The organism is Nocardia cyriacigeorgica, assembly GCF_010868145.1.
GTDB classification, from domain to species: Bacteria; Actinomycetota; Actinomycetes; order Mycobacteriales; family Mycobacteriaceae; genus Nocardia; species Nocardia cyriacigeorgica_D.
Map to the genome: position 1 here is coordinate 1 of NZ_JAAGUY010000036.1, position 43,663 is coordinate 43,663.

Annotated in this window: 39 protein-coding genes and 1 tRNA gene; 20 read left to right on the plus strand and 20 right to left on the minus strand. The window is 67.4% G+C overall.

The genetic code is table 11. From position 1 onward, the window contains the following. A partial coding sequence (locus GV792_RS26495; RefSeq protein WP_163827616.1) for an MBL fold metallo-hydrolase occupies positions 1-413 on the minus strand: 413 nt, incomplete at its 3' end. Positions 414-540: 127 nt separating this feature from the next. Between GV792_RS26495 and purS the strand changes: the two genes are divergently transcribed. The 3 genes from purS to GV792_RS26510 are packed head-to-tail and all read left to right on the plus strand — an operon-like array spanning position 541 to position 2,789. Then, a complete protein-coding gene (purS, locus tag GV792_RS26500) occupies positions 541-777 on the plus strand; it encodes a phosphoribosylformylglycinamidine synthase subunit PurS (protein WP_036532785.1) in 237 nt (78 codons plus the stop codon). Continuing rightward, positions 774-1,451: a phosphoribosylformylglycinamidine synthase subunit PurQ gene (purQ, locus tag GV792_RS26505; protein WP_163827618.1), complete on the plus strand. Its 678-nt coding sequence runs from the start codon at positions 774-776 to the stop codon at positions 1,449-1,451. The genes purS and purQ overlap by 4 nt, the downstream gene beginning before the upstream one ends. Positions 1,452-1,490: 39 nt before the next feature. Beyond that, positions 1,491-2,789, plus strand: coding sequence for a M18 family aminopeptidase (locus GV792_RS26510; protein ID WP_163827620.1), 1,299 nt, complete (start codon positions 1,491-1,493; stop codon positions 2,787-2,789). On the opposite strand, the gene GV792_RS26515 is transcribed toward GV792_RS26510, so the two are convergent. Beyond that, positions 2,738-4,084 (minus strand): glycosyltransferase 87 family protein, encoded by a 1,347-nt coding sequence (locus GV792_RS26515; RefSeq protein WP_309138646.1) that lies wholly within the window; start codon positions 4,082-4,084, stop codon positions 2,738-2,740. The two genes, GV792_RS26510 and GV792_RS26515, sit on opposite strands and share 52 nt — an antisense overlap. A gap of 153 nt (positions 4,085-4,237) precedes the next feature. On the opposite strand from GV792_RS26515, the gene purL reads away from it, so the two are divergent. Then, the gene (gene purL / locus GV792_RS26520) at positions 4,238-6,559 is read left to right on the plus strand and encodes a phosphoribosylformylglycinamidine synthase subunit PurL (RefSeq protein ID WP_175583161.1); all 2,322 of its coding nucleotides are present in this window, start codon (positions 4,238-4,240) and stop codon (positions 6,557-6,559) included. Positions 6,560-6,728: 169 nt separating this feature from the next. Here the strand turns inward: purL and GV792_RS26525 are convergent, their stop codons facing one another. Continuing rightward, positions 6,729-7,019 (minus strand): YiaA/YiaB family inner membrane protein, encoded by a 291-nt coding sequence (locus GV792_RS26525; protein WP_163827624.1) that lies wholly within the window; start codon positions 7,017-7,019, stop codon positions 6,729-6,731. Positions 7,020-7,144: 125 nt separating this feature from the next. Here GV792_RS26525 and GV792_RS26530 point away from each other — a divergent pair, with 125 nt between their 5' ends. Together GV792_RS26530 and GV792_RS26535 are read left to right on the plus strand one after the other, a co-directional pair. Next, complete coding sequence (locus GV792_RS26530; protein WP_163827626.1) at positions 7,145-8,884, plus strand: alpha/beta hydrolase; 1,740 nt, start codon at positions 7,145-7,147, stop codon at positions 8,882-8,884. Further along, on the plus strand, positions 8,881-9,498 hold the full coding sequence (locus tag GV792_RS26535; protein ID WP_163827628.1) for a CPBP family intramembrane glutamic endopeptidase: 618 nt from the start codon (positions 8,881-8,883) through the stop codon (positions 9,496-9,498). The genes GV792_RS26530 and GV792_RS26535 overlap by 4 nt, the downstream gene beginning before the upstream one ends. A 92-nt stretch (positions 9,499-9,590) precedes the next feature. Here GV792_RS26535 and GV792_RS26540 read toward each other — a convergent pair whose 3' ends face one another. Both GV792_RS26540 and GV792_RS26545 read right to left on the minus strand, forming a co-directional pair. Further along, on the minus strand, positions 9,591-9,962 hold the full coding sequence (locus tag GV792_RS26540) for a sterol carrier family protein (RefSeq protein WP_163827684.1): 372 nt from the start codon (positions 9,960-9,962) through the stop codon (positions 9,591-9,593). 47 nt (positions 9,963-10,009) lie between these two features. Next, a complete protein-coding gene (locus GV792_RS26545) occupies positions 10,010-11,407 on the minus strand; it encodes a DUF3533 domain-containing protein (protein WP_309138647.1) in 1,398 nt (465 codons plus the stop codon). 212 nt (positions 11,408-11,619) lie between these two features. On the opposite strand from GV792_RS26545, the gene purF reads away from it, so the two are divergent. Together purF and purM are read left to right on the plus strand one after the other, a co-directional pair. Next, complete coding sequence (purF, locus tag GV792_RS26550; RefSeq protein WP_163827630.1) at positions 11,620-13,200, plus strand: amidophosphoribosyltransferase; 1,581 nt, start codon at positions 11,620-11,622, stop codon at positions 13,198-13,200. Positions 13,201-13,276: 76 nt separating this feature from the next. Next, positions 13,277-14,356: a phosphoribosylformylglycinamidine cyclo-ligase gene (purM, locus tag GV792_RS26555; protein WP_163827632.1), complete on the plus strand. Its 1,080-nt coding sequence runs from the start codon at positions 13,277-13,279 to the stop codon at positions 14,354-14,356. Between the two features lie 384 nt (positions 14,357-14,740). On the opposite strand, the gene GV792_RS26560 is transcribed toward purM, so the two are convergent. The 4 genes from GV792_RS26560 to ygfZ form a co-directional block, all read right to left on the minus strand. Further along, positions 14,741-14,968, minus strand: a complete 228-nt coding sequence (locus GV792_RS26560) for a DUF3073 domain-containing protein (protein ID WP_163827634.1) — start codon at positions 14,966-14,968, stop codon at positions 14,741-14,743. 164 nt (positions 14,969-15,132) lie between these two features. Further along, entirely contained in the window at positions 15,133-16,086 is a 954-nt protein-coding gene (locus GV792_RS26565; protein WP_163827636.1) for an asparaginase, read from the minus strand. Beyond that, positions 16,083-16,790: an MOSC domain-containing protein gene (locus GV792_RS26570; protein ID WP_163827638.1), complete on the minus strand. Its 708-nt coding sequence runs from the start codon at positions 16,788-16,790 to the stop codon at positions 16,083-16,085. Before GV792_RS26570 ends, GV792_RS26565 begins: the two co-directional genes overlap by 4 nt. Before the next feature lie 43 nt (positions 16,791-16,833). Continuing rightward, positions 16,834-17,949 (minus strand): CAF17-like 4Fe-4S cluster assembly/insertion protein YgfZ, encoded by a 1,116-nt coding sequence (gene ygfZ, locus GV792_RS26575; protein ID WP_163827640.1) that lies wholly within the window; start codon positions 17,947-17,949, stop codon positions 16,834-16,836. Positions 17,950-18,068: 119 nt separating this feature from the next. On the opposite strand from ygfZ, the gene GV792_RS26580 reads away from it, so the two are divergent. From GV792_RS26580 to cydC, 5 genes are all read left to right on the plus strand, one after another. Next, complete coding sequence (locus GV792_RS26580) at positions 18,069-18,989, plus strand: aminodeoxychorismate lyase (protein WP_163827642.1); 921 nt, start codon at positions 18,069-18,071, stop codon at positions 18,987-18,989. Positions 18,990-19,112: 123 nt separating this feature from the next. Continuing rightward, positions 19,113-20,615, plus strand: coding sequence for a cytochrome ubiquinol oxidase subunit I (locus GV792_RS26585; RefSeq protein ID WP_163827644.1), 1,503 nt, complete (start codon positions 19,113-19,115; stop codon positions 20,613-20,615). A 9-nt stretch (positions 20,616-20,624) separates the two neighbouring features. Next, positions 20,625-21,656, plus strand: coding sequence for a cytochrome d ubiquinol oxidase subunit II (gene cydB / locus GV792_RS26590; RefSeq protein ID WP_163827646.1), 1,032 nt, complete (start codon positions 20,625-20,627; stop codon positions 21,654-21,656). 3 nt (positions 21,657-21,659) lie between these two features. Beyond that, positions 21,660-23,504, plus strand: coding sequence for an ABC transporter ATP-binding protein/permease (locus tag GV792_RS26595; RefSeq protein WP_163827648.1), 1,845 nt, complete (start codon positions 21,660-21,662; stop codon positions 23,502-23,504). Positions 23,505-23,939: 435 nt separating this feature from the next. Further along, positions 23,940-25,748 (plus strand): thiol reductant ABC exporter subunit CydC, encoded by a 1,809-nt coding sequence (cydC, locus tag GV792_RS26600; RefSeq protein WP_163827686.1) that lies wholly within the window; start codon positions 23,940-23,942, stop codon positions 25,746-25,748. 288 nt (positions 25,749-26,036) lie between these two features. Here cydC and GV792_RS26605 read toward each other — a convergent pair whose 3' ends face one another. The 6 genes from GV792_RS26605 to GV792_RS26630 all read right to left on the minus strand — a co-directional run bounded on the left by GV792_RS26605 (position 26,037) and on the right by GV792_RS26630 (position 30,222). Next, the gene (locus tag GV792_RS26605; protein WP_163827650.1) at positions 26,037-26,744 is read right to left on the minus strand and encodes an FABP family protein; all 708 of its coding nucleotides are present in this window, start codon (positions 26,742-26,744) and stop codon (positions 26,037-26,039) included. 288 nt (positions 26,745-27,032) lie between these two features. Then, a complete protein-coding gene (locus GV792_RS26610) occupies positions 27,033-27,338 on the minus strand; it encodes a DUF1416 domain-containing protein (protein ID WP_163827652.1) in 306 nt (101 codons plus the stop codon). Between the two features lie 5 nt (positions 27,339-27,343). After that, positions 27,344-28,177: a sulfurtransferase gene (locus tag GV792_RS26615; protein WP_163827654.1), complete on the minus strand. Its 834-nt coding sequence runs from the start codon at positions 28,175-28,177 to the stop codon at positions 27,344-27,346. 30 nt (positions 28,178-28,207) lie between these two features. Next, on the minus strand, positions 28,208-28,696 hold the full coding sequence (locus tag GV792_RS26620; protein WP_163827656.1) for a DUF4395 domain-containing protein: 489 nt from the start codon (positions 28,694-28,696) through the stop codon (positions 28,208-28,210). 291 nt (positions 28,697-28,987) lie between these two features. Continuing rightward, positions 28,988-29,422, minus strand: a complete 435-nt coding sequence (locus GV792_RS26625) for a thioredoxin family protein (protein WP_163827658.1) — start codon at positions 29,420-29,422, stop codon at positions 28,988-28,990. Continuing rightward, positions 29,419-30,222 carry an LmeA family phospholipid-binding protein gene (locus GV792_RS26630; RefSeq protein WP_163827661.1) on the minus strand — a complete coding sequence of 268 codons (804 nt, stop codon included), beginning with the start codon at positions 30,220-30,222 and terminating at the stop codon, positions 29,419-29,421. Before GV792_RS26630 ends, GV792_RS26625 begins: the two co-directional genes overlap by 4 nt. A 148-nt stretch (positions 30,223-30,370) precedes the next feature. Here GV792_RS26630 and GV792_RS26635 point away from each other — a divergent pair, with 148 nt between their 5' ends. The 6 genes from GV792_RS26635 (at position 30,371) to pstB (ending at position 36,334) form a co-directional block, all read left to right on the plus strand. Beyond that, positions 30,371-31,135 (plus strand): winged helix-turn-helix transcriptional regulator, encoded by a 765-nt coding sequence (locus GV792_RS26635; protein ID WP_163827663.1) that lies wholly within the window; start codon positions 30,371-30,373, stop codon positions 31,133-31,135. Between the two features lie 116 nt (positions 31,136-31,251). Then, positions 31,252-32,169 (plus strand): mycothiol synthase, encoded by a 918-nt coding sequence (gene mshD, locus GV792_RS26640; RefSeq protein WP_163827665.1) that lies wholly within the window; start codon positions 31,252-31,254, stop codon positions 32,167-32,169. Positions 32,170-32,457: 288 nt separating this feature from the next. Next, entirely contained in the window at positions 32,458-33,567 is a 1,110-nt protein-coding gene (pstS, locus tag GV792_RS26645) for a phosphate ABC transporter substrate-binding protein PstS (RefSeq protein ID WP_163827667.1), read from the plus strand. Between the two features lie 91 nt (positions 33,568-33,658). Beyond that, positions 33,659-34,633 carry a phosphate ABC transporter permease subunit PstC gene (gene pstC, locus GV792_RS26650; RefSeq protein WP_256673888.1) on the plus strand — a complete coding sequence of 325 codons (975 nt, stop codon included), beginning with the start codon at positions 33,659-33,661 and terminating at the stop codon, positions 34,631-34,633. After that, positions 34,633-35,538, plus strand: coding sequence for a phosphate ABC transporter permease PstA (gene pstA / locus GV792_RS26655; RefSeq protein WP_163827671.1), 906 nt, complete (start codon positions 34,633-34,635; stop codon positions 35,536-35,538). The genes pstC and pstA overlap by 1 nt, the downstream gene beginning before the upstream one ends. Positions 35,539-35,557: 19 nt before the next feature. Continuing rightward, positions 35,558-36,334 carry a phosphate ABC transporter ATP-binding protein PstB gene (gene pstB, locus GV792_RS26660; RefSeq protein WP_163827673.1) on the plus strand — a complete coding sequence of 259 codons (777 nt, stop codon included), beginning with the start codon at positions 35,558-35,560 and terminating at the stop codon, positions 36,332-36,334. A gap of 181 nt (positions 36,335-36,515) precedes the next feature. Here the strand turns inward: pstB and phoU are convergent, their stop codons facing one another. The 3 genes from phoU to dusB form a co-directional block, all read right to left on the minus strand. Then, a complete protein-coding gene (gene phoU, locus GV792_RS26665) occupies positions 36,516-37,178 on the minus strand; it encodes a phosphate signaling complex protein PhoU (RefSeq protein WP_163827675.1) in 663 nt (220 codons plus the stop codon). 66 nt (positions 37,179-37,244) lie between these two features. Next, complete coding sequence (locus tag GV792_RS26670) at positions 37,245-39,737, minus strand: LCP family protein (protein WP_309138648.1); 2,493 nt, start codon at positions 39,735-39,737, stop codon at positions 37,245-37,247. 234 nt (positions 39,738-39,971) lie between these two features. Continuing rightward, the gene (gene dusB, locus GV792_RS26675; RefSeq protein ID WP_163827690.1) at positions 39,972-41,117 is read right to left on the minus strand and encodes a tRNA dihydrouridine synthase DusB; all 1,146 of its coding nucleotides are present in this window, start codon (positions 41,115-41,117) and stop codon (positions 39,972-39,974) included. A 203-nt stretch (positions 41,118-41,320) separates the two neighbouring features. Here dusB and GV792_RS26680 point away from each other — a divergent pair, with 203 nt between their 5' ends. Then, positions 41,321-41,935 carry a hypothetical protein gene (locus GV792_RS26680; RefSeq protein WP_163827678.1) on the plus strand — a complete coding sequence of 205 codons (615 nt, stop codon included), beginning with the start codon at positions 41,321-41,323 and terminating at the stop codon, positions 41,933-41,935. Between the two features lie 94 nt (positions 41,936-42,029). On the opposite strand, the gene GV792_RS26685 is transcribed toward GV792_RS26680, so the two are convergent. Beyond that, entirely contained in the window at positions 42,030-43,001 is a 972-nt protein-coding gene (locus GV792_RS26685) for an acyl-ACP desaturase (RefSeq protein WP_163827680.1), read from the minus strand. Between the two features lie 445 nt (positions 43,002-43,446). Then, a tRNA-Lys gene (locus GV792_RS26690) sits at positions 43,447-43,519 on the minus strand. Positions 43,520-43,663 lie beyond the last annotated feature (144 nt).

A 43,663-nucleotide genomic window follows, 5' to 3' on the forward strand; every position in this document is an offset into this window, starting at 1 on the left:
CACAGGGAGTCGCCGGGGTGTACCAGCTGGGCGGGGTCGTCGGGGGTGCCGAGCTGGAAGACGGTGTTGTCGATGACGGGGATGTCGGGGTGGATGACGGCGTGGCGTCCGCCGCCGCCGGTGATGCGCAGGCCGTCGAGGTCGATGACATTGCCCGCATGCACCGCCTCCCACGAGCCACCGCGCTGATCGGCCGTCTGTGGATCGCTGAACAGCCGGGCCTGCGGGTTGGCCGCGATGAGCGCTTCGATCCGATTCGGGTCGATGTGATCGGGATGCTGATGGGTCACGGCGATCGCGTCGAGGCCGGTGATGCCTTCGAAGCCGTGTGCGAAGGTGCCGGGATCGAACAGGATCTTTCTGCCGTGCAGCTCCACGAGGATGCAGGAATGACCAAAGTGGGCTATGCGCATACGGCCACACTAAGCGCACTGTGGGCCTCGGCACAGTGGGCGTCGCACAGCCAACCCGCTACCGCGCCGGTCGTGCCCTACAACTACGCTGTTCAGGTAACCCCAACCACCACTCGAGGAGCAACGCGTGGCACGAGTCGTTGTCGAGGTGATGCCGAAGGCCGAGATCCTGGATCCGCAGGGTCAGGCCATTGTCGGTGCACTTCCGCGCCTGGGATTCCAGGGAGTCTCGGACGTCCGGCAGGGCAAGCGATTCGAACTCGAGGTCGGCGATGACGTCAGCGACGACGAACTCGCGCAGATCGCGGAATCGCTGCTTGCCAACACCGTCATCGAGGAGTGGAAGGTGGTCCGCGTCTCATGACATCGCGCATCGGGGTCATCACCTTTCCCGGCACGCTCGATGATGTGGATGCCGCCCGCGCGGTCCGCCTGGCAGGTGCCGAGGCGATCGACCTGTGGCACGCCGACGCCGATCTGAAGCAGGTCGACGCCGTCATCGTGCCCGGTGGGTTCTCCTACGGCGACTACCTGCGAGCGGGCGCCATCGCCCGGTTCGCGCCCGTCATGGGTGAGGTCGTCCGCGCCGCGGAGAACGGTATGCCGGTGCTCGGTATCTGCAACGGCTTCCAGGTGCTGTGCGAGGCCGGTCTGCTGCCGGGTGCGCTCACCCGCAACGAGGGCCTGCACTTCATCTGCCGTGACGAATGGCTGCGCGTGGAGGCCGTGGACACCGCCTGGACCTCCCGCTACGAGCCGGGCGCGCAGATCCTGGTGCCGTTGAAGTCCGGTGAGGGTCGCTTCCAGGCCTCCGAGGCCGTGCTCGACGAGCTCGAGGGTGAGGGCCGCGTGGTGTTCCGCTATGCGGGCGACAACCCGAACGGTTCGCAGCGCGGTATCGCGGGCATCACCTCGGCCAACCGCCGCGTCGTCGGACTGATGCCGCACCCCGAGCACGCCACCGAGCCGCTCACCGGCCCGAGTGATGACGGTCTCGGCCTGTTCCTATCGGTGCTGGACACGCTCGTCAGCGCCTGAGGCTCGGCACGGCTCCCCGACCCTGCATAGGATCGCGGTATGCCGGTTTCCTCCACCGCGGCCTCGGCCGCCGGGCTGTGTGCCTTCATCGATGAGTCGCCGTCACCGTTCCACGTGTGCCATACGGTCGCACAGGATCTCGACGAGCACGGGTTCACCCGGCTGGACGAGACATCGGTGTGGCCGACCGATGGCCGTGGACGGCATTACGTGGTGCGTGGCGGCTCGCTGGTGGCGTGGGCCGATCATGATCCGGAGGCGGCGGCGCCGTTCCGGGTGGTCGGCGCGCACACCGACAGCCCCAATCTGCGGGTCAAACAGCATCCGGATCTGAGTGCCGCGGGCTGGCAGTTGGTCGGCCTGGAACCGTACGGCGGCGCCTGGCTGAATTCCTGGCTCGATCGTGAACTCGGCTTGTCCGGTCGGTTGAGCGTGCGCGAGGGCAACACCGTAGGAGAGCGGCTGGTCCGCATCAACGAGCCGATCCTGCGGGTGCCGCAGCTCGCGATTCACCTGTCCGAGGACCGGCGCGGGGTGACCCTCGACCCGCAGCGGCATGTGAACGCCATCTGGGGCGTCGGCTCCGAACCGCGTTCGTTCATCGCCTACGTCGCCGAGCATGCGGGCCTGGATCCGGACGCTGTGCTCGGCTGGGAGCTGATGACCCACGATCTGGACCCGAGCCGGTTGGTCGGCCGCGACCGCGATCTGGTCAGCGCTCCCCGCCTGGACAATCAGGGCACCTGCTACGCGGGCCTGCGCGCTTTCCTGGCCGCGATCGACACCCCCGGCGCGGCGGTACCGGTGCTGGCCATGTTCGATCACGAGGAGGTCGGCAGCCAGTCCGACCGCGGCGCCCAATCTGATCTGCTGGCGACGGTGCTGGAGCGAATCGTGCTGACCCGCGGCGGTGGCCGGTCCGAGTACCTGGCGGCGCTGGCCGGTTCCATCTGTGCCTCCGGTGATATGGCACACGCGACCCATCCGAACTATCCGGACCGGCACGAGCCGGCTCACCGCATCGAGATCAACGGCGGCCCGGTGCTCAAGGTGAATCAGAACCTGCGCTACGCCACCGACGCCACCGGCGCGGGCGCCTTCGCGCTGGCCTGCGGTCAGGCGGGGGTGCCGTTGCAGCGTTATGTGCACCGCGCCGATCTGCCGTGCGGATCCACCATCGGCCCGATGACGGCCGCCCGCACCGGCATGCCCACCGTCGACGTCGGCGCGCCGCAGCTGGCCATGCATTCGGCCCGCGAACTGATGGGTGCCGCCGACGTGGGGTCCTACGCCGCGGCGCTGGCCGCCTTCTTGACTCCGGAGACCGCGGGCCGATAGGTCAGTACCGCGACCACGAACACCGCGAACGTGGTGATCACGTAGCCGCTGCCGATGATCTGCTGCCACCACGCCCAGTCGAGTTCGCGATCGGCTTCGTGGGGCAGCAGCCAGTGCGGGCCGATCAGGAACATCACCGTCATCGCAGCGACCGCGCCGATCAGCAGGGGATTGCGTCGACCGCGGGCGATGGCGTCGGCGGTCAGGAGCAGGGCGGGCGCTACCCACACCCAGTGGTGCGACCACGACACCGGCGACACCAGCAGGATGGCGGCCGCGTTCACCATGAGTGCGGCCACCGACGCACCGGCCTCGATGAGCCTGCGCATCCACAGCGCGGCGAGGCCGATCGCGACCAGCGACAACGAGATCCAGATCGCCGTCGCCAGCGAATCGGACACGCCGAGCCGGAACGCGAGGCCCTTCAATGATTGGTTGCCCGCGTAGTAGGGCGGGCCGATGCGGCCGGTATCGGCGAGGGTGTGGAACCAGTACTCCACCGAATCGCCCGGGAAGATCAGGAACCCGAGCCCGACCGCGCCGATCGCGGAGACGACGAGCGTGCCGGCAGCCTTCCAATCCTTGCGCAGCAGGAAATACAGCAGATACCCGGCCGGGATCAGCTTCACCGATACCGCGATGCCGATGAGCATGCCGCGCGGCCAGAAGGGCTTGCGTACCAGGCAGTCCAGTGCGACCGCTGCCATCAGGACCAGGTTCACCTGGCCGAAGGAGTAGGTCTGACGCACCGGCTCGAGGAACCCTGCCAGCGCGACCGCGGCGATGACGACGGTCAGTGCGCTCATCCGGTCCAGTTCGGGACGGATCCGCGCCAGCACCAACCACAAGGTGATGCCCAGACTCAGCACCGACGTGGTCAACACCACGATCTCGGCCACGCCGAGCGGCATGAGCGCGAGCGGGGCGAAGAACAGCGCCGCCAGCGGGGGATAGGTGAACGGCAGTCCGATGCCGAACACCTTGGGCATGGGGCCGTACAGGTCACCGTCGTCGAGCCAGACTCGCGCGCCGTTGCGGTAGACCTGCAGATCGATGTAGCCGTCCCACCAGTGGACCAGGGGGGCGATGATCGCGTAGATCAAGAACAGTGCGATCGCACCGGCCAGCCAACGCATCTGGCGTGACGACAGGCCGCCGGTGGCCGTGAGTGCCGCACTTGTGCCGGGCGCTACCTCGTTCTCGGGCGCTACGACGTCGCCGTTCGAACCGGGGCGTGCGTCAGCGGTGGCGACGGGCTGCTCGGCCGGTTCCGCAACCCCCGATCGATCGTTCACCGGGACAGATTAGCGGGTACCCCTATGCCCCGGGGTAGGCCGGGTTTGCCCCGGCAGTAGTCGCGTTTGCCCCGGCAGTAGACTCGCAGGCGTATCTCGCGGCAATTCAGCAACTCGGCGCATCGCAGCGGCAGTCGTCTGGATTGTCTCCGCATGCCTGGCCGAAAGGACCCTGGTAATCCCGTGACTCCGCAGGTCGACACGGTCGCAACCGCAGCAGCCACTCCGGACACTCCGCAGCCGTACCTCGAGCTCGGGCTCAAGGATGACGAATACGCCCGGATCAAGGAGATCCTCGGTCGCAGGCCGACCGACGCCGAACTGGCGATGTACTCGGTGATGTGGAGCGAGCACTGCTCCTACAAGTCGTCGAAGGTGCATCTGCGCTACTTCGGCCAGACCACCACCGAGGAGATGCGCGCCTCCATGCTCGCCGGTATCGGCGAGAACGCGGGCGTGGTCGACGTCGGTGACGGCTGGGCGGTCACCTTCAAGGTGGAAAGCCACAATCACCCGTCCTACGTCGAGCCGTACCAGGGCGCCGCGACCGGCGTCGGCGGCATCGTGCGCGACATCATGGCGATGGGCGCGCGCCCGATCGCGGTGATGGATCAGCTGCGCTTCGGCGCCGCGGACGCCACCGACACCCGTCGCGTGGTCGACGGTGTGGTGCGCGGTGTCGGCGGCTACGGCAACTCGCTCGGTCTGCCGAATATCGGCGGCGAGACCGTCTTCGACGCCTCCTACCAGGGCAATCCGCTGGTGAACGCGCTCTGCGCGGGCGTGATGCGGGTGGAGGACCTGCATCTGGCCTTCGCGTCCGGCACCGGCAACAAGATAATCCTGTTCGGTGCCAGGACCGGCCTCGACGGCATCGGCGGCGTCTCCGTGCTGGCCTCGGATACCTTCTCCGGCGACGAGTCCGGTGCCGGCCGCAAGAAGCTGCCGAGCGTGCAGGTCGGTGACCCGTTCACCGAGAAGGTGCTCATCGAGTGCTGTCTCGAGCTGTACGCCGCCAAGCTGGTCGTCGGCATCCAGGACCTCGGCGGCGCCGGGCTGTCCTGCGCTACCTCCGAGCTCGCGGCCGCCGGCGACGGCGGTATGCACATCGAGCTCGACAAGGTTCCGCTGCGCGCGGCCGATATGACCCCGGCCGAGGTGCTGTCCAGCGAATCCCAGGAACGCATGTGCGCGGTGGTGACGCCGGAGAACGTGGACGCGTTCATGGCCGTATGCCGCAAGTGGGATGTGCTGGCCACCGTGATCGGTGAGGTCACCGATGGTGAGCGCCTGGTCGTCACCTGGAACGGTGAGACCGTGGTCGACGTGCCGCCGCGCACCGTCGCCCATGAAGGCCCGGTCTACGAGCGTCCGGTGCAGCGTCCGGACACCCAGGACGCGCTGATCGCCGACACTCCCGACACCCTGACCCGGCCCAAGACCGCCGACGAACTGCGCGCCACCCTGCTGCAGATGGTGTCGAGCCCGCAGCTGTGCAGCCGCAAGTGGATCACCGAGCAGTACGACCGCTACGTGCGCGGCAACACAGTGCTCGCCGAACACGCCGACGCCGGTGTCATCCGGATCGACGAGGAGACCGGTCGCGGTATCGCGCTGGCCACCGACGCCTCCGGCCGCTACACCAAGCTCGACCCCTACACCGGCGCGCAGCTCGCGCTGGCCGAGGCCTACCGCAACGTGGCCACCACCGGTGCCACCCCGAAGGCCGTCACCAACTGCCTGAACTTCGGTTCGCCGGAGGATCCGGGCGTGATGTGGCAGTTCCAGCAGGCGGTACGCGGTCTGGCCGACGGCTGTGTGGAACTGGGCATCCCGGTCACCGGCGGCAACGTCAGCTTCTACAACCAGACCGGCAAGGACGCCATTCTGCCGACGCCTGTGGTCGGTGTGCTCGGTGTCATCGACGATGTGCACCGCCGCATCCCGACCGGCCTCGGACTCGAACCCGGCGAGACGCTGATCCTGCTCGGCGACACCCGCGACGAGTTCGGTGGTTCGATCTGGTCGCAGGTCGCCCACGATCACCTCGGTGGTGTCCCGCCCAAGGTCGACTTCGCCAGGGAGCGACTGCTGTCGGAGGTGTTGACCGCCGGTTCCCGCGACGGCATGATCAGCGCCGCTCACGACCTTTCCGAGGGCGGTCTCGCCCAGGCGGTGGTCGAGGCGGCGCTGGCCGGCGAGACCGGTTGCCGCATCCTGCTTCCCGAGGATGCCGACCCTTTCGTCGCGCTGTTCTCCGAATCGGCCGGCCGTGTGCTGGTCGCCGTGCCGCGTTCGGAGGAGACGAGGTTCACCCGCATGTGCACCGCGCGCGAACTGCCGTGGGTGCGCATCGGCGTGGTCGACCAGGGCGCCGACTCGATCGAGGTGCAGGGCCAGTTCTCGGTGCCGCTGAGTGAACTGCGCGAAGCGCACGAGGGCACCCTGCCCAAGCTGTTCGGCGCCGCCGTCTGAGCCGAGTCCCGCTGGGACCGAACACGACACACCACTCACCCCGTCCGGACCCGGACCCCTCGTGATCACCGGGCCCGCACGGGGTGAGGCGTTTACGCGGTATCGGATGTGCCTGCCCCGGAGGGCCTGCGTGGTGACGCTCCGCCACCGCCTCCGGCCCTTGACCGGTTCAGGCGACGGATTTGAACGGATCGTGCTCGGCGATCAGCTTCTCCATCCGGGCCTCGTCGATGCGCCCGCGGATGGAATCCGCCTCATGCTTGTCCCTGACGACCTTCGCCAAGGTGAAGGTGCTGGTGACCAGGAACAGCACGGTCATTCCGAGGAATCCGCGCTGCCACGGATCCAACGGCAGGTAGAAGATTCCGACGCCCGCCCCGAACAAGCTGACGCCGAACGCGATCGCGGCCTGGGCGATATAGGCCGAGGTGGTTTTCGGCTGTGCGTTTGGTGTGCTCATGGTTATCGAGTGTGCGGTGGCGGGGGCGTTGGCAACCGGGTACAACTACTCGAGCGCGATGGGTAGTTGCCGCGCCGTGGATAGGGCGGCATTCCTGCGTTGTCATAGCGTGGCGCCATACTGTCTTGGTGCTCGAAACGGCGTCCACCCTCACGAAGCTGCGCTCGCGCGGCGTCGCGGCGGTGCACCGTGCCGAGGAGATCATCGATCTGAACTACGTCGGGCTGGTGGTCGCGACGGTGTTCTTCGCGCTATCGGTCACGCCGTCGCTGGTGCCGCGCGATTGGATGTTCCAGGGTCTTATCAGTGGTATCAACGCTGCCATCGGCTACGGCGTCGGCTGCGTACTCGAATGGCTGTTCCGGCTGTGGGTGCGCCCGCGGCTGACCAAGATCCCCGCGCCGCCCACCTGGGTGCGCTACGGGGTGAAGTCGGCGGTCCTGCTGACCGCTGCGGTCACCGCCGGGTACATGCTGGTGCAATCGGCGCGCTGGCAGCGCGAGATCACCGCGTTGATGGGTATGGAAGGCACGACCACGCCTGCCTATCTGCGTACAGGGCTGCTCAGCGTCGCGGTCGGCGTGCTGGTCGTCGCGGTCTATCGGACGGTGCGCGAGCTGATCCTGTTCCTGGCTCGTCAGCTCTACCGCTGGGTGAGGGTGCCACGCGAGCTGGCGCCCGCGGCCGGTTTCCTGGTGTTGGTGCTGCTGGCGGTCACGTTGTTCAACGGTGTTGCCACGCAGGCGTTCTTCGCGGTCGCGAACTCGGCGTTCAGCGTGCGCAACGATCACACCTCCGAGTACGCGGTCCAGCCGCAGCTGCCGGAGAAGTCGGGTAGCCCGACGTCGCTGGCGAAATGGGACACGCTCGGTTTCGAAGGCCGCTGGTTCGTCTCGCACGGCCCGAATGCCGCCAGGATCGCCGAGGTCACCGGGGCGCCGGCCAAGGAGCCGATCCGGGCCTATGTGGGGCTGGAGTCCGCTGAGAGCGGCGAAACCCAGGCCGAACTCGCGGTCGCCGAACTGGAACGGGCGGGTGCATTCGACCGGCAGGTGATCGTGGTGACCACCACGACGGGCACCGGCTGGGTGAATTCGATGGCGGCAGGTGCGATCGAGTACATGTACGGCGGCGACACCGCCATCGTGGCCACCCAGTATTCGTATCTGCCCAGCGTGCTGTCGTTCCTCGCGGACAAGAGCAAAGCCGCGGCCGCGGGCCGCGAGGTATTCGATGCCGTCTATCAGCACTGGTCCGCGCGGCCGGAGGACCAACGGCCGAAGCTGTTCGTCTACGGCGAGAGCCTCGGGTCGCAGGGTTCGGAGGCGGCTTTCGATGGGCTGGCCGATCTGCGGGAAAAGGTCGACGGTGCGCTGTGGGTCGGCCCGCCCAATTCGAATCGGTTGTGGCAGCAGTTCGTGGCGCGGCGCGATCCCGGCTCACTGGAGGTGGAACCGGTGTACGCCGACGGGTTGGTGGTCCGATTCGCCGCCGACGCGGCCGATCTGGCGCGACCCGGACCGGAGTGGCGGAATCCGCGCATCGTCTACTTGCAGCATCCCTCCGACCCCATCGTCTGGTGGTCGGCGGATCTGATCTTCTCGCAACCGGATTGGTTGTCCGAGCCGCGCGGCGCCGACGTCTCCGGTCGGATGCAGTGGGCGCCGTTCGTGACGTTCTGGCAGGTCACCGCGGATCTCACCAATGCGCAGGGTGTCACCGACGGGCACGGGCACCGGTACGGCAGCCTGGTACTCGACGGCTGGGCGGCCATCGGCGCTCCTCCGGGCTGGAATCCGGAACTGGCCGAACGGATCCGGCACGAGATCGAGCTCTCCGAGGCGTACGAGCGGCAGATCAAGTGAACGGTCGCATCGTGCTCGCGGTGGGTCTACCGCTGCTGTGGAGCAATTGGCTGGTGCCGCGTCTGCCGGAGGACATGCGCGTGCGGACAGTCGTCAACGCGAGCGTTGCCACCGGTTATGCCGTGGCGTTCGGTGCCCACCCGAACTGGTTTTCGGCGCGGGGAAGGCGGTATGGACTCGGCTGCGCCGGAATCGTCGCGGCCGGTTACGGTGCGGCGGTGGCGGTTCCGGCGGTGCGTCGTGCGCTGGCCGAGCGTCCAGACCGGGCTCCCGGTGTCGCGACGGGCGAATGGATCGGCGTGCATATTCCGCTAGGCACCGTCTACAGCGAGGAACTGATCTTCCGCGCCACCCTCGACCCCTTGCTGGACAACACCTTCGGCCGCCATGTCGGATCGCTGATCGGCGCGACCACCTTCGGGCTCTGGCATATCGCGCCCGCCCGCGCCGCAGGTGAGAACGTGCCGGTCACCGTCGCCGTGACCACCGCCGCAGGCGCGCTGTTCGGGCTGTTGCGTCGCCACACCGACAGCACCACCGCCCCGGCCCTGCTGCACTGGGCGATCAACGCGGGCGGTGTGCTCGCGTCACGGTTCGCTGCCCGCTCCCGCTGAGACGGCACAACGTGCGTGGCCTGGAACAGCGGGCAGCATCGACTTCGATCGTTATGCCGCGATCGCCGAGATCAGTCGGCCCCGGCCGCGATCTACTCGGTGGGGACAGCGTCCACCCGCACAAGCGGCAGCCACCGGGAGACCTCGTCGGCGCGGCTGCCGGATGCGGTGAGGACACCAGCGTCGCGGGCAGCGGCGAAGTCCAGCAGGCCGGTAGCCAACAGTAACCAGGTGCGCGGGTCGGTCTCGACGACATTGGGCGGCGTGCCGCGAGTATGCCGCGGCCCCTCGATGCATTGCACGGCCACGAACGGCGGCACCCGCACCTCCACCGAATGCCCCGGCGCCGATTCGGCCAGCGTGCGTGCCGTCATCTTGACGGCCGCCCCCAACGCTGCGCGCGCGGGCGCGGGCACAGCGTCATCGAGTAGCCACTCGCGTACCGCGGTGACCGCAGCCCGCATCTCTTCCGGTTTCACCACCGCACGTCGCACCACGGGCCTGAGATTACTTAGTTCGGACCGGTGCCGCCGCCGGCCGACTCGGCACCCGAGACGCCCACACCGGACGATGTGCCCGCACCGGCCGCCTCCGCGACCCGGTTCCCGCGATGCAACCCCTTGTAGTCGTAGTACCGGGTGATCACCGCGCCGAACACGAGTGCGAAGGCAAGCCCGAGCAATGCCATCCATACACCGCGGCTCAGGCCTGCTGAGAAGCTGCCGTCGAAGTACAGGATCGAGCGGACGCCGAGGAACACCTGGTGCATCGGCTCCCAAGTAGCCAGCCAGTGGAAGTACTTCGGTGTCGCCTCGATCGGGACGGTGCCGCCCGAGGACGGCAGGCCGAGGATGATGAACAGGATCAGGTTGACCAGCAGACCCGCCGTACCGATGGCGGCGAGGATGGACAGCCCGGTCATACCGACTGCGGTCACCGCCAGCGCGCCATAGAGGTACAGGCCGAGTGGGTGGTCGATCGGCATGCCGAGGATCTTCGCCACACCCAGGTACACGCCCGAGATGATATTGGCCGCGATCACCATCACACCCCATTTGATGAGCAGGGTGTTGAACCGGGAGATCGGCGTCGGCGGGAAATGCACGTACCAGGGGCCGTATTCGGTGGGGACGAAACCGAGTGCGGCGTCGATCATCGTGTGGATGATCATCGCTCCGACCACGCCAGCCAGCAGAATCAGCAGTGCGTAGAAAAAGGCGGTCAGGCCCTGGCCGGTGCCGTCGGGCAGCGGGCGGTACTGCTGATAGACGATCTGCACCGGATCTTCCAGCGCCACCCGCGCCGCGCCGCTCGGCTCCGGGTTCGGTGCCGCGCCCGGCTCCGGCGCCAGCTGCGTATTCACCTGGTCGGTGAGCTGCTGACCGACCTGCTGACGCACCTCGGTCAGGGCCTGATCGCCGACCCGCAACACGATCTGGGTGCCGAACGCGCCCATGCGCGGATTGGTCTGCAAGGTGATGATCGGACGTTCGATATCGCCGGGGATGACGCTGCCGACGCCGAGAATGCCCAGTCGCTTACTGAAATCGCTCGGGATGACGATCGCGCCATAGATCTGCCCGTTCTGCATCATCCGCTCGGACTCGCTGATGGCGACAACGCGCAGGTCGATCTTGTCCTCTGGCATGCCCTGCTGTAGCGCGTCGGCGATCTGTTTGCCGTAGTTCACATGCTGCGTGGCATCGGGCGGTCCTGTGACGTCACCGACATCTTGATTGACCAGCGCGATGGGGAAGTCGTGCAGATTGCCTTCCGGATCAGCGACGTAGTCGAGGTACATCACCCCGAGCAACGCCGTGAGCAGGGTCAACACACCGATCGGCAGCAATATGCGCACCCCGAGGCGGCGATCCGACCCCTTCGCCGCTGCGCTGTCCGTAGTCGTCACGGCTCGCACGGTAACAGCCGAAAGTCCCCGATATCGGGGACTGCGCCGCACCGATCAACTGCACGGATGCGCGTACCTCCGCGTTCGCTGCGGCCATGTGCGGGCTGATGACGGGCGAGCCCGGCTGCGTCCTCGGGGGCGGTGGTGATAGCCGCCGCGGTTTCACCCGTAGAATGACGTTGCCCCCAGCCCGCCCGAACAGGGAGCACACGGTGACCAACGCCGACCTGCCGGTTGTCAGCAATCCCGCCCCCGCGGATCAGGACGAGAATCCACCACGCGAGGAGTGTGGTGTCTTCGGAGTCTGGGCGCCCGGCGAAGACGTGGCCAAACTCACGTATTACGGCCTGTATGCATTGCAACACCGTGGCCAGGAGGCCGCGGGCATCGCAGTCGCCGATGGATCACAGGTGCTGGTCTTCAAAGACCTCGGCCTGGTCAGTCAGGTGTTCGACGAGCAGACCCTGGCCGCGATGCCGGGCCATGTCGCGGTCGGACACTGTCGTTACTCCACCACCGGTGCCACCACCTGGGAAAATGCCCAGCCCATCTTCCGGACCACCGCCGTCGGTTCCGGGTTGGCCCTCGGCCACAACGGAAATCTGGTGAACACGGCCGAATTGGCCGATCGGGCAAGGGAACTCGGGGTACTCGGCGGCATGCCGCGCGGTGGCCGTCCCGGTCCGGTCGCGGCCACTTCCGACTCCGATGTGATGACGGCGCTGTTGGCCCATGCCGCCGCCGATTCCAGCATCGAGCAGGCCGCGATGAAGCTTCTGCCCACCCTGAAGGGCGCCTTCTGCCTCACCTTCATGGACGAGCACACCCTGTACGCGGCTCGCGATCCGCACGGCGTGCGTCCGCTGTGCCTCGGCAGGCTCGACCGCGGCTGGGTTGTCGCCAGCGAGACCTCGGCGCTCGATATCGTCGGCGCCTCGTTCGTCCGCGAGATCGAACCGGGTGAGTTGCTGGCCATCGACGCCGACGGTGTGCGCTCGCTGCGGTTCGCCACTCCCGAGCCAAAGGGCTGTGTCTTCGAGTACGTCTACCTGGCTCGCCCCGACAGCACCATCTCCGGTCGCTCGGTGCACGCGACCCGGGTCGAGATCGGCCGCAGACTGGCGGGGGAGCATCCGGTCGACGCCGATCTGGTGATCCCGGTGCCCGAATCCGGTACCCCGGCCGCCGTCGGTTACGCGCAGGGCTCCGGCGTGCCGTACGGGCAGGGCCTGATGAAGAACGCCTATGTGGGCCGCACCTTCATCCAGCCGAGCCAGACCATCCGTCAGCTCGGTATCCGCCTCAAGCTCAACCCGCTGCGTGAGGTGATCCGCGGCAAGCGCCTCATCGTCGTCGACGATTCGATCGTGCGCGGCAACACCCAGCGCGCGTTGATCCGGATGCTGCGGGAAGCGGGCGCGCTGGAGATCCACGTGCGGATCGCCTCGCCGCCGGTGAAGTGGCCGTGCTTCTACGGCATCGACTTCGCCTCGCGGGCCGAACTGATCGCCAACGGCACGGGCTCCGACGACACCTATGACGACATGGTGGAGAACGTGCGTCGCTCCATCGGTGCCGACAGCCTCGGCTACATCTCCACCGAGGGCATGATCGCCGCCACCGAGCAGCCGCGTACTCGCTTGTGCTGCGCCTGTTTCGACGGCGACTACCCGATCGCGCTGCCCACCGAGGTGGCCATCGGCAAGAACGTGCTCGAGGGCATGCTCAACGGTCAGTCCGAGACCGCGCTGCTCGGCCAGAACGCCAACGCGAGCGCGTTGAGCAGGCCCTGAACTCGACGCGCCGACGCGCGACGGTAGCGTGATCAGGCAATCTATCCGCCGATTCGGTTTGGAGCTATCACCGAAAATGAGTGAACAGACCCCCAGTGGTGCCGGAGCCTCGTATGCCGCGGCCGGTGTTGACATCGAGGCCGGCGACCGCGCAGTCGAGTTGTTCGCACCACTGGCTCGCAAGGCCAGCCGCCCGGAGGTCCAGGGTGGCCTCGGCGGTTTCGCCGGGCTGTTCGCGCTGAAGGGTGGTTACCGGGAGCCGTTGCTGGCTGCCTCCACCGACGGCGTCGGCACCAAGATCGCCGTCGCGCAGGCGATGGACAAGCACGACACCGTCGGGCTCGACCTGGTCGCGATGGTCGTCGACGATCTGGTCGTCTGCGGTGCCGAGCCGCTGTTCCTGCAGGACTACATCGCCGTCGGCAAGGTCGTCCCGGAGCGGGTGGCCGAGCTGGTCTCCGGCATCGCCGACGGGTGTGTGCGCGCCGGCTGCGCCCTGCTCGGCGGTGAGACGGCCGAACACCCCGGCCTGATGGATCCCGATGACTACGACCTGTCCGCGACCGGTGTCGGCGTGGTCGAGGCCGACGCGGTGCTCGGCCCCGACCGGGTGCGCCCGGGTGACGTGGTGATCGCCATGGGTTCCTCGGGTCTGCACTCCAATGGCTACAGCCTGGCCCGCAAGGTGCTGCTCGATATCGACCGTATGTCGCTGACGGGGCATGTCGAGGAGTTCGGCCGCACCCTTGGCGAGGAGCTACTCGAGCCGACCCGCATCTACGCCAAGGACTGCCTGGCCCTGATCGCCGAGACCGATGTGCGCACCTTCGCCCACGTCACCGGTGGCGGGTTGGCCGCGAACCTGGCTCGGGTGCTGCCCGCGGGCCTGGTCGCCGAGATCGACCGCGGTACCTGGAATCCGGCGCCGGTGTTCAAGATGATCGCCCAGCGCGGCCGGGTGGAGCGGCCCGAGATGGAGAAGACGTTCAACATGGGCGTCGGCATGGTGGCCGTGGTGGCGCCCGAGGACGTCGATCGCGCGCTGGCGGTGCTGACCGCGCGGCACATCGAATGCTGGACCCTCGGCACGGTGACCAAGGCCAAGGATGCGGGCGCACCGCGCGCGGTCCTGGTAGGCGATCACCCGCGCTTCTGATTCGGACCCTGTCGGAGCCGGTCGGCCTTCGGGTCGGCCGGCTCTCGCGTTCCCGGAGGCTGTGGGTGTCCCCGGGTAGCGAGCATCGCGAATCCATCGGTGGGATGAGCATTTGCGGTCGCCGGCGGGCGGATGCGCTGACGACGGTCGACCGGGGGAGCAGCGACTGTTCGATGCGGCTCATAGCTGCCCGAATATGAGGTGCGGCTGCAGGATGGTGTCGAAGCGTCGAGAGAACGCGGTGAGTGCTCGAATGAGCTTTCGATCAGGTCTCGACGGTGATGTCGAGACCTGATGTCAGGCGAACCTCAGCGGACGATGCGACCGGTTGGCAACGACTTAAGGGGAGGCCCGCTGGCCTCCCCCTCATGCGTTGTCACCGAGTCAGCGTCGCCAGTCGTCGTAGTCGTCGTCCTCGTTGTTCCAACGGGACAACGACTCATCGGCATCGTGCTCATCGGACAACACGCCACTCCGCTGAGAGTGGGAGCTACCCGCGAGCTCGCTACCCGACAGCTCGCGCTGAAGGCTCGCGAAGTCGGTCGACGGCGAGCTGTACTTCAGCTCGCGTGCAACCTTGGTCTGCTTTGCCTTAGCCCGGCCACGGCCCATGGCTGACCCCCTCGCGTCACAGCGGGGCGGCCTGGGGATTGGTGGCGGCCCCGTTCGAATTAATACTCTTCCTGACAGACACTCTAGCGCGTGTGCGGCGGTCGCGCTTCCAGGAGTGGTCGAACAGCTACCGAACCGAAGCCGTTTGCCCGATGCTCGCCTGACTACAGGACGCCGGGGATCGCGCGGATGACGCCGACCCGCGCACCGCCACCAAGGACCGCCGGTGCCGCCAACTCGGCGAGGGCATCGGACCATTCGACGCCCATGCGTTGCAGAATCGCCAGCGTCAGCGGCATCCGGGCTCGATCGGCACCGTCATCGATCTTGTAGGCGAACGCTGTTCCGTCGGGTAGTGCGCCCGCATGGACCCCGTCGGCACCGATTTTGCAGACCAAGCCAGGGGTGGCGCCCATGGTCAATAGATCGGGGCCATTGGTGCCCGAAATCACTCGCGGATGGGTGCGAATGGCGTCGGCGACCCGGCGAGCGGGCGTCCCCGGATCCGCCGTCGCCATCGCGGCGAAGGCGCGGGCCAGGTTGATCAGCGAGACCGGGATGATGGGCAGGCCGCAGCCATCGATACCCAGGTCGGTTTCGGGTTCACCGGTCATGTCGATGACGGTCGAGATGACAGCCCGTTGCAGGGGATGGGAGCTGTCGAGGTATCCCGTGGTCGGCCAGCCGTTGATGGCACAGGTGGCCAGCATCGCCGCATGTTTGCCCGAACAGTTCATATAGACCGCGCTCGGCGGCCGGTCGTGGCACAGCACCATCGCGCGGGCGCGTTCGTCCAGCGGCAGGTCGGGTGGGCACTCGAGGGCCGATTCGTCGAAGCCGAAGCGGTCAAGCAGCCGCCGCACCAGCTCGACATGGTCGGGCTCGCCGAAATGCGAGGCTGTCGCGATGGCCAGTTCGGCGTCGTCGACCGGGTCGAACCCGTTGCGCAGCAGGGTGACCGCCTGCATCGGCTTATTGGTCGAGCGCGGGTAGATCGGTACGTGGACCTCGCCGAGGGTGTAGGTGGGTTCGCCGTCGGCGCCGAGGACGACCACCGACCCCCGGTGTACGCATTCACGGAATCCGGAACGGACGACCTCGACCAATTCCACGCTCACGCTCGCGCTCCTGCCTTCCGTGGGTCGCCGTCGTCGCGCCGTTGTGCCGCACGTCCGGCGTTCGCGCGGCGGCGGTGATGGCGGTCGATCTGCATCCGGATGTCGTCGGAAACGGTGGGCTCGGCGGCCAGCAGCAGCTCCAGGCGGACGGGGTCGGCGCCGGTGAACACATCACGGACGGTGATGCCGTGGTCGGGTACGTGCACCACATCGACCGTATCGCCGGCGCCGATCGTGCCTTCGGTGAGAACCCGCAGGTAGGTGCCGGTGTTGGCGCGCAAGGCGAATCGCTTGACCCACTGTTTCTCCCCGCTCCAGTGCTGGAAGGTGGCGCACGGTACGCGCGGCGCGCTCACCTCGAGCAGGGTGTCACCGATGGCCCAGCGGGCCCCGAGCACCGCATCGCTGACCGGAAGGCCGGAGATCCGCAGATTCTCGCCGAACCAGCCTGCAGGCAGTTCCCGATCGAGTTCGGCGGCCCAGTCCCTGGCGTCCTCGTCGGCGTAGGCGTAAACGGCCTGGTGGACTCCGCCGTGGTTGGTGGTATCGCAGACGTGGTCGCCGTCCAAGCCCAACCCACGGACAGCAACCCGACCCGCCGCCGGGCGTTTATCGATGGCCGTGCGGCCTACCCGGCCCGGTACCTCGAGTTCGGCGTGCAGCACGCACACCGCGAGGACTTCTCCGGTGTCACCGGCGCGCATAGCTGAACTCCTCTCCCCGGGACGGTCGGCGTCGGACCGGTGCTCAGCGGCCACGGAGCCGATCGACCGCCACGCGGCCCGCCTGTGGAGTGTCGTCGACGACGACCGAGTCCGGGTCGATGGCGGCGGCCGTCGGCCCTGCCTCCAGCTTGGCGTCGGCCGGTACGGCCCGTTTGATCAGCGCGAGGGCGATCGGACCGTACTCGTAGTGATCGATGACGGTGCCGATCCGGCCGACCGAACGGCCGCCCGCGGTCACCGCGTCGCCCGGTGCCGGGCGGTCGTCGGCCGAGCCGTCCAGGTGCAGCAGCACCAGCTGCCGCGGCGGCTTGCCCAGGTTGTGCACCCGAGCGACGGTCTCCTGCCCGCGGTAGCAGCCCTTGTCCAGGTGCACGGCGCCGTGTTCGGCGACGCCGCCGATCCAGCGGGCCTCGTGCGGGATGGTGCGGTCGTCGGTATCGATCCCGATCCGCGGGCGCAGTGCGGTCACGCGCAGCGCCTCGAAGGCCCACATACCGGCAGGTGCGGCGCCGGCCTCGGTGAGGGTTGTCCACCACGTGGTGAGCCGCTCGCGCGGGACGACCAAGTCGAAGGAGTCCTCGCCCGGCCACGGCATGCGGCGCAGGAGCCCGCCGTCGGGAAGGGGTACTGCCTCGTAGACGCCGGGCAGGGCCTCGATGCCGAGCGCATCGGTCAGGGTGTCGACCTGCGGGCCGAGCAGGCTCAGCACCACGTGATCGGTGGCCTCACGCGGTTTCGCGTCGGCCCAGAAGACCATCTTGGTGAGGAAATCGAGCAGGGCGGGGCCGCGCTCGGCCTCGGTGTCGATCCAGACCGTGCCGTCGAGGTCGGTGAGCACGAAATGGTGCTGCACGCGCCCGTTGAGGTCGAGGTCGAGGTTCTCGGCGGAATGGCCGTCGGCAAGGTCGGCCACATGCTGGCTGGTGATGGTGTGCAGCCAGCTCAGCCGCTCGGCGCCGGTGATGGCGAGCACAAAACGGTGCGACCGATCCACGATCGCCACCCGCTGCGCCGCGGCGCGTTGTTCACCGAAGGGATCACCGTAATGCCACGCGACAGCGGCGTCGGGCGTACCCGGCGCTCCCGCGACGGCTCCCGGAACAGCAAGGACAGGGCTGGGTGCGGCGACCACGGACACGCCACCCACTGTAGGCGCGTCCCCGAAGTGCTGCCGGAAGCGCCCCGGCCCGCGCGCCCATTCAGGCTCGTGCGTCCGTAGCCCGCCGCCGCAGGGCGCAGTGGCCTACGCTTCTTCGCATGGTGGATCGAGTTCTTGTAACACTCGACGGTGAGGTCCGAGATGCGGACGCGCCGTTGTTGTTTGCCGACGATATCGGCGCATTGCGTGGTGATGGCGTTTTCGAAACGATTCTGGTGCGCGAAGGCAGTGCGTGCGCCCTCGAATTCCATCTCGCCCGGCTGCGCCGTTCGGCTCAGGCCCTCGACCTGCCCGAGCCCGAACTCGGTCGCTGGCGCGAGGCGGTCGAGACGGCGGCCAAGGAATGGGGCGCCGAGCGTGAGGGGCTGATGCGGCTTGTGCTCACGCGCGGGCGCGATGCCGACCTCAACAGCATGAAGGCTTCGGTGACCTCCGGCGAGCTGTCGGAAACGGTCCCGGTGCCGACCTCCTTCGTACTGGTGGTCGGGGTTCCGGAACGGGTGGCAAAGGCCAGGACCGAGGGTGTCTCGGTGGTGACGCTGGCGCGCGGCATCTCGATCGATCTCGCCCAGGCGGCGCCGTGGCAGCTGCTCGGCGCGAAAACCCTGTCGTACGCGACGAATATGGCGGCCCTTCGCTTCGCCGCGCGGATGGGTGCCGACGATGTGATCTTCACCAGTACCGAGAACCGGGTCCTCGAGGGCCCGCGGTCCACCGTGGTCATCGTGCGTGACAAACAGCTGATCACTCCGCCCGCGAAGAACGGTGTGCTGCCCGGTGTCACCCAGCGTGCGTTCTACGCCGAAGCGGAGAAGGCGGGCTACGACTGCCGCTACGAATCTCTGTACACCGCCGACCTGCTGACCTGCGACAGCATCTGGATGCTGTCGAGTATCACGCTGGCGGCCAGGGTGAATTCGCTGGACGGGCTGCGCATGTCGGCACCGGACAATGCGCAGGAAATCATCGGGCTGGTCGAGCGTGGTATCGAACGGGCCGGAGCCATCGGGGACTGGTGAGTCGCACGTACTGACCGCGCCTCCTGGCGAGCGGTCGGCGTGTCGTGTCGCGCGACACGTTGACCGGGCTTACCTGCCGCGTAATCTTTACTACGACACGTCGTAGATCGCCAGGAGGTCGATGTGAGTGCCTTGGACGTCTCGCGGTGGCAGTTCGGCATCACGACCGTCTACCACTTCCTGTTCGTGCCGCTCACCATCGGCCTAGCGCCGATCATCGCGGGCATGCAGACCGCATGGGTGATCACCGGCAAGGAGCATTGGTACCGGCTCACCAAGTTCTTCGGGAAGCTGTTCCTGATCAACTTCGCCCTCGGCGTCGCCACCGGCATCGTGCAGGAATTCCAGTTCGGCATGAACTGGAGCGAGTACTCCCGCTTCGTCGGTGACGTCTTCGGCGCTCCGCTGGCGCTGGAGGGTCTTGTCGCCTTCTTCATGGAGTCCACCTTCATCGGACTCTGGATCTTCGGCTGGTCCCGGCTACCGAAACTGTTGCATCTGGCCACCATCTGGATGGTCGCCATCGGCGTCAACGCCTCGGCGTACTTCATCATCGCCGCCAATTCGTTCATGCAACATCCGGTCGGTGCCCGCTACAACCCGGAGACCGGGCGCGCGGAACTGACCAGCATCGTCGAACTGCTCACCAACAACACCGCGCTCGCGGCATTCCCACATGTCGTCGCGGGCTCGTTCCTCACCGCGGCCACCTTCGTCGCAGGTGTCTGTGGCTGGTGGATGGTGCGCAACGCACGCAGCGGTGACGAGCGGAAGCTCGCCGATGCCAGAACCATGTGGCGGCCGGCAGCTCGGGTATCACTGCTGGTGATCGTGCTGTCCGGGGTCGCGCTGATCTACACCGGCGACGTCCAGGGCAAGCTGATGTTCGAGCAGCAGCCGATGAAGATGGCGTCGGCGGAATCGTTGTGCCACACCGCGACCGACCCCGACTTCTCGGTGCTCACGGTCGGCACGCACAACAACTGCGACAGCGTCACCCACGTCATCGAGGTGCCGTATGTGCTGCCGTGGCTGGCCGAGGGCAAGTTCACCGGCGTCACCCTCGAAGGTGTCGGCGATCTACAGGAGTCGTACAACGAGAAGTACGGCCCCGGCGACTATCGGCCCAACCTGTTCGTCACCTATTGGTCCTTCCGCGCCATGATCGGCCTGGCAGGCGGTTCCGCGCTGCTGGTCTTCGCCGGTCTCTGGGTGACCCGGCGTGGGCGGGTACCGGACCAGCGCTGGTTCTCCTGGCTGAGCCTGCTCGCCATCCCCACCCCGTTCCTGGCCAACAGCGCAGGCTGGGTGTTCACCGAGATGGGGCGCCAGCCGTGGGTCGTGGTACCCAACCCGACCGGTGACCCGAACCTGCGGCTACTGGTGCAGGACGGCGTATCGAACCATTCCGCGACGACGGTCTGGGTCTCGCTGATCACCTTCACCATCCTGTACGGCTTGCTCGCGGTGGTGTGGTTCTACCTGCAACGTCGCTACATCATCGAGGGCCCGGACAAACCCGCCACGCCAGTGCCCACCAAGGGCGGCCCGGACGATACCGGCGGACCTGGTGGCACACCGCGCACCGAAGAACCTGCCGTCGAACAGCTTTCGTTCGCCTACTAGGAGCCGACGATGGATCTGCAAGAATTCTGGTTCGTTCTGATCGGCGTCCTGTTCACCGGCTACTTCGTGCTGGAGGGCTTCGACTTCGGTGTCGGCATGCTGATGCCGGTGCTCGGTCGTGGTTCCGATACCCGCAGGCGTGTCGTGCTCAACACCATCGGCCCGGTGTGGGATGGCAACGAGGTCTGGCTGATCACCGCCGGTGGCGCCATGTTCGCGGCGTTCCCGGAGTGGTACGCCAGCCTGTTCTCCGGGTTCTATTTCCCGCTGCTGTTGCTGCTGGTCGCGTTGATCCTGCGGATCTGCGCCATCGAATACCGCGGCAAGATCGACGATCCGGTCTGGCGGGCACGCTGCGACCTCGGCATCGGCATCGGATCCTGGATTCCGGCGCTGGCCTGGGGTTGGGTGTTCGCCAATATCGTCCGCGGCGTTCCGCTGGACGCCGACCACCAGATGACCGGCTCGTTCCTCGAGCTGCTCAGCCCGTACGCACTGCTCGGCGCACTCACGACCGGCCTGCTGTTCGCACTGCACGGCGCGGTGTTCCTGAGCCTGAAGACCGGGGGCGAGGTGCGTGACGACGCGGTGCGCATAGTCCGGTTGCTGCTGGCGCCGACCGCGCTGGTCGTCGGCGGATTCGGACTGTGGACGCAGCTCACCTACGGCGCCGACTGGACCTGGATCCCGCTCGGTCTCGCGGTGTTCGGCCTGGTCGTGGCCGCCGCGGCGTCGTTCGCCCATCGCGACGGCTGGGCGTTCACCGGCACCGCTCTCGTGGTGGCCGCCGCGTCGGCGCTGTTGTTCGGGTCGCTGTTCCCGGACGTGCTGCCCTCGACGATCGACGCCGCGTTCAGCCTGAACGTCGACAACGCCTCGTCCACGCCGTACACGCTGAAGGTGATGAGCTGGGCGGCGCTCATCGTGACGCCGGTCGTGCTCATCTACCAGGGCTGGACCTACTGGGTGTTCCGCAAGCGGATTACCGTTGACCACATCCCGCCCGGTATCGGTCTGTCTCCCCAACCCGTCGAGGAGTAGGTCATGGCCCGCCGTCCGCCCATCGACCCGCGCCTGTGGCGGTACGCGCGTTCGGCGCGGCGCTATCTGGCACTGAGCGTCGGGCTTTCGGTCCTGACGACGATCGCCATCGTGGTCGCCGCGGTGATGATCGGGCGGGTACTGGCAGGTGTGATCACCGATCCCGGTGCGCGCGAGATCAGTGCGTGGAGTGTCGAGTTGATCGTCCTCGGGCTGGCGGTCGGCTGCCGGGTGGCGGCGATCTGGGCGCAAGCCAGAGTGGCCCATCGTGCGGGTGCGTCGGTGGTCGCCGAGCTCGAGCAGTCGGTGCTGGAGGCCGGGGCGCAGTTGCCGCCGCGGGAACTGGAGTCGCGCAGAACCGAATTGGCGGTGATCGTCGGTACTGGATTGTCCGGATTGCGTGGCTATCTGGTCGGGTATCTGCCCGCGTTGATACTCGCGGTCCTGGTGCCGCCGGTGGTGCTGGTGGCCATCGCGGTGCACGATCTGACCTCCGGAATCATCGTGGTGATCACGCTGCCGCTGATCCCGATCTTCATGATCCTCATCGGCCTGCTCACCGAAGGCCGCGCACGCGCCACCCTGGATGCCACCACGCGGCTGTCGGACCAGCTGCTCGATCTGTTCGCGGGCATGCCGACATTGCGCGCGCTCGGAAGGGAGACCGGCGCGGACGGATCGTCGAGGGTCGCGGCCACCGCTGCCACTCGGCCATCTGCGCACGGCGGCGACAGTTCTGCGACTGCCGCCGGGACCACGGCCGACCCCGGATCGGCGGACCGCCCGAGCAACCCCCGCACCATGGCAGGCCGGGTCCAGGAACTCGGCGACGCGCTCCGCCACCGCACCATGTCTGCGCTGCGCATCGCCTTCCTGTCCTCGATGGTGCTGGAGATGCTGGCGACGCTGTCGGTCGCGCTGATCGCCGTTTCGATCGGTCTGCGGCTGGTGTTCGGCGAAATGAGCCTGTACGCGGGCGTCGTCGCGCTGGTGTTGGCGCCGGAGGTGTATCTGCCGCTGCGCACCGTTGGCGAGCGGTTCCACGCCGCGCAGGACGGCATGGCTGCGGCGGACAAGGCGTTCGCGGTGCTGGATCCGCCGAAAGCGGTTGCGACGGGTGCGCACTCCGGCGGCGTCGAAGCAACCGGCGGGCGCATCGAGCTGCATGACCTCGCCGTCCGCGCGCGAGATGGGATGGCACCCGACGGGTTGTCGGCGGTGCTGCGCCCGGGAGCGATCTCGGTGCTCACCGGCCCCAACGGGTGCGGCAAGTCGACGGTGCTGCAGGCCGTCCTCGGGCTGATCGCGCCGGACCGTGGCATGGTCGTCGTCGACGGAATCACTGTCTCCGAACTAGATTCGGCGCGGTGGTGGTCTCGCGTGGCGTGGCTGCCGCAGCGTCCAGTGCTGGTGCCCGGCACTCTGCGGGAGAACCTGGAACTGCTCGGCGCGCGCATCACCGAACCTGCGCCAACAGCGCAATCCGCGCCAGGACTGCACGAACTCGAGGCTGCCTGCGCGGCAACCGGTTTCGACGCGGTGCTGGACGAACTCCCCGACCGCTGGGACACCCGAGTCGGCGCAGGTGGCGCGGGTCTGTCGTTGGGGCAGCGCCAACGTATGGCGCTGACTCGCGTTCTGGCCGCGGATCGCCCCATCCTGCTGCTCGACGAGCCCACCGCTCACCTCGACGCCGAGAGCGAGGCCACCGTCCTGGCCGCCCTCACCGCCCGCGCTCGCGCCGGAGCGACTGTTGTCATCGTTGCCCACCGTGCACCCCTGCTCGCCATCGCCGATACCGTGATCGAGGTACCCGCCTCCACTCACGCAGCGGAGGTGTTGTCGTGACTGTGTCACCCCGAAGCTCATGGCCGGCGGATGTGGTGCCGAGCAGCCGTCCGCCGGTGGCCACATGGCCTGCCTGCTCGTGGTCGAGGCGGGCGAATGGCTGCGGTTCGCCCGCTCCCGCTCCCCGGACCCGCGCATCGTCGGCACGGTGGTCCGGCTGGGGCTCTCATGGCTCAGGTCCCGTCGGAGCGGTCTCGTCGGTTCGGGCATTGTCGCCGGCCGACGTTGGCCCGAGCGATGCGGCCGAGACATCAGCGGCGGCCCGCATCTGCGGGTACGTGCTTGTGGGCCGAGGCAGACTTCTCGGGCCGGATCTCAGCGGTATTCGGAGAATGAGTGGCGTCGCATGGGTGACTGTGCTCGCGCCGCACCGACTTTCGGTGGAGCGAGTCGAGGAGCGGTGTCGTGGGTGAGTTCGTGCACGACCTGCGTGGCATGTGGTCGATGCTGCGGCTGTCGCCGTGGCGGGTGGCTGTGGCCGTCGGATGGGGTGTGCTCGCGCTGGGCAGCGGACTGGCGCTGGCCGCGTTGGCGGCGTGGTTGATCGCACGGGCCTGGCAGATGCCGCCGGTGCTGGATCTGACCGTCGCGGTCGTCGCGGTGCGGGCGCTCGGTATCTCGCGCGGGCTGTGCCGGTACCTGGAGCGGCTGGCCACCCATGATGTGGCGCTGCGGGCGATGACGACGGCGCGGACGGCGACGTATCGCGCACTGGCCCGATCGGACATCTGGATTCCGCGGCGCGGCTCGTCGCCCTCGGCGGGAGCTGCCGCAGCCCGTCGCGTCGGCACGCGGGGTGCGCACGTCTCGGCCGCACAGCCCACCGCGACCGATGTGTGGTCGGGTCAGCATGAGCCCACCGACCCGACTCGGCGGCCCGGTGAGCAGGAAAGCACGGTTTCGAGCGCTCATCTGCGCCGCGGCGATCTGCTCGTCCGGATCGGCAGCGATATCGATGATCTCGGCGCCGTAGTGGTGCGGTCGTTCGTGCCGATCGCGGTGGCGGCGGTCCTGTCCCTGGCCGCTATGGTGCTGCTCGCGCTCATCTCGGTCGCTGCCGCCGCGATTCTGGCTGTGGCGCTGTTCATCTCGGGCGTCCTCGCGCCCTGGCTGTCGGCGCGCGCGGCGGCGGCCGCGGAACGGGCGGTGCGCGCCGACCGGGCCGAATTCACCGCCCAGGCGCTCACCGTCCTCGACCATGCCGCCGAACTGCGTGTCGCGGGCCGCCTCGACGATGCGCTGTCCGCCGCTTCGGCCGCAAGCAAGCGCGCCGTCGCCGCCGAGGACGCCGCCGCCTCCCGCAGCGCCTGGTCGGCGGCCGCGACCCCGCTGTCGATTGGTGCGAGCGTGCTCGGCGCCCTGCTCATCGGCATAACCCTCTACGGGCCGAATGGCGGTGACCCCGGCGCCATGACCCCGATGGCCCTGACCATTCTGGTCCTGCTGCCCTTGTCGGCCTTCGAGGCCGTCGGCGCCCTCCCCGCCGCCGCCCAAACTCTCACCACGGCCCGCGCGGCGTTGCACCGGCTCGAGGCAGCCGATGCACCCGAGAGAGATCGATCCGGCAGCGGATCGGACGCTGCGAGCGCGGGTACGGCGCCACCGCCCGGCGCTGTGCGCGATCCACTCATCGCGTATCCGGCCCGCCCCGACGCGCGGCGCGTGGCGATCGTCGGCCCCAGTGGCGCGGGCAAGACCACCCTGCTCATGGCCTGGGCGGGCCTATTCGACACCCCGGTCCCCGAGGTGACCTTCTTCGCCGAGGACGCCCACCTCTTCGGCACCAGCGTCCTGGAGAATCTGCGGGTCGCGCGCGGCGATCTCACGCCCGAGGAAGGCGAGCGGGCACTGCGGGCGGTTGGCGCGGGACCCTGGCTCGACTCCCTGCCGGACGGCGTCCACACCGATCTGGTCGGCGGCGCGGCGGCGGTCTCCGGCGGTCAGCGGCGTCGGATCCTGCTCGCGCGGGCGCTCATCTCACCGGCTCGCGTCCTGCTGCTCGACGAACCGACCGAGCACCTGGAGGCGGAAGCGGGCAAGGAGCTGCTGCGGGCGCTGCTCGATGAGCACAGCGGACTTGTCGAACCCGAACGCACAGTGGTCGTCGTCACACACCAGCTTCCTGCGGACCACCGCGCGGAGCTCGTCCTGCACGTCGATGCGTCGGGCCAGGTCAGCGGGGTTGCGGACGGCCGCGAAACGACCCGCTCCGCCGCACGCGAAATTCCGTTGCCGACCTCCTGACGCGTGGCTAGATTCGTCAGTACACAAGGAAGGAGGTGGTCTGAAGAATGTTTGACTCTTGGACGCGTGAGGTGACTGCCAGCTAAGGCGTCACCGCTGTACGGATTCCGTTCGGCGAGGGCGCTGATGTGAATCCCAGGCAGTCACCCGACCCCCGAGTCCCCGATCTTGTCCGATCGGGACCGATGTGCCCAGCACACCGGAACGGCTCGGGGGTCGCTCCATATCTGGGCAAGATGCAGAAAAGCGCGGCACCCCACTCGGGACACCGCGCTCGACCGAAGCAGCTCAGCCGATATAACGCTGCAACCGCGCCGACAGCCGTGGAGCCAGCGGGCCGTCGGCTACGACACGCTCCTCGACGTAGGCCAGATCTCCGCCCTCGACGATCCCGTACAGCCGCTTGGCGCCGCCGACGACCACACCGGACTGGCTGCGGATCACCACATCGGTGGCCAGCTCCCAGGACGACTGGGTCAGCGCCTCGCCGTAGAACAGCTCGACGATGCCGGAGCTGTGCGTGAGCAGCAGTTCGATGACCTCGTCGTCGGCATCGGTGCCGACTCGCCAGAACCCGGTTTCGCGCAGATCGGGGCCGCCGTAGCTGCCATCGGATTCGATGACCCAGGAGCGGGAATCCCAGGCCAGGAAGTCTCCGCCGTCGTGGGAGACGATGATCTGCTGCCCGAACCGGTAATCGCCACGCTCGGGATCGTTGCCTTCGCCCTCACCGCGCCAGACGCCGACCATCGGCAGCAGTGCGAGCATGGCAGAACTCAGGTCCGGCCCGAGCCGCAGATTCGCGGTGTCCTCGGGCAGCGGAAGGTCCGGCAGCACCGGAATATTGCGGGCACCGGTCGATTTCGCCCGCTCGACGGCGTCGGCCACGGCCTGATCGCCGCTACGCCGCTCCGGCCGTTCGACCGGGGCGTTGCCGTTCATGTTCTCACTCGCTCGCTCGGCCGGATCGGAACCTTCGCTCGCGAGATCACTCATGATTCGGTGAACAGCCGGTAGAAGACGTACAGGCCGAACCATCCGATGAGGATGGACACGGCCACCAGCAGAATCTCGAAGAAGAGGACCACATCTGGAGTCTAGCTATTGCGGTACGGCGGCACGCAAACGCCCCCGCGGCCACGGATATCGGCATCGGCGGCCACGAATACGGGCCACACCGGTCACGCGTATCAACCACTGCGGCCGATTGCACGGCCCACCGTGGCAACGCGAAGGCCCCGCACCCTCCGGATGGGAGGCTACGGGGCCTTGAAGCGGTGTGGACTACTTCGCGACCGCGACGTCCACGCTGTGGATGCCCGCGCCCTCGGGGCGGACCTCGGCCGAGCCGTTGCCCGCCGAGCTCAGCGCACGCACGGTCCACGCGCCCGGCGCGGCGAAGAACCGGAAGTCACCGGTCCCCGACGCCACGACCTCGGCGGTGAAATCACCGTTGCCGTCGAGCAAACGCACGAAGGCGCCGCCCACCGGCTGGCCGTCGGTGCTCAGGACACGGCCGGTGATGACCGTTTCCTTCTCCACGTCGACCCCCGCGGGGATGGCCTGACCCTGGGTAGGTGCTGCACACATATTGATTACGCTCCCAACTCGATCGGTGCGCCGACGAGCGAACCGTATTCGGTCCAGCTGCCGTCGTAGTTCTTGACGTTCTGGTGGCCGAGCAGCTCCTGCAGCACGAACCAGGTGTGCGAGGAACGCTCACCGATGCGGCAGTAGGCGATGGTGTCCTTGGAGCCGTCCAGGCCGGCCTCGGCGTAGATCGCGGTGAGCTCGTCGTCGGACTTGAAGGTGCCGTCCTCGTTCGCGGCCTTGCTCCACGGCACGTTGATGGCGCCGGGGATGTGGCCGGGACGCTGGCTCTGCTCCTGCGGCAGGTGCGCGGGAGCCAGGATCTTGCCGGTGAACTCGTCAGGGGACCGGACGTCGACCAGGTTCTTGGCGCCGATGGCCGCGATGACCTCGTCGCGGAACGCGCGGATCGACACGTCCGGGGCGGACGCCTTGTACTGGGTGGCCGGGCGGCTGACCGCTTCGGTGGACAGCGGGCGGCCGTCGAGCTCCCACTTCTTACGGCCACCGTCGAGCAGCTTGACGTTGTTGTGGCCGTACAGCTTGAAGTACCAGTAGGCGTATGCGGCGAACCAGTTGTTGTTGCCGCCGTAGAGCACGACTTCGTCGTCGTTGGCGATACCGCGCGCCGAGAGCAGATCGGAGAACTGCTCCTGGTTCACGAAATCACGACGAACCTGATCCTGCAGGTCCTTCTTCCAGTCGAGCCGGACGGCGCCCTCGATGTGACCGCCGTCGTAGGCGGAGGTGTCCTCGTCGACCTCGACGAAGACCACGCCGGGGGCGTTGAGGTTCTCTTCGGCCCAGTCAACGGAGACCAGGACATCGGAGCGGGCCATGTTGTTCCTTTCGGTGGTGACTTGCAGGGGTCAGTTCGGTGCCGGGGTCCGGCGGAAACGGGCTACCAGCGGATAGATCCGGCAACCAAGGCAGATCCCGAACGCCGCGTTCAGGAACGCGGCGAACAGAGCGAAGCCGGCGAAGATCGCGCCGACGACGGGGGCGCCGAGCACGAAGCCCAGCAGGCTCACGGCCGCGAAGGCCAGGCCGAGTAGTTGGGCGAACCGCAGCGGTGCCTCGGGTTCGGTCTCGGTGACCGGGCCCGAGCGCGGGGCGATGAGGTTCGCGTAGATGCGGCCGTACGGGTGACGTTTCGGCCCGTTGACGGCGCCGAGCCCGAAGACGACCGCCTGTACCGCGATGAGCACGGCGGCGATCACGGGGGAGACGGCGGCGGCGATCAGGACCAGGACCAGGACGGCCGTGGTGATCCAGGCGACGAAGCGCGGTCCGCGCACGTCGACGTAACCGGCCGGGATCGACCTGGTTCCGGAAGTTTCGATGGAATCGGTAGACATCGGAGGTACTCCTGCGCTCGAGGTGCTGTTCGGCGGGAAATTTGCCAATTCGCCGGGGGATCAAAGGATCTCTCGCGCGGCGAACGCTGGTCGGCGTCAGGAAATCTGAGCGGGCCGACCGATCAGCGGCACAGGCAGCAACAACCACCGAGCCGACACAGATCAACTGTGCGGCGTCGGGTGAGCATCAGCTCGCGGTGGGATTGCACGGAAGGCAGTTTACCCAATTCCCGGGGAGAATTGGACCCCGGGTTGATCGAGAAGCTGTCCGGCCAGGTCCACGGCCGGTTTTCAGACGGTCAGCGGCGTCAGCGCACTGCGCAGATCGCCGACTTGCGGGACACCGGAGATGCGGAAGCGCTCACGGCCTTCGGCATCGAAGACGAACGTGGTCGGCAGCGACATCACATTGAGCGCCTTGGCCAGGGTGGGGTCGGCGTCGATATCGACCTCGATATCGCGCGGCGGCTGCGGCGAATCGGCCAAATCCTCGGTCACACCGGCGACTACGCGACGCACGGCCGTGCACGGGCCGCACCATTCGGCGGAGAAATGCAGCACGGCGGGACCGGATCCGGTGACGCCTGCGGCGGCGAGCAGTTCGGCACGCTCGCCGGTGCCGCTGTCGAGGATGGCCGGGCGGACGGTGCCTTCACGGGTGCGTAGATACAGTCCGACGGCGACACCGGCCAGCAGCATCACCACCAGAATTGTGATTTCGATCATTGTCGCCGCAATCTGTCGAGGTCGATCGTCACGTTCTCACCCCTGCCCTCGACGACGATCTGGCCGCCGAGCGCGAAGACCTCGGTGGGCCGGATGCCGAACGGAAGTTCCTTCGTATCGATGGTACGGGTGAATCGGGCCAGCACGGCAGGAGCGTCGGCCTCGGGGACGACGACGCTGGAGGTGTCGTCGGGGCCGCGGTAGAAGCCGGTGGCGATGACGCGGATCTGATCGCCGTCCAACAGCAGATCGGCCTGCACGCTGACGCGCTCGCCTGCGACCTGCGCGCCGAACTGGCCGGTCGGCGCCTTGGGCAGGGTTCCGGTCAGCACCAGGGCGCCCGCGGTGGTCATCCCGGTGCCGCCCGAGCCGCCGGTGCCGTCGGATTTGTCTGCCGGACGGGAATGAACCTGCAGGTCGGGGATGCCGAACAACCTGCCGAGCTCGATCGGCTCCACCCGCATCCGCACGTCGACCCGGTCCACCGGCACGCTGCGGACTCGGCCGTCGACCAGATCGCCGAGCGGCAACTGCATCCCGGCCAGTGTGGCCTCGACCGCGATCTCACCCGGAATGTCCGGACGCATGCTGCGTGCGGTGATCTGGATGTTGTCGTAGCGGCCGTTGAACGCCTGACGCAGGAACGGGAAACCGTGGAAGGTCACCTCTGGGTCGGCGCTCAGATCGGCGCCTTCGCGCAGGGACCGGGAGACGCGGTACTCCGAATACGCGGCGGCGCCGAAATCGATGACCACCGCCAGTCCCGCGAGACACAGCAGCCCGATAATCAGCTTGCGCATGTGATGAACAGTAACTGGGCCGCTCACCCGGATGACAAGCTCATCGGCTCATACGCGCTAATCTTGCATCCGATCACCTGTGACCAGCGACGTGGCACGCGGCGACGATGCCGGGCTTTCGCGTAGCTACGAAATGGGAGGAGTGCTTGTGGAGCTGCTCCTGCTCACATCCGACCCCAATCCGGAATCGGTGCTGCCCTCGCTCGCGCTGCTCGCGCATACCGTGCGGCCCGCGCCGACGGAGGTGGCCTCGCTGCTCGAGGCCGGGACCGCGGACGTCGCCCTGGTGGACGCGCGCACCGACCTCGCCGCCGCCCGCGGACTGTGCCGCCTGCTCGGCAGTACCGGATCGTCGGTGCCGGTGGTGGCGGTGCTCACCGAGGGCGGTTTGGTGGCCGTCAATGCCGATTGGGGCCTGGACGACATCCTGCTGCCCGGTACCGGCCCGGCCGAATTGGATGCGCGCCTGCGGCTGCTTGTCGGCCGCAATGGCGGTGTCGCCAGTCCGGAGGCCACCGGCAAGATCACTCTCGGCGAGCTGGTGATCGACGAGGGGACCTATACCGCGCGGTTGCGTGGTCGTCCGCTCGACCTCACCTATAAGGAATTCGAGCTGCTGAAGTACCTGGCCCAGCACGCCGGCCGGGTGTTCACCCGTGCCCAGTTGCTGCAGGAGGTGTGGGGCTACGACTTCTTCGGTGGCACCCGCACCGTCGACGTTCATGTGCGGCGGCTGCGCGCCAAGCTCGGCAGCGAATACGAATCGCTGATCGGCACCGTCCGCAATGTCGGTTACAAGGCCGTGCGTCCGGCGCGTTCCAATGCCAAGGGTGAGCCGCCGAGCTTCCCCGAGGAGGAGTCCGACGGTTCCGATGGCACGCCACTCGCCCCGATCAATGGCACCGCTCAGTAACGGCACGTTAAATAGCGGGCCGCTCACCAGCGGTGGGAAATGTCCGGATTGCCGTTAAATTGGCGGGCAGCACGACCCCGGCGTCATCGGCGACACAGTGGATGGGTGGTATGCGAATGAGCGACATGACGTTGCGCTGGAGTGATGAGCTCGACGCCGGCATCGCCGAACAGGTGCGGGCGACGCTGGATCGCGCGGTGGAAACCGACGGTGTGGCAGCCATCTCCGAACAGGCCGTGCTGTCGCTGCGGGAGGCCGATGCGGCCCGTCACCTGGTGGGTCTGCGCGAGGGTGCGGTGATCGGCTACGCGAATCTCGTGTCCGCGCACGGTGATCATCCGGCGATGGCGGAGGTCGTGGTCGATCCCGCCGTCCGCGGCAATGGATACGGCGCCGAGTTGGTCGCCGAAGCGCTCGCCGCGGGAGGTGCGGGAGCGCGGGTCTGGGCGCACGGGAATCTGCCCGCTGCGCGAGCGGTGTCGGCGCGGCTGGGGCTGACGATCGCGCGGGAGCTGTGGCAGATGCGCCGCGATCTGGCTACCGAAGAGCTACCCGAATTGGCGGTGCCGGAAGGCGTTCAGCTGCGCACCTACGCGGGCGCGGACGATGACGCCGAGCTGTTGCGGGTCAACAACGCCGCCTTCGCCTGGCATCCGGAACAGGGTGGCTGGACCGATCGCGATATCGCGGTGCGCCATGACGAGCCGTGGTTCGACCCGAAGGGCCTGTTCCTCGCGGTCGATCCCGCCGATCCTGATCGGCTGCTGGGATTTCACTGGACCAAGGTTCACGCCGAACTCGATCCGCCGCTGGGGGAGGTCTATGTGGTCGGGATCGATCCGGCGGCGCAGGGCCGTGGGCTCGGCGGGCTGCTCACCCTTGCGGGGCTGCACTATCTGCGTGATCGCGGGCTCGGTGCGGTGCTGTTGTATACCGAGGCCGACAACGAGTCCGCGGTACGCACATACACCCGGCTCGGCTTCACCGTCGCTCATGTGGACGCCGCCTATACAGCCGCCGGGCACGCGAGCTGAGAATCCGGCGAACCGGACACAAACATCTCATCCAACTGAACGGCAATCGGACGATCAGGGGAGCTCGAGTAAATGTGGGGCAAATGTCACAGCGGTAGGCGCGGTTATCGCCAGGCTGTTCACCTTCCGTTCACCCAGCCTGGTCCAACTGTCCACCGGGCGAATCTAGGTTACTTGTGGGCAGCATGCGCTGCCTGGTGCGCAAGTTCCCCGCGAACCGCACCACATCACCCGCCCGGGCCGGTGAGGGGCCGGGCGTGTAGTACGACGCAAACATGCGGAGGAATTGTGAAGTTCAAGCGCAGCAGCGCACTCGTCGGTGTGCTGGCCGCCGGTGCAATGACGCTCGCCGGTTGTGGCAGCGATGACAATGCCTCGACCACGGGCACCGAGGCGAACACCAACGTCGCCTGCGGCGGCAAGGATGCGCTGAAGGCCAGTGGCGCGTCCTCGCAGAAGAACGCCATGGAGATCTTCACCACGGCGTACGAGACGAACTGCGATGGCCAGACCCTCAACTACACCTCGAGTGGTTCCGGCGCGGGCGTCAGCGAGTTCCTCGGCGGCCAGACCGATTTCGGCGGCTCCGACTCGCCGCTGAGCGCCAAGAAGGACGAGCCCGCCAAGGCTGAACAGCGCTGCGCCTCGCCTGCCTGGAACCTGCCGACCGTTTTCGGTCCCATCGCCATCACCTACAACATCGACGGCGTCACCGACCTCGTACTGGACGGCCCGACCGCCGCCAAGGTCTTCAACGGCACCATCAAGACCTGGGACGCCCCCGAGATCAAGGCGCTGAACCCGAACGCCGCGCTGCCCGCCGAGCCCATCGCCGTGGTCTTCCGCAGCGACGACTCCGGCACCACCGACAACTTCCAGCTCTACCTCGACGCTGCCTCCGACGGCGCCTGGGGTAAGGGCGCGGGCAAGGTCTTCGCCGGCGGTGTCGGCGAGGGCGCCAAGGGCAATGAGGGCACCTCGGCCGCGGTGAAGGGCACCAAGAACTCCATCACATACAACGAGTGGGCGTTCGCCAAGGCGCAGGATCTGTCCATCGCGCAGGTCATCACCTCGGCGAGCCCGGAGCCGGTCACCCTGTCGGTCGAGTCGGCCGGTAAGGCCATCGACGGCGTGAAGATCAAGGGTGAGGGCAACGACCTGGCCCTCGACACTTCCTCGTTCTACAAGCCGAGCCAGGCCGGCGCCTACCCGATCGTGATGGCGACCTACGAGATCGTGTGCTCCAAGTACGCCAACGCCGATACGGCCACCGCCGTCAAGGCGTTCCTGACCTCGGCCGTCACCAACGGTCAGCAAGGTTTGGAGGGCGCCGGATACATCCCGATCCCGGACCAGTTCAAGACCCGGCTGACCGCCGCGATCAACGCCATCTCCTGATCGTCAGCCAGCCATGACCGTGCACCCTGAGGTGGCCCCCGCCGGTTCGTCGAAGTCGACGAGCCGGCAGGCGGCTGGAGATACTGCGCCTATGTCGAGCGAACCCAAGCCCGAGACACCTTCTGTCAAGGGACGACAACCCCACAGCCAGCGGGCCGAAACGATCTTCCGGTCGCTGGCCACGGCAGCAGGCGCGACGATCGTCGGCGCCATCGCGCTGATTGCGCTGTTCCTATTGATTCGCGCGGTTCCCTCGGTCATGGCCAACGAGGCCAACTTCTTCACCAGCACCGAGTTCTCCACCACCGATGCCGACCATCTGCGGTTCGGTATTCGGGACCTTTTCATGGTCACGGTGCTGAGCTCGATCTTCGCGCTGGTGGTCGCGGTGCCGATCGGCGTCGGCATCGCGCTGTTCCTGACCCACTACGCGCCGAGCCGCATGGCCAAGCCGTTCGCGATGCTGATCGATCTGCTCGCCGCGGTGCCCTCGATCGTCTTCGGCCTGTGGGGCTTCCTGGTGCTGGCTCCTCAGATCGAACCGGTACAGCGTTTCCTCAACGAGAAGCTCGGCTGGTTCTTCTTGTTCGCCGACGGCAACGTCTCCGTCTCCGGTGGCGGCACGATCTTCACCGCCGGCGTGATTCTCGCGGTGATGATCCTGCCGATCATCACCTCGGTCTCGCGGGAAGTGTTCGCGCTGACCCCGGTCTCGCATATCGAGGCCGCCCAGGCGCTCGGCGCGACGAAATGGGAAGTCGTGCGGATGACGGTGCTGCCCTACGGCCGCAGCGGTGTCATCGCCGGATCCATGCTCGGCCTCGGTCGCGCGCTCGGTGAGACCATCGCGGTGCTCATCGTGCTGCGCACCGCCGCGCAGGCCGGCAGCTGGTCGCTGTTCGACGGCGGCTACACCTTCGCCTCGCGCATCGCCGCATCGGCCGCGGAGTTCAGCTCCGCGCTGCCCACCGGCGCCTACATCGCCGCGGGCTTCGTGCTGTTCGCCCTGACCTTCGTGGTCAACGCGCTGGCCCGGCTGGCGTCCGGCGGAAAGGTCAACCAGTGATGACTACCACGACGACGCTCGACAAACCGGTCAAGGCACCGACCTTCCGGCACGTGAGCACCGGCCGCCGGATCCGCAACAACATCGCCACCGGCCTGATCACGCTGTCCTTCGGCATCGCACTGATCCCGCTGGTGTGGGTGCTGTGGATGGTGATCAGCAAGGGCATCGAGGCGATCGTCGCCCCCGAATGGTGGACCAATTCACAGAAGGGCGTGCTGCCGAGCCAGACCGCGGGTGGCGTGTACCACGCGATCTACGGCACCATCGTCCAGTCGGCCGTCGCCGCGATCATCGCGGTGCCACTGGGCATCATGGCCGCGATCTACCTGGTCGAATACGGCCGGGGCCGGTTGGCCAAGGTCACCACGTTCATGGTCGACATCCTCGCCGGTGTCCCCTCGATTGTCGCGGCGCTGTTCATCTTCGCGCTGTGGATCGCGACCATGGGATTCCCGCAGAGCGCATTCGCGGTCTCGCTGGCCCTGGTGCTGCTGATGTTGCCTGTGGTGGTGCGCAGCACCGAGGAAATGCTCAAGCTCGTCCCCGACGAACTGCGTGAAGCCTCCTACGCGCTCGGCGTGCCGAAGTGGAAGACGATCCTGCGCATCGTCGTCCCGACCGCGCTGCCCGGCATGATCAGCGGCATCCTGCTCGCTCTCGCCCGCGTCATGGGTGAGACCGCGCCGGTACTGGTGCTGGTCGGCTACAGCAAGTCGATCAACTTCGATGTCTTCGACGGCAATATGGCCTCGCTGCCGCTACTGATCTACCAAGAGCTGGCGAACCCGGAACCGGCAGGCCGGCTGCGGGTGTGGGGCGCGGCGCTGACCCTGATCCTGATGATCGCGCTGCTGTACCTGGCCGCCGCCGCGGTCAACAAACTGCTTACGCGGAACCGATAGAAGCGAACGGATACCCACGATGGCCAAGCGGATCGATATCAAAGACCTGAACATCTACTACGGCAAATTCCACGCCGTGGCCGACGTATCCCTGACCGTGCTGCCCCGCAGCGTCACCGCCTTCATCGGGCCGTCGGGTTGCGGTAAGTCCACCGTCCTGCGGTCGCTCAACCGGATGCATGAGGTCACCCCGAGTGCCCGCGTCGAGGGCGCGGTCATGCTCGACGGTGAGGACATCTACGGTTCGCAGATCGACCCGGTCGGTGTGCGCCGCACCATCGGCATGGTCTTCCAGCGCCCGAACCCGTTCCCCACCATGTCGATTCGCGACAATGTGGTGGCCGGGCTGAAGCTGCAGGGTGTGCGCAACAAGAAGGAACTCGACGAGGTCGCCGAGCGCTCGCTGCGCGGGGCGAACCTGTGGAACGAGGTCAAGGACCGGCTCGACAAGCCGGGCGGTGGGCTGTCCGGTGGTCAGCAGCAGCGTCTGTGCATCGCGCGCGCCATCGCGGTCTCGCCGGATGTGCTGCTGATGGACGAGCCGTGTTCGGCGCTCGACCCGATTTCCACCCTGGCGATCGAGGACCTGATCACCGAGCTGAAGAAGGAATTCACCATCGTCATCGTCACCCACAACATGCAGCAGGCCGCACGCGTAAGTGACCAGACCGGTTTCTTCAACCTCGAGGCCCAGGGCAAGCCCGGCAAGCTGATCGAGATCGATGACACCGAGCGGATCTTCTCCAACCCGTCGCAGAAGCAGACCGAGGACTACATCTCCGGTCGCTTCGGGTAGCAGCTCGTCCGCCTCTCCGCGATTTTTGGCGGGACTCAGGTGCCACGGGAGCGGCGTTGGCGGCCGGCGGTAACGCTGGTGCTCGGGTTCGCCCGTTCCCGGTGAGTTACCAGGACCGCGCGAGATCAGTTGTAGCGGTGAGCGAAAAGGAGGGCCCGCGAATTGCGCGGGCCCTCCTTTTTTACGCTTCGGAGTCTTCGTCCGGCGGTAGGACGCCGGTGACCAGGAAGATCACCCGACGGCCGATTTCGACCGCATGGTCGGCGAAGCGCTCGTAGTAGCGGCCGAGCAGTGTGACATCCACCGCTGCCGCGACGCCGTATTTCCAGTCGCGGTCCATCAGTAGCGTGAACAGGTGGCGATGCAGATCGTCCATCGCGTCGTCTTGCTGGTTGAGCTGGGCCGCGCGCTCCGGATCGCGGGTCTCCAGGACCTCCTTGGCGCTTTCGCCCATGCTGACCGCGATCCGGCCCATCTCGGCGAAGTAGCCGTTGACCGACTCGGGCACCGCATGGTTCGGATGCCGCCTGCGGGTCACCTTGGCGACGTGCAGCGCAAGCGCACCCATCCGATTCACATCGTTGACCATCTGGATCGCCGCCACTACCTGCCGCAGATCGCCTGCGACCGGCGCTTGCAGTGCGAGCAGCGCGAACGTCCGTTCTTCGACGTCGGAGATCATCTCCGATATCCGGTCGTACTCGGTGATCACCTGTTCGGCCAACGTCAGGTCGGCCTGGAGCAGCGACTGGGTGGCCCGGTCCATAGCCGAACCCGCGAGACCGGCCATCTCGCCCAACAGCTGAGCGAGACCGGCCATTTGCTCGTTGTAGATGACACGCATGAAAACTGACACTAGTTCGCGGCGCTGTCCAAGTCACGAACAGCGGGTGAAATGCCGGGGCTGACGTCAGGAGCAGATGTCGTCGGCGGCGTTGATGTGTTCGAGATCATCCGGCAGCGCGGTCGGGGCCGCGCTTGCGGCGTCGGCGGGGACGTTGGTGATCGCCTGGCCGACGGCGGTCGGCTCATTGACAACACCCTGGTAATCGGAGCCGAGCACGACCTCGATGATGCCGCCCAACTGCTCCTCCTCCTCGGCAGGCGCGATGCTCGCGCCGGGGAGCGCACTGGCGACCGTGGCTGCCTCCGCCTCATAGCCGGCGGAGTACCGCACGATCGTGGTATCCGCCGTCCCACCGGTGTAGTTGCCGGTGTTGTAGATCGGGAAGCCCACATTGTTCAGCTTGTTGGCGGCGGTGGCGGCTTGGCCACTGATCCCAGAGCCGTTGGAGACCAGCAGCGATACGGTGCTCGGGTCCACGGCGACATAGGCGGGCGGCGCAGGTGCTGCGGGTGTATCCGCCGGGGTCGGCGCGGCCGCGCCCGGCTTCTCGCCCGGCAACGGGCGGTCGTCACGAATCGCTTTGAAAATGGCCTTGATGTCGGATTCCCGCGGGATCTCATTGCCGTAGGAATCGGTGCCCGCGGTCGGGATGGTCAGGAACGTGACCGCACCGGCATCCACATTCGCCAGTGATCGGCCGAGCGTCAGAAGATCTTCCGGCTTGACCTTGTCGACGAAGGTCGCCGCGGTGAAAGCCTTGATGAATCCGTTCAGCTTGCCCAGATCGAGCATCACCTTGGTGGACAGAGCGGTCCGCAACAAGGAGGCCAGGAACTTCTGCTGTCGGTTGATGCGGTCGTAGTCGCCGCGGATATCGCCGTAGACCTTACGGGCACGCACGTAGTTGAGCGCCGTCGCGCCGTTGATGACCTGCTTGCCGGGGTTTTCCAGCACCGTGCCGAGTTCGCCGTCGATGAGCGGTTCGGTCGTGCAGACCTGGACCCCACCCACCTCGTCGACCATGGCTTCGAAGCCGGCGAAATCAATGCCGATGAAGTGGTTGATGGTGCTACCGGTCAACCGCTGAATGGTCGTGACCAGGCAACGCGGTCCGCCGAGGGCATACACGGCATTCAGCTTGCCGCCCATCTCCGCAGGGTAGGTCTCCTCGGTGTAGTCGGCTTTCTCGTTGTCCCAACCCTCGCATTTCGGCCGACTGACATCCAGATCGCGAGGGAAGGACACAACGACCACGCGCTGGCGGTTCTTCGGAACGTGTACCAGCAGCACCGTGTCGGCGCGGGCGCCTTCGGCGTCCTCGATGGTTCCCGCGCCCAATTTCCCATTGGCGCCCGCGCGCGTATCGGTGCCGACGATGAGGTAGTTCTCATCGCCGAGTTGGGCGTTGCCGTCGATGACATCTTCTGAGTTGTCGCCGAGTGCCGAGACCTGGGTGAAGCTGTTGCCGAAGGCGCGCTCGTAGCTCCAGCCGCCGCCGGTGATCAGCAGCGCGACGGCGGCCGTTACGGCCAGTGCGGCCCGTCCGACCATGCGTGCACGGCGATGCTTGCGCAGCTTGCTCTCCGCCAGCCGGGTCCGCCGCGGCGCACCGACGGATTCGGGGGCGGCGGCGTTTTCGGTGGTCGGCCACGAACCGGTCTTGGCTCGTGCCCTGCCGGGACGTTTGGTGTCGTCGACCGGCGGAATGACGTCGGTGACGACCTCGGGAGGTTCCGCGGCGCCACGCCTGCTCGGCGCCTCGGTCGTGCCAGCGATGTCCTGGACCACCGGTGACGCGCCTGTTTTTCCGGCGCCGCGCGGTGGTGTGCTGCTCGATTGCCGACCGCGGCCAGGGGCGGGCTTCGGCGGCGCCGAATCCGATGCGACAGGTGTGGGCTGTCGGCGTTTCGGGTCCGGGCGAGTCGGGCCTGCCTCGGGCTCACCGACGCGCCGTGTGGATTCCGGCGGACGCCGGATCGCACCGGCCTCCCTCGCGCGGCGCGCTGCGTCGGCGGGAGGACGCGGCGTATCACCGGCCATGGGATCGACCGCTCGGCGCTGGGTCGTCTCACTGCGACGCTGTGCGGGCCGCATGCCCTCGTCCGACGGGGGCGGAGCCGCCTGCCGCTGATTCCCGGCGATGCGGCGCTGGGCCGGTGGCCGTTGATCGGGCTCGGGGGATGGCTGGGCAGGCCTGGCCTGCCTGGCGCCCGGTGCGGGTCGCTGGTCCGGCACGATCGGCTGTCGCGGGGCCGTGTCGGTCCGTCGCTGCGGGGTCTGCGGCTGGCGCTGGGGTGTGGAAAGCCCCTGAGGCTCGGGACCACGGCTCGGTGCGGGCTCGGCGGCCCGGCGCCTGCCGGTGCGCTCGTTGTCCACCCGGTTGACGAGATCCTGGACCGAGATCGACGCGGACTCGGTCTCCGGCGTGACGTCGGCATGGCGAGCTCTGCGGGGCGCATCGGCGCCGTCTCGTTCGGGGGAACCCGCCGCGGGATACCGCTCCCACGGGGCGCGACCTCCGGGCCGTGGCGAATGCCCGTGCCGATCGTCACCCACCAACGAACCTCGCTTTTCGTTCTGCCTCATTGCTCGGCCGGACTGTTGAATCCAGTCTTACCGCTGATCGGCCGGGTGCAGTGGTGTTGCCACCGCATCCGGCCGACCGAAGTGATTCCGCAATGATAACGATTCCGCCACGGTCGGCCACCTGACGCACGCTCGGGTCTACCGAAATGTCATATGCCGAAGCGAATGCTGGGTGGTTGCCCGGCCGCGGTCGCGACGCCGGATTCAGCCGCCGCTGTGCATCAGGTCGGCGCCTGCGGGGACAGCCGGATCGTCCGGGTCGTCCAGCCAGCCGTGCGGCAGGGCGACCTTGCCGGGCGAGCCCTGGCGGCCACGCGGGCCCTCGGCATCACGCGGGAACGGCGCGGTGGCGTCGAGCCGGCCGATGAGGTCCTCGAGCTGGCCGAGGCTCGACACGGTTGCGAACGACCGGCGCAGATCAGCCCCGACCGGGAACCCCATCAGGTACCAGGCCATGTGTTTGCGCAGGTCGCGCATGGCTTTGTCCTCGCCGTCGTGCTCCGACAGCAGTGCGCCGTGCCGGTACAGCACCTCGCCGACGCGGCCGAGGGTCGGCGGTTCGGGCAGCGGCTCGCCACGCAGCGCCGCCTGTAGTTCGGCGAACAACCAGGGCCTGCCGAGGCAGCCGCGCCCGACGACAACGCCGTCACAGCCGGTTTCGTCCATCATGCGGACGGCATCGTCGGCGGAGAAGATATCGCCATTGCCCAGGACCGGGATGGTGGTGACGGCCTGCTTGAGCCGAGCGATGGCCGACCAGTCGGCCTGCCCTGAGTAGCGTTGTGCGGCCGTGCGGGCGTGCAAAGCGACCGCCGCGGCGCCCTCGGCTTCCGCGATCCTGCCGGCGTCCAGGTAGGTCAGGTGGTCGTCGTCGATGCCGATGCGGAACTTCACCGTCACCGGGACGCCCGCCGGCTCGGCTCCGGCGACCATGTCGCGCACGATCCGGGCGAACAGCGCGCGCTTGTACGGCAGGGCCGCGCCGCCGCCGAGTCTGGTCACCTTGGGTACCGGGCAGCCGAGGTTGAGGTCGATGTGATCGGCCCAGCCCTCGCCGACGATGATGCGCACGGCCTCGCCGAGCGTGGCCGGGTCGACGCCGTAGAGCTGCATCGACCGCGGATGTTCGTCCTCGTCGAACGACATCATGTGCAGGGTTTTCTCATTGCGTTCCACCACCGCGCGGGCGGTGATCATCTCGCAGACATAGATCGAGGTCGGGCTGCCGAACTCGCGGCACAGTTTGCGGAACGCCAGATTCGTGATTCCGGCCATCGGCGCGAGCACCACCGCCGGATCGACCGGATACGGCCCGATCCGCAGCGCTGTGCTCAGCTCGCTCGTCGTCATCGTCACGCCCTCCAGTGTCTCATCCGCCCAGTACTGCTCAGTGAGACGATCGGCTCACACCCTGGGCGCCCGGCGCTCGCCCGGTCAAGTGATGTATGTGACCCTCGGTTCGAGGTACTTGTGACCAATTCGTTAGCCTCATGTGCGCAAGGCATCGCCGCCGGGGAGTTTGTGCGATGCGGTATGCGATCGAAAGAGGATCAATGACCGAGCACTCCGGAAGCGGCGCCACCGCGACCATCGACAAGGAAGCCGCACCGGCTCCGACGGCGCCGACACCTGAATTCCAACGACCTGGCACCGTCTCGGTGCAGGTCTCGACCATCGTTCGCGGCGCCGTCATCGGCGTTCTGGCGATCGCCGTCGTCGTGTTCGCCGCGCTGTGGTTCTTCGCACGCGGCGACGTCGCCGACCGCGATGCCCGCGCTTCGGCCGAGGCCCGCGCCGAACAGGTCGCCACCGAATACGCCGTTGGTGCGGCCACCGTCAACTACCAGGACATCAACGGCTGGGTCGGCAGCCTCAAAGCCGGCACCACCGATCAGCTCTCGGGGAAGATGGACTCGACGGCCCCGCTGCTGGAGAAGGTCCTGGTTCCGCTGAAGTGGACCTCCACCGCGTCGCCGATCACCGCGAAGGTGATGTCCGAGGACAACGGCATCTATCAGGTGAGTGTGTTCGTCAACGTGAACTCCACCAATGCTCAGACTCCCGATGGTGCGCAGACCACCGTCACCTACAGCGTGACGCTCGATGAGAACGCCGACTGGAAGATCACCGATGTGGGTGGGGTCGACGGTGCGCTACCGCTGAAGTAACTCGGGACCACAGCCGCTGATCACAACGAAGCGCCCCCGTCCGAATTTCGGGCGGCGGCGCTTCGTCGTCTGTGGGTCGGCGACGGTCGCCCGATCAGCTCGCCGCGGAACTCGCCAGTTCGCGTTCGCGCTTGGCGGCCTCGCGGGCCAGCATCTTGTCGCGCTGCTCTTCGAACTTGACGACGTCCTTGCCGAGCTTGTCCAGGAAGGTGGCCAGACGCTCGCGGGTCTCTTCGCCACGCGCGGTGAAGTCGGTGCGTTCGAAGATGTTCCACTTCTTCAGCACCGGCTGCACCACCTCTTCGAGGTGCTGGCGCAGGTCGTAGATGCCGTGCTTGGCCATAAGCACGCCGTTGCGGCGGAAGTTGGGCATACCGGCGCCGGGCATCTGGAAGTTCTCCAGGATCAGTGCGATCGCGTCGAGCGCCTGATCCGGCGCCAGATCGAGGGCCGCACCGCACATGTTGCGGTAGAAGATCATGTGCAGGTTCTCGTCGGCGGCCACGCGCTGCAGCATGCGGTCGGCGATCGGGTCGTCGCAGACCTTGCCGGTGTTGCGGTGCGAGACGCGGGTCGCGAGTTCCTGGAAGGTCACATAGGCGACCGAATGCAGGAAGCCGGCGTCGGCCTCGGCGGGGGAGGCGAACCCGTTGGTCATGTGGACCATGCGCGCCTCTTCGAGCGCGACGGGATCGACGCCACGGGTGACGACGAGGTAGTCGCGCATGACGATGCCGTGGCGGTTCTCCTCGGCGGTCCAGCGACCGACCCAGGTGCCCCACGCCCCGTCCTGGGAGAAGTTCTCCGCGATCTCGCGGTGGTACGAGGGCAGGTTGTCCTCGGTGAGGAGATTGGTGATCATCGCGGCCTTGGCGACCTCACTCAGTTTCGACTGCTCCGGATCCCAGTCGATACCACCGAGTGCGGCGAAATTGCGGCCGTCGTCCCACGGTACGTAGTCGTGCGGATGCCATTCCTTTGCCAGGGAAAGGTGCCGGTTGACGTTCTCTTCGGCAACCGGCTCCAACTCCGTCAGCAGCTCGAGTTGAGTCAGATCCCTTGCCATGTATCAAGCCCTTCATCTATGCGGTCTTGCGGGTCGCCCCCCTCAGGTTTGACCGTTGCCGATGCGGCCATACCTTACGGCACCGTAGGTGTGATGCGAAACGCATCCAGCCGTGGATTTGTCGGGGTGATGGACGTCATACGCCGTCGTTGGCGCTCGGCAACTACTGGCGAGTGTATGACTTCGCCCGGCAGCGAGGGGACTATCGCCATGGCCCGAATCGGTGTTAGCAGAACTGGTGATCTTGTGGGGTGTCACTCACTCCATGCGTGAGCAGTTTGCTGAGGTTGCCCCACGTGGCTCCCCATGCACCTGCTGCGTTGCCCCACGCGCCGGCCTCGACCTGCGATCGCCGAGCCGAGCAGGGTGAGGAAACCCGTGCCGTGTGTACGGATTCACCCCGTAAACGCCTCGGGCGCCCGATGGTGACCGGGCGCCCGCGCGGTGCCCCCACCAGGGCTCGAACCTGGGACCTGCGGATTAAAAGTCCGTAGCTCTACCAACTGAGCTATAGGGGCGCGGTTGGCAAGTGTAATGGCCTGGCGCGGTTTCTCGTAACCGGGGCGGGTGGTGAGTCGGCGCGGGGTGGCCGGGGTGGTCACGTGACGCGGCGTGGGTCGGGTCCGGCGGTGCGGGCGGTGGTGGGTGTCAGGGGTGTTGTC

Excerpts from the sequence above, each read along its gene's own strand:
- purL (WP_175583161.1), top strand. The coding sequence starts at position 4,238 with ATGCCTGGCCGAAAGGACCCTGGTAATCCCGTGACTCCGCAGGTCGAC.
- purQ (WP_163827618.1), top strand. The coding sequence starts at position 774 with ATGACATCGCGCATCGGGGTCATCACCTTTCCCGGCACGCTCGATGAT.
- GV792_RS26595 (WP_163827648.1), top strand. The coding sequence starts at position 21,660 with ATGGCCCGCCGTCCGCCCATCGACCCGCGCCTGTGGCGGTACGCGCGT.
- GV792_RS26680 (WP_163827678.1), top strand. The coding sequence starts at position 41,321 with ATGACCGAGCACTCCGGAAGCGGCGCCACCGCGACCATCGACAAGGAA.
- GV792_RS26615 (WP_163827654.1), bottom strand. The coding sequence starts at position 28,177 with ATGGCCCGCTCCGATGTCCTGGTCTCCGTTGACTGGGCCGAAGAGAAC.
- mshD (WP_163827665.1), top strand. The coding sequence starts at position 31,252 with ATGAGCGACATGACGTTGCGCTGGAGTGATGAGCTCGACGCCGGCATC.
- pstC (WP_256673888.1), top strand. The coding sequence starts at position 33,659 with ATGTCGAGCGAACCCAAGCCCGAGACACCTTCTGTCAAGGGACGACAA.
- phoU (WP_163827675.1), bottom strand. The coding sequence starts at position 37,178 with ATGCGTGTCATCTACAACGAGCAAATGGCCGGTCTCGCTCAGCTGTTG.
- GV792_RS26620 (WP_163827656.1), bottom strand. The coding sequence starts at position 28,696 with ATGTCTACCGATTCCATCGAAACTTCCGGAACCAGGTCGATCCCGGCC.
- pstA (WP_163827671.1), top strand. The coding sequence starts at position 34,633 with ATGACTACCACGACGACGCTCGACAAACCGGTCAAGGCACCGACCTTC.
- cydC (WP_163827686.1), top strand. The coding sequence starts at position 23,940 with ATGTGGTCGATGCTGCGGCTGTCGCCGTGGCGGGTGGCTGTGGCCGTC.
- GV792_RS26605 (WP_163827650.1), bottom strand. The coding sequence starts at position 26,744 with ATGAGTGATCTCGCGAGCGAAGGTTCCGATCCGGCCGAGCGAGCGAGT.
- GV792_RS26580 (WP_163827642.1), top strand. The coding sequence starts at position 18,069 with ATGGTGGATCGAGTTCTTGTAACACTCGACGGTGAGGTCCGAGATGCG.
- GV792_RS26525 (WP_163827624.1), bottom strand. The coding sequence starts at position 7,019 with ATGAGCACACCAAACGCACAGCCGAAAACCACCTCGGCCTATATCGCC.
- purM (WP_163827632.1), top strand. The coding sequence starts at position 13,277 with ATGAGTGAACAGACCCCCAGTGGTGCCGGAGCCTCGTATGCCGCGGCC.
- GV792_RS26540 (WP_163827684.1), bottom strand. The coding sequence starts at position 9,962 with ATGCGGGCTGCGGTCACCGCGGTACGCGAGTGGCTACTCGATGACGCT.
- pstB (WP_163827673.1), top strand. The coding sequence starts at position 35,558 with ATGGCCAAGCGGATCGATATCAAAGACCTGAACATCTACTACGGCAAA.
- GV792_RS26560 (WP_163827634.1), bottom strand. The coding sequence starts at position 14,968 with ATGGGCCGTGGCCGGGCTAAGGCAAAGCAGACCAAGGTTGCACGCGAG.
- GV792_RS26685 (WP_163827680.1), bottom strand. The coding sequence starts at position 43,001 with ATGGCAAGGGATCTGACTCAACTCGAGCTGCTGACGGAGTTGGAGCCG.
- GV792_RS26625 (WP_163827658.1), bottom strand. The coding sequence starts at position 29,422 with ATGATCGAAATCACAATTCTGGTGGTGATGCTGCTGGCCGGTGTCGCC.
- GV792_RS26610 (WP_163827652.1), bottom strand. The coding sequence starts at position 27,338 with ATGTGTGCAGCACCTACCCAGGGTCAGGCCATCCCCGCGGGGGTCGAC.
- dusB (WP_163827690.1), bottom strand. The coding sequence starts at position 41,117 with ATGACGACGAGCGAGCTGAGCACAGCGCTGCGGATCGGGCCGTATCCG.
- GV792_RS26630 (WP_163827661.1), bottom strand. The coding sequence starts at position 30,222 with ATGCGCAAGCTGATTATCGGGCTGCTGTGTCTCGCGGGACTGGCGGTG.
- GV792_RS26570 (WP_163827638.1), bottom strand. The coding sequence starts at position 16,790 with ATGCGCGCCGGTGACACCGGAGAAGTCCTCGCGGTGTGCGTGCTGCAC.
- cydB (WP_163827646.1), top strand. The coding sequence starts at position 20,625 with ATGGATCTGCAAGAATTCTGGTTCGTTCTGATCGGCGTCCTGTTCACC.
- GV792_RS26510 (WP_163827620.1), top strand. The coding sequence starts at position 1,491 with ATGCCGGTTTCCTCCACCGCGGCCTCGGCCGCCGGGCTGTGTGCCTTC.